Annotated in this window: 48 protein-coding genes (1 of these 48 running past the window's edge); 23 read left to right on the top strand and 25 right to left on the bottom strand. The window is 37.0% G+C overall.

What is annotated here, in order from left to right:
• The 4 genes from cmk to lon form a co-directional block, all read right to left on the bottom strand.
• Positions 1-77 carry the 5' portion of a (d)CMP kinase gene (gene cmk / locus CA834_RS14150; protein ID WP_094969374.1) on the bottom strand. Its footprint begins 610 nt before the window's first position, so only the first 77 of its 687 coding nucleotides appear in the window; its start codon is at positions 75-77; its stop codon lies off the left edge, out of view.
• The gene (porQ, locus tag CA834_RS14145; protein WP_094969373.1) at positions 77-1,096 is read right to left on the bottom strand and encodes a type IX secretion system protein PorQ; all 1,020 of its coding nucleotides are present in this window, start codon (positions 1,094-1,096) and stop codon (positions 77-79) included. The genes cmk and porQ overlap by 1 nt, the downstream gene beginning before the upstream one ends.
• A 72-nt stretch (positions 1,097-1,168) precedes the next feature.
• Positions 1,169-1,900, bottom strand: a complete 732-nt coding sequence (locus CA834_RS14140; RefSeq protein WP_094969372.1) for a LysM peptidoglycan-binding domain-containing protein — start codon at positions 1,898-1,900, stop codon at positions 1,169-1,171.
• Complete coding sequence (gene lon, locus CA834_RS14135) at positions 1,884-4,337, bottom strand: endopeptidase La (RefSeq protein ID WP_094969390.1); 2,454 nt, start codon at positions 4,335-4,337, stop codon at positions 1,884-1,886. Before lon ends, CA834_RS14140 begins: the two co-directional genes overlap by 17 nt.
• A 228-nt stretch (positions 4,338-4,565) precedes the next feature.
• On the opposite strand from lon, the gene CA834_RS14130 reads away from it, so the two are divergent.
• From CA834_RS14130 to CA834_RS14115, 4 genes are read left to right on the top strand one after another with little or no spacing between them, the layout of a single operon-like run.
• Entirely contained in the window at positions 4,566-5,126 is a 561-nt protein-coding gene (locus CA834_RS14130) for an RNA polymerase sigma factor (protein WP_094969371.1), read from the top strand.
• 4 nt (positions 5,127-5,130) lie between these two features.
• A complete protein-coding gene (locus CA834_RS14125; protein WP_094969370.1) occupies positions 5,131-5,694 on the top strand; it encodes a hypothetical protein in 564 nt (187 codons plus the stop codon).
• Positions 5,672-6,754, top strand: a complete 1,083-nt coding sequence (locus CA834_RS14120; RefSeq protein ID WP_094969369.1) for a hypothetical protein — start codon at positions 5,672-5,674, stop codon at positions 6,752-6,754. Before CA834_RS14125 ends, CA834_RS14120 begins: the two co-directional genes overlap by 23 nt.
• Before the next feature lie 25 nt (positions 6,755-6,779).
• Positions 6,780-7,505, top strand: coding sequence for a head GIN domain-containing protein (locus tag CA834_RS14115; protein ID WP_094969368.1), 726 nt, complete (start codon positions 6,780-6,782; stop codon positions 7,503-7,505).
• Between the two features lie 45 nt (positions 7,506-7,550).
• Here the strand turns inward: CA834_RS14115 and CA834_RS14110 are convergent, their stop codons facing one another.
• From CA834_RS14110 to glgA, 8 genes are all read right to left on the bottom strand, one after another.
• Positions 7,551-8,852 (bottom strand): MFS transporter, encoded by a 1,302-nt coding sequence (locus CA834_RS14110; protein WP_094969367.1) that lies wholly within the window; start codon positions 8,850-8,852, stop codon positions 7,551-7,553.
• A 64-nt stretch (positions 8,853-8,916) separates the two neighbouring features.
• On the bottom strand, positions 8,917-9,744 hold the full coding sequence (locus CA834_RS14105) for a M48 family metallopeptidase (protein ID WP_094969366.1): 828 nt from the start codon (positions 9,742-9,744) through the stop codon (positions 8,917-8,919).
• A 79-nt stretch (positions 9,745-9,823) separates the two neighbouring features.
• Entirely contained in the window at positions 9,824-12,232 is a 2,409-nt protein-coding gene (locus CA834_RS14100) for a glycoside hydrolase family 31 protein (RefSeq protein ID WP_094969365.1), read from the bottom strand.
• A 144-nt stretch (positions 12,233-12,376) separates the two neighbouring features.
• Positions 12,377-14,284, bottom strand: a complete 1,908-nt coding sequence (glgB, locus tag CA834_RS14095) for a 1,4-alpha-glucan branching protein GlgB (protein ID WP_094969364.1) — start codon at positions 14,282-14,284, stop codon at positions 12,377-12,379.
• Between the two features lie 5 nt (positions 14,285-14,289).
• Positions 14,290-15,921, bottom strand: coding sequence for a trehalose synthase (locus CA834_RS14090; protein ID WP_094969363.1), 1,632 nt, complete (start codon positions 15,919-15,921; stop codon positions 14,290-14,292).
• A 2-nt stretch (positions 15,922-15,923) separates the two neighbouring features.
• Complete coding sequence (locus CA834_RS14085) at positions 15,924-17,858, bottom strand: alpha-1,4-glucan--maltose-1-phosphate maltosyltransferase (protein WP_094969362.1); 1,935 nt, start codon at positions 17,856-17,858, stop codon at positions 15,924-15,926.
• Between the two features lie 129 nt (positions 17,859-17,987).
• The gene (locus CA834_RS14080) at positions 17,988-19,253 is read right to left on the bottom strand and encodes a glucose-1-phosphate adenylyltransferase (RefSeq protein ID WP_094969361.1); all 1,266 of its coding nucleotides are present in this window, start codon (positions 19,251-19,253) and stop codon (positions 17,988-17,990) included.
• Complete coding sequence (gene glgA / locus CA834_RS14075) at positions 19,246-20,460, bottom strand: glycogen synthase (protein WP_094969360.1); 1,215 nt, start codon at positions 20,458-20,460, stop codon at positions 19,246-19,248. Before glgA ends, CA834_RS14080 begins: the two co-directional genes overlap by 8 nt.
• A gap of 157 nt (positions 20,461-20,617) precedes the next feature.
• Here glgA and msrB point away from each other — a divergent pair, with 157 nt between their 5' ends.
• Complete coding sequence (msrB, locus tag CA834_RS14070) at positions 20,618-21,097, top strand: peptide-methionine (R)-S-oxide reductase MsrB (RefSeq protein ID WP_094969359.1); 480 nt, start codon at positions 20,618-20,620, stop codon at positions 21,095-21,097.
• Positions 21,098-21,506: 409 nt separating this feature from the next.
• On the top strand, positions 21,507-22,883 hold the full coding sequence (lpdA, locus tag CA834_RS14065; RefSeq protein WP_094969358.1) for a dihydrolipoyl dehydrogenase: 1,377 nt from the start codon (positions 21,507-21,509) through the stop codon (positions 22,881-22,883).
• Between the two features lie 129 nt (positions 22,884-23,012).
• Here the strand turns inward: lpdA and CA834_RS14060 are convergent, their stop codons facing one another.
• The gene (locus tag CA834_RS14060; RefSeq protein WP_094969357.1) at positions 23,013-24,287 is read right to left on the bottom strand and encodes a serine hydroxymethyltransferase; all 1,275 of its coding nucleotides are present in this window, start codon (positions 24,285-24,287) and stop codon (positions 23,013-23,015) included.
• A gap of 113 nt (positions 24,288-24,400) precedes the next feature.
• On the opposite strand from CA834_RS14060, the gene fahA reads away from it, so the two are divergent.
• Positions 24,401-25,693, top strand: a complete 1,293-nt coding sequence (gene fahA / locus CA834_RS14055; RefSeq protein ID WP_094969356.1) for a fumarylacetoacetase — start codon at positions 24,401-24,403, stop codon at positions 25,691-25,693.
• Between the two features lie 24 nt (positions 25,694-25,717).
• On the opposite strand, the gene CA834_RS14050 is transcribed toward fahA, so the two are convergent.
• The 3 genes from CA834_RS14050 to ytxJ all read right to left on the bottom strand — a co-directional run bounded on the left by CA834_RS14050 (position 25,718) and on the right by ytxJ (position 28,415).
• Positions 25,718-27,388 (bottom strand): RluA family pseudouridine synthase, encoded by a 1,671-nt coding sequence (locus CA834_RS14050; protein ID WP_094969355.1) that lies wholly within the window; start codon positions 27,386-27,388, stop codon positions 25,718-25,720.
• Positions 27,389-27,428: 40 nt separating this feature from the next.
• Complete coding sequence (locus tag CA834_RS14045) at positions 27,429-27,944, bottom strand: hypothetical protein (RefSeq protein WP_133085509.1); 516 nt, start codon at positions 27,942-27,944, stop codon at positions 27,429-27,431.
• Positions 27,945-28,031: 87 nt separating this feature from the next.
• Entirely contained in the window at positions 28,032-28,415 is a 384-nt protein-coding gene (gene ytxJ, locus CA834_RS14040; RefSeq protein WP_094969389.1) for a bacillithiol system redox-active protein YtxJ, read from the bottom strand.
• Positions 28,416-28,583: 168 nt separating this feature from the next.
• Between ytxJ and clpB the strand changes: the two genes are divergently transcribed.
• The 5 genes from clpB to CA834_RS14015 all read left to right on the top strand — a co-directional run bounded on the left by clpB (position 28,584) and on the right by CA834_RS14015 (position 34,901).
• Positions 28,584-31,193, top strand: a complete 2,610-nt coding sequence (gene clpB, locus CA834_RS14035; RefSeq protein ID WP_094969388.1) for an ATP-dependent chaperone ClpB — start codon at positions 28,584-28,586, stop codon at positions 31,191-31,193.
• A 176-nt stretch (positions 31,194-31,369) separates the two neighbouring features.
• Positions 31,370-32,233: a TraB/GumN family protein gene (locus CA834_RS14030; RefSeq protein ID WP_094969353.1), complete on the top strand. Its 864-nt coding sequence runs from the start codon at positions 31,370-31,372 to the stop codon at positions 32,231-32,233.
• 265 nt (positions 32,234-32,498) lie between these two features.
• Positions 32,499-33,161 carry a deoxyribose-phosphate aldolase gene (deoC, locus tag CA834_RS14025; protein ID WP_094969352.1) on the top strand — a complete coding sequence of 221 codons (663 nt, stop codon included), beginning with the start codon at positions 32,499-32,501 and terminating at the stop codon, positions 33,159-33,161.
• 30 nt (positions 33,162-33,191) lie between these two features.
• Positions 33,192-33,890 (top strand): purine-nucleoside phosphorylase, encoded by a 699-nt coding sequence (gene deoD / locus CA834_RS14020; RefSeq protein ID WP_094969351.1) that lies wholly within the window; start codon positions 33,192-33,194, stop codon positions 33,888-33,890.
• A gap of 126 nt (positions 33,891-34,016) precedes the next feature.
• A complete protein-coding gene (locus CA834_RS14015; RefSeq protein ID WP_094969350.1) occupies positions 34,017-34,901 on the top strand; it encodes a histidine phosphatase family protein in 885 nt (294 codons plus the stop codon).
• Here the strand turns inward: CA834_RS14015 and CA834_RS14010 are convergent.
• Complete coding sequence (locus CA834_RS14010; protein ID WP_094969349.1) at positions 34,884-35,642, bottom strand: DUF6503 family protein; 759 nt, start codon at positions 35,640-35,642, stop codon at positions 34,884-34,886. The genes CA834_RS14015 and CA834_RS14010 overlap by 18 nt on opposite strands.
• A 108-nt stretch (positions 35,643-35,750) precedes the next feature.
• On the opposite strand from CA834_RS14010, the gene smpB reads away from it, so the two are divergent.
• The 4 genes from smpB to CA834_RS13990 all read left to right on the top strand — a co-directional run bounded on the left by smpB (position 35,751) and on the right by CA834_RS13990 (position 41,204).
• On the top strand, positions 35,751-36,209 hold the full coding sequence (gene smpB / locus CA834_RS14005; RefSeq protein ID WP_094969348.1) for an SsrA-binding protein SmpB: 459 nt from the start codon (positions 35,751-35,753) through the stop codon (positions 36,207-36,209).
• Positions 36,210-36,306: 97 nt separating this feature from the next.
• Entirely contained in the window at positions 36,307-38,769 is a 2,463-nt protein-coding gene (locus CA834_RS14000; protein WP_094969347.1) for a DUF5686 and carboxypeptidase regulatory-like domain-containing protein, read from the top strand.
• Positions 38,770-38,777: 8 nt separating this feature from the next.
• The gene (locus tag CA834_RS13995) at positions 38,778-39,311 is read left to right on the top strand and encodes a hypothetical protein (RefSeq protein ID WP_094969346.1); all 534 of its coding nucleotides are present in this window, start codon (positions 38,778-38,780) and stop codon (positions 39,309-39,311) included.
• A 57-nt stretch (positions 39,312-39,368) separates the two neighbouring features.
• Positions 39,369-41,204: a Xaa-Pro dipeptidyl-peptidase gene (locus tag CA834_RS13990; protein WP_094969345.1), complete on the top strand. Its 1,836-nt coding sequence runs from the start codon at positions 39,369-39,371 to the stop codon at positions 41,202-41,204.
• Here CA834_RS13990 and CA834_RS13985 read toward each other — a convergent pair.
• Positions 41,201-41,842, bottom strand: a complete 642-nt coding sequence (locus CA834_RS13985) for a protein-L-isoaspartate(D-aspartate) O-methyltransferase (protein ID WP_094969344.1) — start codon at positions 41,840-41,842, stop codon at positions 41,201-41,203. The genes CA834_RS13990 and CA834_RS13985 overlap by 4 nt on opposite strands.
• Positions 41,843-41,994: 152 nt before the next feature.
• On the opposite strand from CA834_RS13985, the gene CA834_RS13980 reads away from it, so the two are divergent.
• The 7 genes from CA834_RS13980 (at position 41,995) to miaA (ending at position 49,102) form a co-directional block, all read left to right on the top strand.
• Entirely contained in the window at positions 41,995-42,954 is a 960-nt protein-coding gene (locus tag CA834_RS13980; protein ID WP_094969343.1) for a Gfo/Idh/MocA family protein, read from the top strand.
• Between the two features lie 88 nt (positions 42,955-43,042).
• Positions 43,043-43,933 carry a 3-hydroxyacyl-CoA dehydrogenase family protein gene (locus CA834_RS13975; protein WP_094969342.1) on the top strand — a complete coding sequence of 297 codons (891 nt, stop codon included), beginning with the start codon at positions 43,043-43,045 and terminating at the stop codon, positions 43,931-43,933.
• A 37-nt stretch (positions 43,934-43,970) separates the two neighbouring features.
• Positions 43,971-45,209, top strand: coding sequence for a DUF1015 domain-containing protein (locus CA834_RS13970; protein ID WP_094969341.1), 1,239 nt, complete (start codon positions 43,971-43,973; stop codon positions 45,207-45,209).
• Positions 45,199-45,864: a YggS family pyridoxal phosphate-dependent enzyme gene (locus tag CA834_RS13965; protein WP_094969340.1), complete on the top strand. Its 666-nt coding sequence runs from the start codon at positions 45,199-45,201 to the stop codon at positions 45,862-45,864. Before CA834_RS13970 ends, CA834_RS13965 begins: the two co-directional genes overlap by 11 nt.
• Before the next feature lie 73 nt (positions 45,865-45,937).
• On the top strand, positions 45,938-47,305 hold the full coding sequence (locus tag CA834_RS13960) for an exonuclease domain-containing protein (RefSeq protein WP_094969339.1): 1,368 nt from the start codon (positions 45,938-45,940) through the stop codon (positions 47,303-47,305).
• A gap of 23 nt (positions 47,306-47,328) precedes the next feature.
• Positions 47,329-48,204: an ion transporter gene (locus tag CA834_RS13955; protein WP_206186884.1), complete on the top strand. Its 876-nt coding sequence runs from the start codon at positions 47,329-47,331 to the stop codon at positions 48,202-48,204.
• On the top strand, positions 48,197-49,102 hold the full coding sequence (gene miaA, locus CA834_RS13950) for a tRNA (adenosine(37)-N6)-dimethylallyltransferase MiaA (RefSeq protein ID WP_094969337.1): 906 nt from the start codon (positions 48,197-48,199) through the stop codon (positions 49,100-49,102). Before CA834_RS13955 ends, miaA begins: the two co-directional genes overlap by 8 nt.
• Before the next feature lie 36 nt (positions 49,103-49,138).
• On the opposite strand, the gene CA834_RS13945 is transcribed toward miaA, so the two are convergent.
• From CA834_RS13945 to CA834_RS13915, 7 genes are all read right to left on the bottom strand, one after another.
• Positions 49,139-49,855 (bottom strand): response regulator transcription factor, encoded by a 717-nt coding sequence (locus tag CA834_RS13945; RefSeq protein WP_094969336.1) that lies wholly within the window; start codon positions 49,853-49,855, stop codon positions 49,139-49,141.
• Positions 49,856-49,864: 9 nt separating this feature from the next.
• Positions 49,865-51,436, bottom strand: coding sequence for a sensor histidine kinase (locus CA834_RS13940; protein ID WP_165764805.1), 1,572 nt, complete (start codon positions 51,434-51,436; stop codon positions 49,865-49,867).
• Positions 51,437-51,498: 62 nt separating this feature from the next.
• Positions 51,499-52,098, bottom strand: a complete 600-nt coding sequence (gene coaE, locus CA834_RS13935; RefSeq protein WP_094969335.1) for a dephospho-CoA kinase — start codon at positions 52,096-52,098, stop codon at positions 51,499-51,501.
• 31 nt (positions 52,099-52,129) lie between these two features.
• Entirely contained in the window at positions 52,130-53,080 is a 951-nt protein-coding gene (locus CA834_RS13930; RefSeq protein ID WP_094969334.1) for a YbbR-like domain-containing protein, read from the bottom strand.
• Positions 53,077-54,087, bottom strand: a complete 1,011-nt coding sequence (locus CA834_RS13925) for a glycosyltransferase (protein WP_094969333.1) — start codon at positions 54,085-54,087, stop codon at positions 53,077-53,079. Before CA834_RS13925 ends, CA834_RS13930 begins: the two co-directional genes overlap by 4 nt.
• A gap of 75 nt (positions 54,088-54,162) precedes the next feature.
• Entirely contained in the window at positions 54,163-55,899 is a 1,737-nt protein-coding gene (locus tag CA834_RS13920) for an FG-GAP-like repeat-containing protein (protein ID WP_094969332.1), read from the bottom strand.
• Between the two features lie 89 nt (positions 55,900-55,988).
• Positions 55,989-57,671 (bottom strand): T9SS type A sorting domain-containing protein (locus tag CA834_RS13915; RefSeq protein WP_133085508.1); only part of this gene is annotated, 1,683 nt, incomplete at its 5' end.

The following is a 57,671-nucleotide window of genomic DNA, read 5'->3' as shown; positions in this document are numbered from 1 at the left end:
TTCTTGGCCACTTTTCTAGCAATTGTACTTTTCCCCGTTGAAGAAAATCCGTCTATCGCAATAATAATTTTTTTCACTATTGTAAATCTATTTGAAGACCAAAAAAACTGGTGTTTGACGCGCTGGTATATCTCGCGTGCGTGTAACTAAATCGCATTTTATTAAGTTTTATTCCTACGCCTACCGAAAGTCCTGAAAAATTTCGTTGATCTACTATTCTCAATTCCTCGGCACGTCTAAAATTATAGCCCAACCTAAGATTAAATCCGCGATCTGGAAATAATTCAGCCCCAAGAATGAGATGCCTTAAAGCGTTATTAAAAAAACCAACCTTTTCCTGTGTTTGATTACCATCTAAGTCTGTAGTTGCACGAGCTGGATTAGAAACACCTATAGGCCATTTTTGCAAATTCTCTAAGGTTAAATGCCATCTCAAAGGTACATTTTCCAGAGTTTGTGACATTCCAAAATTCACTTCAAATGGGAGCGGTTCTGTTTGACCGGCATAGGTTGTAAATTGTGTTCCTAGATTCCTAATGGTCAAAGCTGCATGAAAATCTAACTTTTCGTTGATGTACATAACGCCAATATCAACAGCGCCTCCCAAAGAATTGTATTGTTCCAATAAAGATGTTATAAGCTTTAGATTGGCGCCTACATAAAAATCCGTAAAAGGTATATTATAATTATACCCCATTGAAAGGGCTGTTTCATTTCCTGTAAATGTACCTGTAGCTATACCGTTAACGTCATAACCATCAAAGGTGCCATAATTTATATAGGTTACCCCAATATGAAAGGTCTGAACATGCCTATCCCAAGTGTAGGCATAAGCTGCTGTCCCGTAACTGATACCGCCAAGATAGCTCGAATAATTTACGGCAAGCTGGTTGCTCATCTGCCAATTAATAGATGCTGGATTGTACAAAGCATCCGTTACATCATGGTCAAAATTGGTAATCACCTTTCCTCCTAAGGCGGCCTGTCTTGGTGAGGATACTAAATTCAAAAATTGGTACGTAGATTCACCACCTAACTGTGCAAAATGAGGTATGGTCAACAGTAAGCAGCAAAAGGTGGCAATCCTTTGAATCATAGGTTTTGCAAAATAACTAAATCTATCTTAAAACGATGATATGATTTTTTTATTTTTTCAACCTTCCCAATTCTATTTTAAACGAAGTTTTTGGCCTATTACTATTTGATTATCAACCAAGTTATTTAGTTGTTTTAAAGCCTTAACAGAAATGCCATATTTCTTGGCAATACTATACAGGGTATCTCCACTTTTTACTATTATTGAATCTAGATTTGAATGATCAGGCTCATTATTTAAGTTTCTAACTTTTAGCCTCTGACCGATTTTGACTAAATCTGATTGTAAGTTATTTAGATTTTTTAATTCAGTAACCGTAAGATTATATTGATTTGATATACTATAGAGAGTTTCTCCCTTTTGAACCACATGAAAATCAGCGGTTACTTCACTATTGGATTCATCCTGTTGGTTCTCCTTATCAAACGTATCTATACTCGAAACTTTAAGCCTTTGCCCTTCATTGACTATGGTGGTCTCCAGGTTATTCAGTTGCTTAAGCGTATTCAAAGGCACTTTATATTTATTGGAAATATCTAACAATGTTTCCCCCTTTTGGACTATGTGAATACCTATCGGTATTGAATCTTTAACCGCAGTAGGTTTAGGTATTTGTTTTAAATTTAAGGAATCATCACGAATAGTGTCTTCAACCAAGGTAATCTCTCCTGTAACGGTATTGAGTATTGCGGGTTTACCATTCAATAAAACATTCTTAAATTTGGTTTTATCCTGGGCAAAGCCCGTGGTAATAAAACCAGTTATAAAAAATATTGCTATTAAAAGACTATAGTTTCTTAGCATTCTTAACTTTTTGATTGGTAATGGCAATATCCAAAACCTCGCTCATATCCTTTACATAATGGAATGTAAGTCCTTTGAGGTACTCTGGCTTAATTTCATCAATATCGCGCTTATTATCCTCACAAAGCAAGATCTCCTTTATTCTCGCACGTTTAGCGGCAAGAATTTTTTCTTTAATACCTCCAACCGGAAGAACCTTACCCCTTAAGGTGATTTCCCCAGTCATAGCTAAACTCTTTTTTACTTTACGTTGTGTGAATAAAGATACTAAAGATGTCAACATTGTAACACCAGCACTTGGACCGTCCTTGGGTGTTGCGCCTTCTGGCACATGAATGTGTACATTGTATTTCTCTAACACCTCTGGGTCTATGTTAAATTTATCTGCATGCGCCTTTATATATTCCATAGCTATGGTTGCAGATTCCTTCATGACTTTACCTAAATTTCCCGTAATGGTAAGGTTCCCTTTTCCTTTTGATAGAATTGATTCTATAAACAAAATATCACCACCAACCTTGGTCCAGGCCAATCCAGTGACTACACCTGCAACATTATTATTTTCATATTTATCGCGTTCTAGTCTTGGACTTCCCAAAACATCGACAATTGTATCATTAGTTACTTTAATTTTATATTCTTCGTCCATGGCAATATTCTTTGCAGCATACCTTACCATCTTAGCGATTTGCTTTTCTAAACCTCTAACGCCAGACTCCCTTGTATAGCCTTCAACAATTTTTTCTAGCTGTGGCTTACCAATTTTTAAAGCCGATGAATCTAAACCGTGTTCCTTTAATTGTTTTGGTAGCAGGTGACGCTTTGCTATTTCTACTTTTTCCTCTATGGTGTAACCGGTTACATGAATAATTTCCATGCGGTCCAATAAAGGAGGCTGAATGGTATTAAGACTATTAGAGGTAGCAATAAACATGACCTTAGATAAATCAAATCCCATTTCGAGGAAATTATCATAAAAGGCATTATTTTGCTCAGGGTCGAGAACTTCTAACATGGCCGATGACGGATCACCTTGATGCCCTGCCGACAACTTATCTATCTCATCAAGAACAAAAACTGGGTTAGATGTTCCTGCCTTTTTTAAACTTTGGATAATTCGACCCGGCATAGCACCAATATAGGTTTTTCTGTGACCACGTATTTCAGCCTCATCTCGTAAACCACCCAGCGAAATCCTAACATATTCCCTACCTAAGGCCTCAGCAATAGACTTTCCCAAAGAGGTTTTACCTACTCCCGGAGGACCGTATAGACATAAAATAGGCGACTTCATATCGTTGCGCAATTTTAAAACCGCTAAATATTCGATAATACGCTTCTTTACATCATCAAGTCCAAAGTGGTCTCTATCTAGAATCTTTTTGGCCCGTTTTAGGTCAAAATTGTCTTTACTAAATTCATTCCAAGGCAAATCCAAGAAAAGATCTAAATAATTACGCTGAATCGAATATTCAGCTACTTGAGGATTCATGCGCTGCATTTTGGCTAATTCCTTTTCAAAATGGATTTTTACCTTGTCGTCCCATTTTTTGCTTTTTGCACGCTTCCGCATCTCCTCAACTTCCTCACCGTAAGCAACGCCTCCACCCAACTCTTCTTGAATAGTTTTTAATTGTTGGTGCAAAAAATACTCGCGCTGCTGTTGGTTCATATCGCTTTGAACCTTACTCTGAATATCATTTTTCAATTCCAGTTTTTGATATTCGAGATTCATGTATTTTAAGGTCTGAAGGGCACGCTCCTTCAAATCATTTATCTTAAGCAGCTCTTGTTTCTCTAACACTTTAAGATTCATGTTAGACGATACAAAGTTGACTAAAAAGGAACTGCTTTCAATGTTCTTAATGGCAAAGGTCGCCTCAGTAGGAATATTTGGACTTTCCTTTATTATTTCCAGCGACAAATCCTTAATAGACTCAATAATAGCCTTGAATTCCTCATTATCCCTATCTGGCTTTTGTTCAGGTAAATCCGAAATTACCGCTCTCAGATACGGCTTTTCGGAAATCATCTCCTTAATCTTAAAACGTTTTTTACCTTGAATAATAACCGTTGTATTGCCATCAGGCATTTTTAAAACCTTCAGTATTCTTGCAACCGTACCTGTTTTGTAAATATCCTTTGCTTCGGGATTTTCTACAGCTTCATCTTTTTGCGCAACAACACCGATGACTTTGCCATCACTATTAGCATCGTTGATTAATTTTATTGAAGTATCACGGCCGGCCGTTATAGGTATCACTACACCAGGAAAAAGAACCGTATTTCTGAGTGGTAATATGGGTAAGGATTCTGGTAAGGATTCATTATTAATTTGCTCTTCATCTTCAGGAGTCATTAAAGGAATTAATTCTGAATTTTCATCAAAATCCTGTAATGACAAACTGTCAAGTCTTAAAAAATTAGATTTCTTCATATTATTTTTAAGCCATTCTGTCATTTTTAATCAAAGAATAGCAATGTTTTAAATGTATTAATTTTTAATTTTATATTGAATATCAATAACTTATAATATATCCAATCTTATTAACACTCACTTAAATTCAATTCCCATGCCACTATTCTTAAAAAAAGAAATTCTTTTTTTTAAGAAAGTGTAACAAAGCATTAAAGATGACATCATTATAACAAAGCAATTGTTTTTTTGACACTAACCAATCAAAATATTGAACAGTTACTATCGCTTTGCCAAGAAGGCAACCAGCACGCGCAGATGGAAGTCTATAATAGGTACAACAAAGCGATGTACAATACCGCTGTAAGAATTTTAAAGGATTCTTTTTGGGCGGAGGATGTGATGCAAGAGTCGTTTTTAATAGCGTTCACAAAAATCAATACACTTGATGATCTAAAATCATTTGGTGCCTGGCTGAAGCGAATAGTTGTTAACAACAGTATTGCGGAATACAACAAAACCCAAAAGTTAAATGAGGTGCCACTTGAGGGAATCATGTATAAAGTTGCTGATAATGACGGACTGTCTCATGAGAGTCAAAACAAAAAGGAGGTAAAATGTATTATCGAAGCAATGAAAACGTTAAAGCCGAATTATAATACTGGTTTAACCCTTCACCTTATAGAAGGTTATGACTATGATGAAATTTGTCAAATTATGAATATCTCTTACGGTAATTGTAGAACAATGATATCACGTGCAAAAGAAAGTTTACGGAAAAAACTAAAGTTAACAGTCAACAAAAATTAACCCTATGCAAAACGATAGATTAACAGAACTGTTTGATAGCCTTAACGGGAAATTTGATATTGAAGTACCGCCAACAGGACATGAGTCAAGGTTTTTAGACAAGCTCAAGTCCCAGCAGGAAGCGACTGATTTAAATGTAGATAAGGGCGTTTCAAGTTGGAAGCAGCTTCTAGCCATTGCTGCTACAATAGTTATTAGCTTTAGTGTGTTTATTATAGTTCAAAATCAATCGGGCACTTTAGATCTTGCAAGCGTATCACCTGAGTTATCCGAGACACAAGATTTCTTTACGGTTACGCTTACAACGGAATTAAAAAAATTAAATAATGAACGCTCACCTTTAACTAACCAAATTATCAATGATGCTTTAGAACAAATTAAAATTTTAGAAGATGAGTATAAACAGTTAAAAATAGACTTAACCGAAAGTGGAAAGGACCAACGCGTTATTCATGCTATGATTTCCAACTTTCAGAATAGAATAGAAATTTTAAATACCGTTCTTGAACAAATAGAAAATGTTAAACACTTAAAAATCAAAAACAATGAATTCAAAAATACAATATAGTATCGTCGCACTGCTCTTATTCATACCGTTTGTTTTATTGGCAAGCCCTGAGTTTACAATTGCTAAAGCAACAAAAGAAAAAACCATAAACAAATCATTCACGGTGTCCTCTGATGCTACGCTCAAAATAGAAAACAGCTATGGAAACCTTGACATAGTGACCTGGAATGAAAATCGTATAGATTTCAATATCGTAATAAAAGTGACTGGTGGTAATCCAGATAAGGTACAAAATCGTCTGGACGACATTACTGTTGACTTTTCCGATAACGGAAATATAATTTCTGCAATCACAAAATTTGGAAAAAGAGAAAAGTCCTGGTGGAATTGGGGCAATAGCAATAAGTTGAAAATAGAAATTCATTATCGTGTGAAATTGCCGATATCCAACAACGTTGACCTGAGTAACGACTATGGTTTCATAAATTTGGGAAAACTAGAAGGACGTGCAAAAATTAGCTGTGATTATGGAAAAATAACAACTCAAGAACTCATGGCAGACAATAATGAATTGAGTTTTGATTACAGTAATAATTGCTATTTTGAATATATCAAAAGCGGTAAAATAAATGCGGATTACAGTGGATTTACCCTAGCAAAAACCAAGAATCTAGAGCTTAATGCAGATTACTCTAAATCCATTGTAGAAGCTTCAGAAAATGTCACTTATAATTGTGATTATGGCTCCTTGAAAGTTGATAACACCAACACTCTAGATGGCAACGGAGACTATTTAACATTACGAATTCAAAATGTTTATAAGAGTGTCCTTATCAAAGCAGACTATGGGTCAATTAAAATTGACCGTTTGGCATCTAATGCGAGAAATCTAGATATTAATTCAGAATTTACCGGCATAACTATTGGTCTGGACCCTAGCTTTAATTTTGATTTTGATATTGATCTTCAATATGCCTCATTAAGTCATACGGATAAGTTTAACTTTACTAATAAACAGATAGAGCGTTCAGATAAAAAATATGAGGGTTATCACGGGTCACAAAATTCAGGAAATCTAGTTAAAATAAAAGCTGAATACGGCAGCTTAACTTTTAAATAAAAAATAATCTTATAACTAATAACAGATGAAACTTTTAAAATCAATCATGGTATTTGCACTTGTTCTAAGCACCTCTATATCATGTGCACAATGGGGAAAAGGCAAAAAAATTAAAGGTAATGGCGACATCACCACAATAACGAGATCTACAGGGTCCTATGACGGTATTAAAGCTTCCGGATTTATGAACATTAACCTCGTTGAAGGAGCAGAAGGTAAAATTACCTTAGAAGGTGAGTCTAACTTGCTAGACTATATTGAAACTCATATTAAAAACAATTACCTCATCATAAAGGTGAAGGATGGCTTTAATCTGAAAACCAGCCGAACGCTTAGCATAACTGTACCCTATGAGGATATTGAACTAGTGGCCTTATCTGGTTCTGGTGATGTAAATAATTCCGGTACCATTAGCTCTAATATGCTGGAAATTTCATTAGCTGGATCTGGCGACATGAATCTAAATATTGAATCCCAAAGCCTTGAAAGTAATATTTCAGGATCAGGGGATATTAGATTAAGTGGCTCAACTACAGTGTTAAATGTTAAGGTTGCTGGCTCTGGAGATTTTGATGGAAGAAAATTAAAAAGTAGCGACGTAGATGTAAGTGTAGCAGGTTCTGGCAACGCAAGTGTAGTATGTAATGGTAACCTCAAAGCGAGGGTGTCTGGGTCGGGTGATATTACATATAAAGGTTCACCCAAAACCAAGGACACTAAGGTCTCGGGATCGGGAAGCATATCACAATAGTCTTATTTTCATCAATCAGAAAAAGCCGCAATTATGCGGCTTTTTTCATCCTTTTATACGTTCCTTCGGGACCCTATACAATAAAATAACTCCTACAAAAAAGAAGATGACTAAAAATAGAATAGAGTTTCTCATACTTCCTGTAATTTGATCAATAAAGCCATAAATAAGCATGCCAATAACAATACCAATTTTTTCTGCAACATCATAAAAACTAAAATAAGACGTAGTATCCTCCGTTTCGGGCAAAAACTTGGAATAGGTTGATCTTGCCAAAGATTGAATACCGCCCATAACCAATCCTACTAAACTGGCCGCTATATAAAATTGAACTGGACTCTTCATGAAGAAGGCATATACGCACAAGGACATCCAGATAACATTGACGAAAATAAGTGTTTTAATATTACCAAATTTTGAAGACGCCCGAGATGTTAAAATAGCTCCAATAATGGCGACAAGCTGAATAACCAAAATACTCGTTATCAATCCTGTTGTTTTAGCCTCACTACTACCCCATTTTATTTCCTCCTCTCCAAAATATACCGCGACCAGCATAATGGTCTGAACAGCCATACTGAAGACAAAAAAAGCATATAGGTAACGTTGTAGCCTTAAGTCTTGCTTCAACTGAATCCAAACACCTTTAAGCTCCTTAAAACCGTTGAATAAAATGTGTCTGGTCAGTTTATTGCCAGACGACCTACCTTTAGGTAAAACTATAAATGTGTATTGGCTGAAGAGTGCCCACCAAAGACCCACAGTAATAAATGAATACCGCATCATCTGAAGTTTATCCCCAGGGTCGTCTTGGCTCATAACCATAGCTAGATTAAGGATCAATAACAAAACACTACCAATGTAACCCATACTAAATCCATTGGCGCTAACACTATCCTGCTGCTCCTTAAACGCAATATCCGGTAAATACGAATTATAAAAAACCAAACTCCCCCAATAGCCTATAAGTCCCATAAAATAGAATAACAGACTCAAATGAATCCTGTCTAAACTAAACCAATACAAGCCTATGCAACCTGCCGAACCGACATAGCAAAAGAATTTCATAAAATTCTTTTTATTCCCTACAAAGTCAGCAATACCAGATAGGATTGGAGACATAACTGCAACGACCATAAAGGTAAACGCCGTAACAAAGGTTATTAATGCGGTACTTTTGAATTCATAGCCAAAAGCAGTAACTATCTTGACTTCTGAAATAAATAGTGCGGAATAAAATATGGGAAATATTGAGGATACTATAGTTAAGGTATAAACGGAGTTTGCCCAATCGTAAAATGCCCAAGCGTTTAAAAGTTTCTTACTTCCTTTCTTTAATTCTCCCATAAAAGTCAACAAAAAAGCTGTTCACAGTTGAACAGCTTCTAAAATAATGAATTAATATTTATCACTAGTTAACAGCTCTAAACGATGTAACCCCAAATTTTTTAGCCTCCTCCTTTGCCTTTGGTGCTAGAGCCTGTAAATTCTGAATTCTTGATTCGTTACTTGGGTGTGTACTAAAAAATTCAGGTGGTGCCTCTCCGCCGCTATTTGCTTTCATGCGCTTCCATAGTTCTGCAGCTTCGTCAGGGTTATAACCTGCAATTGCCATAATATAGGATCCGATTTTATCAGCCTCTGCCTCATGACTTCTACTAAATGGTAAGATTCCTAATACGTTAGAACCAACTCCGTAAGATTGATTAAATATGTTCAATGCTTGCTGATCATTTGCGAACGCCACATTACCAGCAACTGCCAGGCCTTGCTGAATGTAAGCCGCACTCATCCGCTGTTGTCCGTGGTTTGCCAATGCATGCGCTACTTCATGACCCATAATCGCTGCTACACCTGTTTCGTTTTGTGCAATAGGCAGAATTCCTGTATAAAATGCAATCTTTCCTCCTGGCATGCACCAAGCATTAACCTGGTCTGACTCAATAAGTTTATACTCCCACTCATAATCATCTAAATAACCTTGATATCCGTTTGCATTTAACCAGCGTTCTGCAGCTGTTGCAATACGTTGGCCAACACGGGTTATCATTTCGGAATCACTAGTTCCTGTAATAACCTTATTTTCACTTAGTACTTGATTATACTGCGCAAAAGCAGATGGAAACAATTGATCATTAGATACAAATGCCATCGTCTTTTTTCCAGTAAAGGGATTGGTGGCGCAAGACATTACCACGCCAATAGTAAATAAAAAAAGTACTGGTTTCTTTAACTTCATAAGTTCTATTTAATAGTATTTAAAAATACGAAATTGAATTTATAATAAAACCGAAAAGTGATAATTCGTCACTTTAAAACTATAAATTTCCAAGAACATGCAATTCTGAAAAATTCTTGTCGACTTTAATTGTCTGCGTTCCATTTGATTTTAAAAGATCTATAGAAACAATTTCGTTATCAACTTGAATTTCAGTAATTTCAAAAGGTAGACCATGAATCCTGACCTCAAATATATTGTAAGGCGTTATATATTTGCCTTCCTTGTGCTGATTTATAATCAGTTCATTGCTTCTTCCAGTCAAACTAAATGTTCTTAAACTGTAGCGTCCCTTTATATAATCATAGCCATCATTAGCATCACTGAAAAGTTCACTTTTTTCCTTACCATTTTTATAATATACATCTAGTGTGATTTCAGTAATTTCTTTTTCACCTACATATTGCTGAACAGGATATTTTGGAATGACGGCCCCTTCTTTAACAAAAACAGGCATACTATCTATATCAGCGTCTACCCACATTTCCTTACCCCCTTTTACAACTTCATCGGTCCAATAATTATACCAGTTTCCACGAGGTACGTACATGCGCCTACCTTTGGCATTAGCTTCCTGAATTGGACAAACCAAAATCTGTTTTCCAAAAATAAATTCATCTGTTCTGTAATGCGTCTGTACATCCTCCTGATCATAAAGGACCAAGGATTTTAGCAATGGTGTACCATAATCTACATAGTTCCAAAATGCTGTATATAAATAGGGTAACAATTCATAACGAAGCTCAATAAACTTTCTAACTATATCCGTAACATCTTCATCGAAGGACCAAGGTTCTTGATCGCCATGATCACCAGAGGAATGAACTCTAAAGAATGGATGGAAAACACCTAGTTGCACCCACCTTGTAAATAGTTCTCCCGAAGGTTGCTCGGCAAACCCACCAATATCGCTACCTACAAAACCAAAACCAGACATAGACATTCGTTGTGCTTGGATATTAGCTATCCATAAATGTTCCCATGTCGCAACGTTGTCTCCTGTCCACGATGATGTATATCGTTGTGTTCCAGAATAGGCCGCACGTGTAATCACAAAAGGGCGCTTAGGATGAGAATATTTTTTTAACCCTTGATAGGTTGCCCTAGCCATCTGCATACCATAAATATTGTGCGCTTTCCTATGACTGCAAGGATTGCCATCATAATCGTGCCGTACGTCATCTGGAAAGGTTTTGTTTGGCACTTCCATAACAGCTGGCTCGTTCATATCATTCCAGACGCCTTTAATACCAATATCTTCAATAAGTTCTTTAAATAAGCTCGACCACCAATCCCTAACCTCGGGATTGGTAAAATCTGGAAAATAACATTCTCCAGGCCATACTTTCCCTTTCATATAAGCTCCATCTGCTCGCTTACAGAAGTAATCATTTTCAAGACCTTCTTTAAAGACCGCATAGTCTTTATCTATTTTTATACCTGGATCTATAATAGCTACCGTCTTAAAACCATCTTCTGCTAGTTCCTTAACCATTCGTTTGGGATCAGGGAAATACTCCTTATTCCAAGTAAAGCATCTAAACCCATCCATGTAATCTATATCTAAGTAAATCGCATCACAGGGAATTTTTAGTTTCCTAAATGTTGATGTAACTTCCTTAACCTTACTTTCAGGATAATAACTCCATTTACATTGATGAAAACCCAAGGCCCAAAGCGGCGGTAATTGATGTGGTTTACCCGTTAGATCTGTATAACTCTCAACGACATCATTCATTGCCGGACCATAAATAAAATAATAATTCATTTCACCACCTTGGGCCCAAAAACTAACGACATTTCGTCGCTCTTGGGCGAAATCGAAAGAAGAACTAAAAGTATTATCAAAGAAAATACCATAGGCTTTATTGTGATGCAAGCCAGTGTAGAAAGGAATTGTTTTGTAAATAGGATCTGTATCCTTGCCATAAGCATAAGAATCCGTTACCCAATTATTGTATCGTTTGCCTTTAAGGTTTAGATGATTAGGTTTATCTCCGAGGCCATAATAACTCTCTCCGTCATTTGAGATTTTACTCATCTTAACAATGTTACCTCCATACTGATAACTCTCTTCCCAGTGAAAACCAATCTCATCTTGATTTATTAAAAACCCATCTATTGCGTCATAAATTGAAACACGAAGACTTTCCTTGGAGATTTCACAGCGCAATTTTGAGGTGAGCACCTCATAACAGTCCTTTTTGTCATCGATCTCTAACTTGTTATATCCAATACTGGCATATTTAGTAATGGCATATGAAAAATCATTGTCAAAATTACCAACGGTAGTATACCTAAACCTCAATACACTGTCCCTAACGACTGTAAGTTCAAGAATAACATCATTATCTGTATAGAAATAGAGTTTATCAACATCCTTTTGAAAGTTGACTATATTGGACGGAAACTGGTTCCCTTTGCTTTCGAGTTCTGTATTTACAATCATAAAACGATTTTATAAAACCGTGTAAAAAAACGGAAAAATTTGAACTTCTAAAAGGTAGTTGATAGGTATTTTCGATGAGTTACTAACTACAACGTTTTAGTGGATGCCTGAAGATACCTTTCGAAATTAAAACTGCGGCGTAGGTTATGAATATTTAAAAGCAACCATTCCTAGGGGAGGAATGACAACCTCTACAGAATCATCTCGGAACTGCCAGGGCTCATTAGCAGTGCCTTTAGCTTTATTTTTGTAGGTCCCGCTACCAAAATACTTTTTTAAATCGCTGTTGAAAACCTCCTTTAGTTTTCCTTTTCGCGGTACACCCATTCGATAATTTTCGCGAGGAACTGGAGTCATATTGCAGGCAATGATAATATCATCTTTTTTATCATTTCCTTTACGGATATAAACCAAAATCGAATTTTCAGCATCATTGTAGTCAATCCATTCAAATCCTTCGCCTGAGAATTGTTTTTGGTATAACGCAGGTTCGTTTTTATAGAAGGTGTTTAAATCCTTAATAAGCGTTTGTACTCCTTTATGAGGTTGGTATTGTAATAAGTGCCAATCTAAACTTTGCTGAAAATTCCACTCCTCACTCTGACCGAACTCAGCGCCTTGAAATAATAAATTTGTACCTGGATGGGTGAACATATAACTATATAATAACCTGAGGTTTGCAAAGCGTTGCCATTCATCTCCTGGCATTCTGCCTAAAATAGAATGCTTGCCGTAAACTACCTCATCGTGGCTTAAAGGCAACATAAAATTCTCCGTAAAGGCATAGGTCATAGAGAAAGTTAAATCATTTTGGTGATGCTTTCTGTAAATGGGTTCCTTGGAGAAGTACTGTAGGGTGTCATGCATCCATCCCATCATCCATTTCATACCAAAACCCAATCCACCTATAAAGGTTGGCTTGGAAACCATAGGGAATGATGTAGATTCCTCGGCAATAGTCTGAACATCCGGAAATGCACCGTAAACCGCTTCATTCATTTCGCGCATAAATGCAATGGCTTCTAGATTTTCTCTCCCACCAAACATATTGGGTTCCCACGTACCGTCTTCCCTACTGTAATCTAAAAATAACATAGAAGCTACAGCATCTACCCTTAAGCCATCTGCATGATATTGATCAAGCCAAAATAGCGCATTACTTATTAAAAAGGATTTTACCTCATTGCGGCCGTAATTAAAAATTAAGCTTTTCCAATCAGGATGGTATCCCCTTCTTTTGTCTGGATGCTCGTATAAACAAGATCCGTCAAAGAAACCTAAACCATGGGCATCCTCTGGGAAATGGGATGGCACCCAATCTAAAATAATTCCAATATCATTTTGGTGTAGCTTGTCAACCAGTAGTTTAAACTCTTCAGGATAACCAAAACGCGCTGTTGGTGCAAAGTAGCCTGTAATCTGATAACCCCACGATGGATCGTACGGAAATTCCATAATTGGCATTAATTCTACATGTGTAAAATTCATCTCTTTGACATAGCTTACCAAATCATCCGCCAATTCGGTGTACGACAGGAAGCGATTTTCTTCAATCTGTCTTTTCCATGATCCAAGGTGAACTTCATACACCGAAAAAGGAGCATCAAGGGCATTATGCGTTTTGCGGTCCTTCATCCACTTGGTATCCTTCCATTTATAATTATCATCCCAGACTACAGAGGCCGTTTTGGGCGGATGCTCATTTCGGCGTGCATAGGGATCTGCCTTTTCAGTCTTTATATCATTGTTATGGCTTTGTATTTTGTACTTATAAATATTGCCTTTACCAACTTCTGGAATGAAACCTTCCCAAATACCACTTTCGTCCCAACGCACATTGAGCTTGTGATCGCCTTCAATCCAAAAATTAAAATCACCAATCACGGAAACGGCTTTTGCACTAGGGGCCCAAACAGCGAAGTAAGTGCCCTTTACACCATCTACAGTCATAATATGTGACCCAAATTTTTCGTAAAGCCGATAGTGTTTTCCAGATTTAAATAAATCAATGTCAAAATCTGTAAATAAACTGTGTGGAATAACGTCTGCCATAAAATTTAGTGGTTGATAATATTAGAAATTCCCTTTAATGGAATTACGGCCCATCGTGGGCGAGAATTAAGTTCATAGCCTAATTCATAAACTGCTTTTTCTAGCAGGGAGTACTTTAAAAGAAAGATACGTTCCTGCTCATAACCTATATTGATGTTTGCATTTTGAATCTGAACCACATAAGTACCCAGAAACAAGCCTATAAAGTATTGATACAAAACTTCACCAGCTTTAAAAAGGTCGTCCTGACTGTGCTTATATTTTTCGAGATTATTAAAAATCGTGGCGTAAATGGCATAATGAAATGACCTGAATAATCCAGCTACATCCTTTAAAGGTGGTTGTTTTACCTTTCTATCTCGAATGGTACTTTCTGGTTCCCCTTCAAAATCCAAGATGTAGAAATCGTCATCCTTAACCAGAATTTGGCCCAAATGGTAATCCCCATGAACCCTTAGCCTTTCACCTTTCAATTTGGTCCAATCGAAATTGACAAAACGCTTTCGTATATCGTTTTTCTTTTCTAGGAATTCATTAGCCAACTCAAGTGCTAAGCCGTCTAGTTTGTGAAGATTGTTTTCAACAGCGTTTAACCTATTCTGAAATTGATACAAAAGACGATTCTTTAACCAAACTGTGTAATCACCGTTAAAACGCGTTGGGGTAAAGGCCGTATCCTCAAATTCGGAACCTAGGGCTATATGCATTTCTGCTGTTCTCAGGGCTAATTTTTGAATCTTTGTAAAAATACTCAAGCCTACCCAATCAATGATTTGGGGCGGGATATCCCTAATACCCAAACGTTCAAACATCACTGTTTTAGGCAGCTTGTCAATATCTATTTTCTTGTACTCGAGATTGCTAAATACCTTGTGCAATTCCTTGAGCATATAATCCCAAGCATCTCCTTCATTAGGCACCATTTCTTGCATTAAGGCAATGGTTATATTCACATTCTCATGATCTTTTATTTGCATACTTCCTAGGTATGCTGGTGTGTTTTTAAAATCCTTAGTCTCCGATAAAAATCGGCTCATCTCATAATCTGGGTTTCTATCTGCATATATTCTTCTAAAAAACTTCAGTACATACTTTTCATTGTAAACAATAGAGGTATTGCTTTGCTCCAGACCCATAAACCGAGATGATTCGTATTCACAATCCGAGAACAAGATACTTTTATTGTACTGAACCCTTGTTTTGTCTAAGGGCTCGGCGGTAAGAATACGCTCAAAAACCACACGCCTAAAGGCTTCAAGATTAATAGCATCAATAATAAAGCCTTCCTGATTTTGAATACTTATTGGCAAGATACGATCATCGTTTGCAAAATTCTCATCAGAAACAAAAGCTATTGGAATAAAGTAGTGTTGATAAAAGGCCTCTTGAAAATTAACTTCCAAAATAAGGCCATAATACACTTCTTCATTTTTTTGAATCCTAAAGTATTCGGCAAGTTCGATATACTTTAGTTTACTCGACTTTCCGCCATACCAGCGCTGCTTTACGATATACTCTTCGAGAACATCCGATAAAAAAATCTTGACAAAATCCTTATTTTCCATTAACTCTTCCCACCTTACATTGAAATTATATGGTGGTTGAAGTATATTGGATTGGGATTTTTTCTTGGACATCACTATTTATTTATCTTAAAAATATGAAACGGTAATGTAGGGTGCAATTCTATAAAATTCCATTCGTTTTGCCAATTGTAGTTGCTCCCGGTAACAAGGTCACTAACATTTATTTGATGACCCGATTGAACACCTAAGTCTGCCAAAGGTAACTGCACTGTCCCTTGCTGAGCGTAGTGATGTTCTAAACTCACTATGATCAGCAATTCATCTGTTTTAGAATCGTTCCACTTATAATAGGCCATTAAATTATCATTTTCAATATGACAAAACTTTATGTTATTTGTTTGCTGCAAGGCTTCATGTTGGTGACGTATGTGATTGATTCTTGAAATGACCGTTGTCAACTTGTTTTGTTTGAACCAGTCATAATGTTTAACCTCAAATTTTTCAGACATGAAGTATTCTTCTTTTCCAGGTATAGCTTCATCTATCATTTGTTCAAACACAGGCCCATATATCCCAATATTTGAGCTTAAGGTAGCAGCCAAAACATACCTTTGGATATACTTTGATTCATTAGCCCCTTGAAGATCATAAGGATTGATATCCGGTGTATTTGGCCAAAAATTTGGACGCATAAACTCGCGTTGCTCAGTTTGGGTCAATTCGGTCATATACTCCATAAGCTCGTATTTGGAATTTCTCCAGGTAAAATAGGTATAAGACTGCGTGTATCCTTGTTTAGCTAACTGCTGCATTACCTTTGGTTTAGTAAAAGCCTCGGCTAAGAATATGGTGTCAGGATACTTCTTTTTTACCTCTGTGATTATCCAATTCCAGAAGTAAAAAGGTTTGGTATGTGGATTATCTACCCTGAATATCGTAATCCCACAATCTATCCAATACAAAAGGATGTCCAAGCATTCTTTCCAGAGGTTTTTGTAATCTTTCGTCTCCCAATATATGGGTAGTATGTCTTGATATTTTTTAGGTGGGTTTTCAGCATATTGCACCGTCCCATCTGGCCGCCACTTAAACCATTCTGGGTGTTCCTTTACCCATGGGTGATCTGGCGCAGCTTGTAAGGCATAATCCATGGCAATTTCAATACGGTGATCTTTTGCTTTTTTAATAAGCGCCTTGAAGTCTTCAATAGTGCCAAGTTTTGGGTGTATGGCACGATGACCGCCTTCATGAGAGCCTATTGCCCAAGCTGATCCCGAGTCACCTTCTTTGGCTTCTGTCGTATTATTTTTTCCTTTTCGGTTTAAATAGCCAATAGGATGTATTGGCGGAAAGTAAAGTGTATCGAAACCCATTGCAGCGATTCTGGGAAGCAAACGCTCACAATCCTTGAAGTTACCGTGCTGTTCTTCTTCTGCAGTCGACCTTGGAAAGAGCTCATACCATGTGCTAAAAAGTGCCTTCTTTCTATCGACATAAACCCTGTATTCCTTAGATTCGTTGGCTAAATATTTCTCAGGGTATTTTATAAAAATATCATGAAGGGCCTTACTTTTAGCTTCAGAAAGCGCGATTTCATATTTTGATTGGTCCTCGAAACAATCTATACAATAGTGCAAATATTCCTTTTCTTCCTTTGTTCCCTTCTTTAAAAGAGGTTTTAAGTAGAGAATCCCCTCCAGTAATTCTGACTTTACAATTTGACCAGCATCAATTTTACGTTCAATACCGTGTTGCCAATTTAAAGCGTAATCTACCCAACCTTGCACCTTGTAGCTATAAAACCCTTGTTTCTGAACCGAAAAGGATCCCTGCCACTCGTCATTCACAACTAAATGCATTCTAGATTCACTCCATTTTTTCTCTGTTTCGTGCTTAAACAAGACAGAAGCTCCAATAACATCGTGTCCATCTACTAAAACATGAGCATCAATATTAACAATCTCATTGATAGTTCGCTTAATAAAAAAATCGCCACCATTAATTTGAGGCGATACATAGTCTATAACAACACGCTCTTGATTTTGCATATTTGTGAAAAATTAACTTCTACACGTCGAATTTAATAAAAAACGCACATAAAATGAGACCAGAATTTCATTATTACCAAATTATGGCGAACTACAACGTTTGAAACAAATTATATGTTGAAAAGAAGTTTAAATTATAGTTCCTTTTGGTATGGTAGCTCCCTTTTTAACAACAACGATTCCATCCTTTATGCAATAACTGTCCGTTTCAGTATCTTTTAAATGCCTACCACCATTTATTCTCACGTCATCACCGATTCGACAATTTTTATCGATAATGGCATTTTTGATAAAGCACCTTTCCCCAATACCCATAAGTATTTCAATATGTCTTGATTCGATATCCTCTAAGGATTCATAAAGATCAGAACCCATCATATAAGTATTGATTATAGTAGTTTCACGTCCAATTCTAGAGCGGATACCAATGACGGATTTTTCAATCATCGCTGCATGAATGATGCAGCCTTCAGCAATTACCGCTTTATTTAGTGTAGTTCCCGAAATTTTTGATGTAGGAAGAATCCTAGCATTAGTATAAACCCGTTGATTTAAATCGTAAAGGTTAAATTGGGGAATCTCATCCGTTAAGCCCAAATTCGCTTCAAAAAAACTGTCAATATTACCAATGTCGGTCCAATACCCTTCAAAAGGGAAACTTACGGTTTTATATTTGCCAATAGACTGGGGAATTATTTCCTTACCAAAATCATTTGTAGACTTATCATTCATCAAGTCAATAAGCAGTTTTTTGTTAAAGACATAAATACCCATGGACCCTAAATATTCTCTGCCCTGAGCTTTCATGTCGTCACTTACCTCAGATTTCCAGTCTACCAATAAATCTGATGAAGGTTTTTCAATAAATGATGTTATCGCCTTATTTTCATCTGTTTTTAAAATACCGAAAGATGTGGCATCCTTGGCATTGACAGGATAAGTACCTACAGTAATATCAGCTCCTGATTCTATATGTGCATTGAGCATATCATTGTAATCCATTTGATAAAGCTGATCGCCTGAAAGGATTAAGGCATATTCAAAATCGTGTTGCAAAAAGTGATGCATGCTCTGCCTTACAGCATCAGCAGTACCTTGAAACCAATCACCACTTTGAATGGTCTGTTCAGCTGCAAGGACATCTACGAAGGCAGAACTGAAAAAACTAAAATTATAGGTGTTTTTTATGTGCTTGTTCAAGGATGCCGAATTAAATTGTGTCAACACATACATCCGCTTCATCTCTGAATTTATACAATTTGAAATAGGTATATCAACCAACCTGTACTTCCCCGCTATGGGAACTGCTGGTTTAGATCTACTTTCAGTAAGTGGGTAAAGGCGTGAGCCCTGTCCGCCACCTAAAATTATGCTTATAACTTTTTGATTAAACATTGTTATCGATTAAAGATTTGTATAATGATTTCGTTTGTTTGGCAATTGCAGACCAATCAAAATGTGTTTCTACGCGTTTACGTCCATTTTTGGCCATTTTGTCTCTTAAGTCTTTATTATTTACAATGAAATTTATTCCTTCTGCCAAATCTCTAGAGAATTTATCTGGGTCGACGGGCTCGAAAGGGGCCTCAGTTTGCTGTTTAAGAGGAATCAACAAACCTGTTTCATTAGGAACTACCACTTCCTTAATACCGCCAACCGCACTAGCCACAACTGCTGTTTCACAAGCCATGGCCTCAATATTTATAATTCCAAAAGGTTCATAAATTGAGGGACAACAAAACACATCAGCGTGAGAATACAGTTGAATAACATCCTTCTTATCTAGCATTTTGTCTATCCAAAAAATATTATCTCTATACTTTGATGCTTCCTCTACGGCATTTTCCATTTCTTTGGCTATTTCAGGTGTGTCTGGCGCACCTGCACACAAGACAATTTGGGTATCCTTGTCTATATATTTTATGGCATTAACTAAGTGAATAATTCCTTTTTGACGTGTTATGCGCCCAACGAAAAGCACATATGGTTTTGACTTATCAATATGATATGTTTCCAAAACTGAAGTTTCATCTACCATTACATATTCCTTTAGGTCTATACCATTATAAATCACCTCTATTTTATCAGCCTTAACCTCAAAGTATTTCAGCACATCTTGTTTGGTTTCTTCAGAAACAGCTATAATAGCATCAGCCATTTCAATGGCTGTCTTTTCAATCCATGATGAGGTGTCATAGCCTCGGCCCAACTGCTCTCTTTTCCAAGGGCGCAAAGGCTCTAATGAATGTGTAGTGACTACAAGGGGAATACCGTAACACAGTTTGGCAATTACACCAGCAAAATGGGAGTACCAAGTGTGACAATGCACAATATCGGCATTAATCTCATCAATATTCATGTCGAGGTCTACCTGCAATGTTTTAAAAATCATTTTAAGCTTCTCATCTACATCTTCAAATTTCGAATCATACCACGAAAATCCTTTAACTGAAAGATTGCCCTTAGTTTCATTCTGATCACCAAAAGCGCGAACTTCGATATTCATTAATTTAGCGAGTTCTTTTGCCAAATACTCAACGTGCACACCTGCCCCACCATAGACATAAGGTGGAAATTCTCTTGTTAGAAACAATGCTTTCATTTAATAAAAAGTCAGTTTTGAATTAGAAATTGAATTGATTTTCACTACACATTATGAACTATAAATATAAGTCAAAATTGGCTGAAAAACCTATAATATTAGGTTAAAGGATTATTATTTCTGAAAATTGAGATTTACCTTTATCAAAAATGAAAAGATGAGAAAGACTTTTATTATTTTCCTGTTCATATCTATGTACAGCTGTAATGGCTCAGCGCAAAAAAAAGATAAAAAGGAAAATTTTTCCGTAACAAAAACCGAGGCAGAATGGAAGGCAGAGCTAACTCCTGAACAATACTACGTATTGCGAAAGGAAGGAACAGAACGCGCATTTTCGAGTCCCTTAAACAAAAATTATAAAAAAGGGGTTTACCATTGTGCAGCTTGCAACACACCCTTATTTAAAAGCGAGCATAAATTTGATTCGGGAACAGGTTGGCCGAGCTTTGACAGAGCCATTGAGGGTAATGTAGCCTACGCTACCGACTATAAGATTGGTTATGCGCGCTCCGAGGAACATTGCGCCACATGTGGAGGTCATCTAGGCCATGTTTTTAATGATGGACCAAAAGAAACTACTGGCAAAAGACACTGTATTAATGGCGTAGCCTTAAAGTTTGTTCCTGCCAAGGAATGATGATTATTAATTGTCATTTGACTAGAGATAGAGTTCTTTGCCTCATACATTCTAGAAACAAATTTTTATAGGACCTAAATAAGGTTTGTTCCTTTAATTAGAATAAAAGTTAGGCTTACCTTTTAGGAATTCAAAAATCTAAAAGAACAAATTCTGAAGTATGAGATTACCAAGGTAACCAGTAGACCAAAATGCTACAAAACTTTATACTGGTGCAATTTGTATTTCAGAAAATGGATAAGGAAACATAATGCTTGACACAATTGTATACACCTAAAGAAAAGTAATCCAATTCTAATATAGAAGATTTCTTAAAAAAGGTACGACATGACATTTTAAAGAAGACCTTTAATATTACATTTTGGTTTTGTAAATTCGTAGCTTCAAATTTCAACTTAAAATCTCACTCATGAGCAAATATGATATTATCGTTTTAGGAAGTGGTCCAGGAGGCTATGTCACTGCTATTAGAGCTTCTCAATTAGGGTTCAAAACGGCAGTAGTAGAAAAAGAAAGTCTTGGCGGCGTTTGCCTTAATTGGGGCTGTATTCCTACAAAAGCACTCCTAAAATCCGCTCAAGTATTTGAATATTTAAAACATGCCGAAGATTATGGCTTAAAGGTCAAGGATGCTGAACATGATTTTGATGCTGTGGTAAAACGGAGTCGTGGTGTTGCCGACGGAATGAGTAATGGTGTTAAGTTTTTAATGAAGAAAAACAAAATTGATGTCATAGAAGGTTTTGGTAAATTAAAGCCGGGAAAAAAAGTGGAGGTTGATGGAAAGGAATATTCTGCTGACCATCTTATAATTGCAACAGGAGCACGTTCTCGTGAATTACCGAGCCTACCTCAAGATGGTGAAAAAGTCATTGGCTATAGAAAAGCTATGACCTTAGAAAAGCAACCAAAGAAAATGATTGTTGTAGGATCTGGAGCCATAGGTGTTGAGTTTGCTTACTTCTATAATTCAATGGGTACTGAAGTTACTATTGTTGAATATATGCCAAAAATAGTTCCCGTTGAAGATGATGAAGTTTCTAAACAACTAGAGCGCAGTTTCAAGAAATCTGGAATTAAAATCATGACCTCCGCTGAAGTAACTTCTGTTGATACCTCAGGAAAAGGTGTGAAGGCCACTGTAAAGACCAAAAAAGGTGAAGAAGTATTAGAGGCTGATGTTTTATTGTCTGCCGTTGGTATAAAATCTAATATAGAAAATATAGGCCTCGAAGATGTAGGAATTGCGGTTGACAGGGATAAAATCATAGTGAATGATTACTACCAAACTAACATACCAGGATATTACGCCATAGGTGATGTAACGCCAGGACAAGCACTAGCGCACGTAGCCTCAGCCGAAGGTATCTTGTGTGTAGAGAAAATAGCAGGACAACATGTGGAAGCCTTGGATTACGGTAACATTCCAGGTTGTACCTACTGTTCACCAGAAATAGCCAGTGTAGGTTTAACAGAAGCACAAGCTAAAGAGCAGGGCTTAGACGTAAAGATTGGTAAATTCCCGTTTTCTGCATCTGGTAAAGCTAGCGCAGGAGGAAATAAAGATGGCTTTGTAAAAGTAATTTTTGACGCCAAATATGGTGAATGGTTAGGATGTCACATGATTGGCGCAGGTGTAACAGATATGATTGCTGAAGCCGTTTTGGGACGTAAATTAGAGACTACAGGACACGAAGTACTTAAGGCTGTTCACCCTCACCCTACAATGAGTGAAGCTGTAATGGAAGCAGTTGCCGATGCATATGATGAGGTTATTCATTTATAACCAAAAGCCTAGATGAAGGATATACTTTCCTGATGCACTAAATCAATAAACAGTTGATTTAAGATAAATAAGAAGCCCATCACATATAAAGTGATGGGCTTTTTATTTGAAATTCTCCTTTGTTTTAAACTAAGCAACAAAAAGGGGTCTCCCGCTCATTAACGTATTTACTTTTTCAGCAACTCCCTTTAAAACAGTTTCATTCTCATAATTGGTTATGACCTCATCTATCAAATCTACGACATAGGCCATATCATTCTCTCTAAGACCTCTTGTGGTTATAGCAGGCGTACCAACTCTAATACCCGAGGTCACAAAAGGCGATTCCGTATCAAAAGGCACCATGTTTTTGTTCACGGTAATATCTGCTTTAACCAGAGCTTCCTCAGCATCCTTTCCTGTGACGTTCTTGTTCCTTAAATCAATTAACATCATATGGTTATCCGTTCCACCAGAAATTAGATGGTAATCCTTAGCAACAAATGCTTTTGCCATGGCATCCGCATTTTTCTTTACCTGAAGCATGTAATGTAAAAACTCGTCCGTCAAAGCTTCACCAAAAGCAATGGCTTTAGCCGCAATGACATGTTCTAGAGGTCCGCCTTGATTTCCTGGGAATACCCCGGAATCTAATAAACCGGACATTTTACGGAGTTTGCCACTTTTTAAGGTAATACCAAAAGGGTTATCTATATTTTCTCCCATCATAATCATTCCTCCTCTTGGACCACGCAAGGTTTTATGTGTTGTCGTAGTTACGACGTGACAGTGCGGCATCGGATCATTCAGGATGCCCTTGGCAATTAATCCGGATGGATGGGATATATCGGCCAATAAAACAGCACCAACGTTATCAGCTACCTCTCTGAATTTTGCAAAATCCATATCACGCGAGTAAGCTGATGCTCCAGCTATAATTAATTTTGGCTTTTCCTTTTCAGCAACGTCCGATAACATATCATAATCAATATAACCTGTATCCTTTTTAACGCCATAAAATGTTGGACGGTACAAGCGTCCAGAAAAGTTAACTGGAGAACCATGTGTCAAATGGCCTCCATGGGCTAAATCAAATCCTAAAATAGTATCACCTGGCTTTAGACAAGCATGAAACACAGCTGTATTTGCTTGGCTTCCAGAGTGGGGTTGTACATTGGCGTAGGCAGCTCCAAATAAGGATTTTGCTCGTTCAATAGCAACGCGCTCAACCTCATCTACAATTTCACAACCTCCATAATAGCGCTTTCCAGGATACCCCTCCGCATACTTATTGGTCAATACAGAACCTGTTGCTTCCATCACCTGGTCGCTCACAAAATTCTCCGATGCAATAAGCTCTATACCATCTGTCTGGCGTTCTCTTTCAGCTTCAATCAATTCAAAAATCTGTTCATCACGTTGCATAAATAATATCTATTGTTAAATGAAGTCCAAAAATACTAAATACATTAGTTTTACTATCAAAAATTATGTAGGTTTGAATAGAAATTAATGAACATTTAATCAACAAAGGTAACATGTCAATATCAGCTAATAATCCCAATCGTAGTTCTTGGTTATACGTAAACAAGAACTCTGATTTCCCAATTCAAAATATACCTTTTGGGGTATTCCTAACCAAAGACGATATTATAACTATTGGAACACGGATAGGTGATACGGCCATTGACCTTGGTGCATTGCATCAATTGGGCTATTTTGATGGCATCCCTTTGACCGATGATATTTTCCTTCAAGATACGCTTAACGATTTTATTGCTGATGGTCGAAAAACATGGCGTTTAGTTAGAAATAGAATAGCGGAGATTTTTGATGCTGAAAACCCAGTGTTAAAAAACAATACGGCACACAAGGAAACTATCCTATTTCGTTTGGATGAAATAGAAATGAAGTTACCCGTCTTCATAGGAGACTACACAGATTTTTATGCCAGTAAGGAGCATGCCACCAATGTTGGAAGTATGTTCAGAGACCCAGATAATGCCTTAATGCCCAATTGGGTACATATGCCAGTTGGTTATCACGGTAGAAGTTCTTCAATCATAACAACACACAGGCCTATTCATAGACCTCAAGGACAAACGATGCCTGAAGGTGCAAAAAGTCCCATTTTTGGCCCATCAAAACTTGTAGATTTTGAACTTGAAATGGCATTTATCACTACAGATGCGAATGATTTGGGAGAACCTATTCCTATTACAGAAGCGGAAGAATATATTTTCGGATTGGTTTTATTTAATGATTGGTCTGCTAGAGATATTCAGAAGTGGGAATATGTACCGTTAGGTCCTTTTTTAGGAAAGAGTTTTGCCTCTTCCATGTCGCCATGGATAGTCACGTTGGACGCATTGGAACCCTTTAGAGTAGAAAGTCCTAAACAAGACCCAGAGCCACTGCCCTACCTGAGAACAACCGGCAAGCACAGTTTCGATATTAATTTAGAAGTTGGCATACAACCTAAAGGCTCGAAAGAAACTACAGTCAGTAGGTCTAATTTTAAATACATGTACTGGAACATGGCACAACAATTGGCGCACCATACTATCAACGGTTGTCCTGTAAATTCCGGTGACATGATGGGAAGCGGTACTATCTCAGGACCAACTGAGGACTCTTATGGTTCTATGCTAGAATTGACATGGAAAGGGACAAAACCCATTAAAATGAAAGATGGTACTGAGCGTAAATTTATAAACGATTACGACACTGTAATCATGCGTGGGTATTGTGAAAATGATGATGTACGTATAGGATTTGGACAGTTAAAAACACAATTACTGCCTATTTTTAATCCAAAGAAGAAAAAATAGTTTCTCAGTTCCTCGCTCAATATCTCAAAAGGGACATTCAGACGTAAAGAGCACATGCTTTTTGCTTACTGGATGTTCAAAACTTAGGGATTCCGCATGCAGATGTAAACGTTTATGTCGCCTTCCATACAAATCATCACCGAGGATAGGGGTTCTTAACCCTTTATGATGTGCAGCGTGCACTCTCAACTGATGTGTTCGCCCTGTAATGGGATAAAAATGAACTAATGTCTTTCCATTTTCAGTTTTAATGACTTCATATTTTGTAACGGCTTTCTTACCATAATCATAACAAACCAATTGTGTAGGTCTATTATTTAAATCCACACGAAGTGGTAAATCAATGACACCGCTGTTAGCATTAATTATACCATCGAGAATGGCTATATATTTTTTTTTTACTGTTCTATTTAGAAACTGTTTTTGCAGATTCTTATGTGTCTTTTTGTTTTTAGCAACTAGCAGCAACCCAGATGTTGACATATCTAAGCGGTGAACCAATAAAGGACCTTTAGCATCTGGTAAATAATTTTGCATTCTGGTTAAGACAGAATCATTTATGGTTTTTCCGGGAACCGACAAAAACTCACTCGGTTTATTGACCAATAATAAATAATCATCTTCGTAAATAATGTCTAAATCACCTTTTAAAGGCTCGGTATGTGCTATCGGATTGGGCTCAACCTTTAAACCCTCCAACATATGTCCTAATATAGGTTCGCATTTACCACGACAAGATGGATAGAATTGACCGTGTTGCCTCACTTCGGATTTAGGTGAACTTCCCCACCAAAACTCAGCCATGGCCAAAGGCTTTAACTTGTTTTCATAAGCAAACTGAAATAATTTGGGTGCTGCACACTCACCAGCCGCTGCCGGTGGTTGAGTTTCAAAAATATCCAATAAGTCTTTATGTTCTCCTTTTGCATTTAAAAACGCATAGCTCTGATGCAATTGTCGCTGTAATTGAGCTGACAATGTTCTTCTCTTGGATTTGAGAGCATTGATGTCTTCTTCTAAAAGGCGTAAGTTTAGCTCTGCAAAAGCTATGCGCTCTTTCCAATCCGCCTTTAAATGCTTTAATTTAAAATGAAAGGCTATACTTTCTTCATCAAGTTGGGATTCATAAGCTTTAAGGACTTCAGGAGACAGGTTTAACCTTGCTTCTTTTCGCTTTTTATCACGTTCCTGTTTTTGAGTTTTCAAGTAGGCCTTTAACGCTTTTAACTCAGACACCGACTTCAATTTTTCTTCTTCGAGGTTAGCTTTAGCCTTGATAAGTGCTTTGGAAGTTTCTAAGGCTTCAATATCGGCATTCATGATATTGAGCTGCTCCTCACCTTTCTTATAAAAACCAGAGGTATTTAAGGTATCAAAAATGGGAGGGACAAAGCCTTTGATATAATTTTTTTCACCCAATTTTCCAGAAAATCCAGCCAAATAGCCAATACTGCCATCTGGAGCTTCGATTAGCATCACGCCAAACATTTTACCGATAACCAGTCCTTTTTTACCTTGGATTAACCCAAAATTATGTTGAAAGTCGTTTTGGGTTTTTAAATAATTTTGCACTTCCTGAGCCGCTTTAATACATAATGGATGTGGCTCATAATAAAAGGGAAAGGTGAATTGCTGGGGCAAATCATAACCTTCAATATCTAAACTGTGGCAAGAGGAGTGTATTGGATTAAACATAAAGCCTATAAATTCTGAACAAAGAAATAAAAAAATTGTCTTAGGGTTTCTTTAAATAGGCACTCAATTGATTATTGATCTCGTTCAATACAGCAGTAATATCTTTGATATATCGTTTGTACTTCCTTATCACTTTACCATTTTTAAAGTAGATATCCCCATTTGAAAGACTAAATTCTTTCCAGCCCATATCGTACTTGCTATTGAGTTTTAGCTTAATTTCAGAGGGTTCAAACTTAAATTGCTCATTTTCAAAGCTGATTCTTATGTCATATTTCACATTGAAAAATTGCTTATCTAAACTAACGGCATTTCCCTTAAAACTTGTTAAGTAAATAGCTTCGCCTTCAACAGTATCATCCACGGATAGGCTAAACGAATTCTCATGTTCATTAACCCAATCCAGTGTTTTGTTGTACAACTCCGTTTTGGTGGAATTATCGATTTTTGTTATCGAAAATTTTGGTGTTAATCCATTTTCCTCGATAACAAATTGGTCTTGACCGTAAACTACAACAATTAAGAATAGGTTTATATAAAAGATGATATACTTCATTGTTCTATTGGTTTCCAAACTTATAGCCATTCCTTACAGATAACATAGTCTAATTACCCAACATCCTAAACGTATTTTATCTCCTCCTTAAAGATGCTTCTCTAACTCTAACTCATTAATAGCTCCGTGAGAGGCATGTGCCACGGCCACACCATTTTTAATGACCAAAAGTTGTGGCGATTGGTGCCTCACTTGAAACTTATGCCCTATTTCATTAGAGACCTCTCGATAACTCAATAGGTCCAGATAATATAAATCGGCATTCATATCTATATTATACTGTGATGTAAACTGATTCATTACCATTCTACTGATACCACAGCGCGTTGAGTGCTTAAATACCAATTGGGTTTTGCCTTTGGATTGTTCTGCAATAGTTTCAATTTGCTTCAAACTAGTCAATGGCGTCCATGGCAATACTTTTTCTTCCTTGGGTGTTGATGACCCAAATAATTTCTTGAACATATGCAATCGTTTTGTATAGAGTCGCAACTTTTGTCTGGCCTTACAAATTGACAAAACGTCATTCTATTTTACAGTTAACCAGACACTTTGTCTTTTTCTTCTTACGTTAATACATTGGTAAGATTATTGACTAAATATAAGCAAACACAACAACAATTAATTACAAATCAAAAGATGAATTTTAATAACTATACTATTAAGTCTCAAGAAGCCATAGGCAGAGCGCAGCAGCTTGCTCAAGGCTTTGGTCATCAACAAATTGAAAATGAGCATATCATAAAGGCGCTTTTTGAAGTTGATGACAACGTATTGCCATTTTTGCTTAAAAAGCTAAATGTCAACACAACAATGCTACAACAGGTTTTAGATAAGGAATTAGAGAGTTTTGCTAAGGTTTCTGGTGGGGAGATTATGCTTTCGCGTGAAGCTAGCAAAACTTTAAATGAGGCATCTATTATCGCTAAAAAAATGAATGATGATTATGTTTCTGTAGAACATCTCATTTTGGCCATTTTTAAATCTAAAAGTAAGATTTCACAGTTTCTAAAAGATCAAGGTGTCACCGAAAAGGATTTAAGTGCAGTAATTGATGAATTGCGTAAAGGAGATCGCGTAACATCCCAAAGTCAAGAAGAAACATACAACTCATTAAATAAATACGCAAAGAACCTAAACCAATTAGCTAGGGACGGAAAGCTAGACCCAGTTATTGGTAGAGATGAAGAAATAAGGCGGATTCTTCAAATTTTATCGCGTAGAACGAAAAACAATCCCATTTTAGTTGGAGAACCCGGTACAGGTAAAACAGCTATAGCAGAAGGACTGGCACACCGTATCATTGATGGTGACGTTCCCGAAAACCTAAAGGATAAGCAAATTTTTGCACTCGACATGGGTGCACTGATTGCTGGTGCTAAATATAAAGGTGAGTTTGAGGAACGTCTAAAAGCGGTCATTAAGGAAGTGACTGGAAGTGAAGGTGATATCGTTTTATTTATAGACGAAATTCACACCCTTGTCGGTGCTGGTGGTGGGCAGGGTGCTATGGACGCAGCAAATATTTTAAAACCGGCATTAGCACGCGGCGAGTTAAGAGCTATTGGCGCTACGACCCTGGACGAATACCAAAAGTACTTTGAGAAAGACAAAGCCCTAGAGCGTCGATTCCAAAAAGTAGTTGTAAACGAACCAGATACCGAAAGTGCTATTTCTATTCTTCGCGGTATTAAAGAAAAATACGAAGCCCATCACAAGGTTAGGATTAAAGATGAAGCCATTATAGGTGCCGTTGAGTTATCGGAACGCTATATCACCAATCGTTTTCTTCCAGACAAAGCTATTGACTTAATGGATGAAGCTGCTTCTAAATTGCGAATGGAAATCAATTCAAAACCCGAAGAGTTGGACGTTTTGGACCGTAAGATTATGCAACTGGAAATTGAGCACGAGGCCATTAAGCGCGAGAAGGATGAAACAAAACTTAAAAGTTTAAAGGCAGAGTTGGCAAATCTCAAAGAAGAGCGCAACGAACTCAATGCCAAGTGGAAATCTGAAAAAGAAGTAGTTGATAATATTCAAACCATAAAATCTAATATTGAAGAGTATAAACTTGAAGCTGAGCGTGCTGAGCGCGAAGGTGATTATGGCAAAGTAGCTGAAATTCGTTACGGTAAGATTAAAGAAGCTCAAGAAAAACTAGAAAAATTTCAAAAGGAATTACAAGAAAACCAAAGCGAGCACTCCTTGATTAAAGAGGAAGTCACCTATGAGGATATTGCAGACGTGGTGGCCAAGTGGACTGGTATTCCGGTTAGCAAAATGCTGCAAAGCGATCGCGAAAAGCTTTTAAAACTTGAGGACGAATTGCATAAACGCGTAGTTGGCCAAGAAGAAGCGATTGAAGCGGTTAGTGATGCAGTGAGACGCTCAAGGGCAGGATTGCAAAACCCGCAAAAACCAATAGGCACCTTTTTATTCTTAGGAACAACAGGTGTCGGTAAAACCGAGCTGGCTAAAGCTTTAGCAGAATACCTATTTGATGATGAAAATGCCATGACCAGAATTGACATGAGCGAATACCAAGAACGCCATGCCGTAAGCAGGCTCGTTGGTGCACCTCCAGGATATGTAGGCTATGATGAAGGCGGTCAGCTAACCGAAGCCGTAAGACGTAAACCCTATTCCGTTGTCTTGTTAGATGAGATTGAAAAGGCACATCCAGATACCTTTAATATATTATTGCAAGTATTGGATGAAGGACGCCTTACAGATAACAAAGGCCGTGTGGCGGATTTTAAAAACACAATTATCATTATGACCTCAAACATGGGAAGTCATATAATCCATGAACGCTTTGAGGCCACAAAGGATATTCAAACTGCTATTGAAGGTGCCAAGGTGGAAGTGTTAGGTCTACTTAAACAAAGTGTGCGACCAGAGTTTTTAAATCGTATTGACGACATAATTATGTTTACACCATTATCTAAAAAAGACATCGTTAATATCGTTGACCTTCAATTGAAGAATGTCACTAAAATGATTGCTCAACAAGGCATAACCTTTGATGCAACTCCTGAGGCTAAAGCATACTTAGCAGAAAAAGGATATAATCCTGAATACGGTGCAAGACCTGTAAAACGAGTGATTCAAAGAGAAGTTTTAAACGAATTGAGTAAAGAAATTCTTTCAGGAAAGGTAACAAAAGACAGTATAGTTCTCCTAGATGCCTTTGACGAGAAACTGGTATTTAGAAATCAAAGCGATTTAGTTGCTGAGGAATTTTAATAAAAACTATACCCTTAACGTAACAAAAAGACCTTAAATCAGTCTTTAAGGTGATTGGTTGGTTAAAAGCAACGCTGACGAAGTTCCGAGACAAAATCGGTCTTTAAAAGTGTTGCTTTTTTTGTTGTAACAAAATTACAATACACGCTACTAACCTTTGAATCAACACTAAAACCATGAAACGTATTTTTTTACTTTTTACCCTTACGGCTCTATGCATTACCAACTTCAATGCCCAACAACTTGAAAATTCAACACTTTGGAAAATAGAAGGTAATGGCTTAGACAAGCCTTCGTATTTATTCGGCACTATCCATATCACCTGCGATGCTACTTTAGACGATGACGTCAAAAAAGCCCTAGATGAAACATCCTTAGTTGTACTAGAGTTAGATATGGACGACCCTAATATGCAGGCGGAAATGATGAAAAGTATGTATATGAGCGACAATAAAACAATTCAAGATTTAGTTTCGCCAGAAGACTTTGCATCTATCGATTCTCTGTTCATTAAAAATATGGGCATGTCAGTAAAAATGCTGCAAAACGTAAAACCCTTTTTTCTCACGGCTTCCCTTTATCCTAAGCTTCTTGATTGTCCAATGCAATCCTTTGAAAGCGAATTGATCAAAGTAGCTAAGGCACAAAATGAAGAGGTTATGGGATTGGAATCTATAGACGATCAAATGCAGATTTTTGAAGATATCCCTTATGAAGTGCAAATAAAAGATTTAGTACGCTCAGCTAAGGATAATTTGGCTTACGACAAAGCAACCTTTACAAAATTATTAGAGATGTATAAATCAGAAGACATTAACGCCATGATAGATATGATGAATGATGAAAATTATACTTCAATTGCCCAATATCAAGATAAATTACTAGACAACCGGAATAAAAATTGGATCCCTATCATTGCCGACTATGCCAAAAAACAACCTACATTTTTTGGTGTTGGCGCTGCCCATTTAGCTGGAGAAAATGGCGTTGTCAATCTTCTAAGGTCTGCAGGGTACAACGTTACGGCTGTACTAAATTAAAGTATTTTATTTAATGCAATTAAAAGAGTCTACGTCTAGACTCTTTTTTGTTCACTTACAATTAGTTAGTGGCACACAAATAAAGTTTTCGACGAAATGCATCGCAAAAATTAAATTTTAACACACACTTTAACGGATAAATCATTAGTTTTGTCGAGCTATTTAATTCCAATATTACTTAAGATACTACTAATCTTGTCGTGTAATCCCTCTAAATTAGAGAATTGCAATAGCTAGTTTATGTAAAAGACCTACTTACTTTATAATGGAATTGAATAGATATATAGACCACACCCTTTTAAGTGCATCTGCAACAGAAGCAGAAATTTTAACCCTATGCCAAGAAGCGTTAAAGTATAACTTTTACTCTGTTTGTATTAATAGTTGTTACGTTCCGTTGGCCAAGCAAGCCTTAGGAAAATCAGATGTTAAAGTCTGTACTGTTATTGGTTTTCCTCTTGGTGCCATGTCTACCGAAGCCAAGGTTTTTGAAGCTAAAAAAGCTATTGAGCAAGGTGCTTCGGAAATTGATATGGTAATGAATATTGGACGCTTAAAAAGTAAAAACCATGTTGCTGTATTAAAAGATATAAGCGACGTGAAACGTGCGATTGGTCTAATTCCTTTAAAAGTGATTTTAGAAATCAGTGAGCTTTCAAAAAATGAGATTGTAAAAGCATGTGAGATTTGTATTGATGCTCGGGCAGATTTTGTTAAAACCTCAACGGGTTTTTCGAAAAGTGGTGCTACCCTCACTGCCGTTAAAATCATGAGAAAAACCGTGAAAGACCAACTCAAAATCAAAGCCTCTGGGGGTATCAGAGATGCTGAAACAGCGTTGAAATATATTGAAGTTGGCGTTGATAGAATAGGCTCATCGTCTGGTGTTGCCATGATGGCGAATCAAACTTCAACTTCATCTTACTAGGAAAGACCTCTTTTTGTTTATTTTTGTACCATGAGTGTACACATCGGTGCTAGTAAAGGCGATATAGCAGAGACAATCCTTCTTCCCGGAGACCCATTAAGAGCAAAGTGGATCGCGGAAACTTTTTTTGAAAATCCTATATGCTTCAACGAAATACGCGGAATGTTGGGCTACACAGGAACATATCAAGGTAAAAAAGTATCTACAATGGGTACAGGTATGGGTATTCCGAGTATGTCCATTTACGCTAATGAATTAATCAAGGAATTCGGTGTTAAAAATTTAATCAGGGTTGGCAGTGCGGGCTCCTATCAAAAAGATATTAAAATAAGAGATGTGGTCTTGGCCATGGCAGCATCCTCAACCTCAGGCGTTAATGAATTGCGTTTTGGTGGTGCGGACTATGCCCCTACTGCAGATTTTGGGTTGTTTATGAAAGCGGTTGAAGCCGCAAAAGCAATGCAAATCCCAATTAAGGCAGGTAATGTTTTGTCTTCTGATGAATTTTATGAAGATAATATCGAGTCCTACAAAAAATGGTCAAAATTTGGAGTCTTGTGTGTAGAAATGGAAGCCGCTGGGCTTTATACGGTTGCAGCTAAACACAATGTGAACGCCTTGGCTATTTTAACCATTTCTGATTCCTTAGTCACCGGAGAGCGCACTACGAGTAAGGAACGTGAGACTACCTTTAAAAATATGATTAAAATTGGCTTGGAGCTCGCTTAATCTATTCATGTAAAATGTACTTCGTCACTTATTGTCGGACCTAAACTATAATACTTTTAACACCTCCATATTACATTTAATTCCGGTGCTGGTGTATATTTAGCACTATTAAGATTAATCAACCTCATGAAACATTTCCTTTATTTTTTGCTTTTCACTTGGTCCACCCTCAGTCTATCTCAGGATATTAGCGACCAAAAAGCCATTGAAAGAACACTGAACCATTACATTGATGCCTTTTATAAGGGTGATACCACTGCCCTTAAAAAAGCCCTTAGGCCACGACTCTATAAATTTGGGTATTGGAAAAACAAGGACACCAACAAATATGAGTACTATGCAAAAATGAACTATGAAGATGCCATGGCATTTGTTCAAAAAATGAAAGATGATGGCAGAACAAGAGATGAAAATGAAATTAGAGACGTTGAAGTTTTAGATATTGGTAACCATATTGCCAGTGCCAAAGTAACAGCAGTCTGGGGAATAGATTACATGACGCTTTCAAAGGACGATGGGCAATGGCTGATAGAGCAGGTCATTTGGGAAGGTCCTTATCAAAAGGCTTACGTTCAAAAACCTGCAACTTATTATTTAATTAGGCATGCCGAAAAAGACATGAGCGATAAGTCCAACAGAAATCCACGCCTCACAGAAACTGGATTGGCACGTGCTGCAAACTGGGCTAAAATCCTTGAAACTGTTGAATTTGACATGGTATATTCTACAGACTATTATAGAACCAAAGAAACCGCTGCTCCAATTGCTAAAGGCAATAATCTAAATGTCACTATTTATGACCCGAGAAACTTGAACATTGATGATTTTATAAAGGAAACAAACGGAAAAACGGTACTTATTGTCGGCCATAGCAATACAACGCCAGCGCTAGCCAATGATTTTCTCAGGGATAAAAAATACAGTCAAATCCCAGAGGACATTCACGGTAACCTCTACATTATAAACCTTGATAAAGACAATTTAACCTCAACCTTATTGTCTTTGGATTAGGTTTACAGAGATATTTTTAAGCTCTATTTTGGATAGAAGATCTAGTTGGTTGTTTTTAAATGCGCTTCCCAAATCCATAAGATCTACAGGCCCAGCCTTAGGCTTGTAATTGTTATAGTCAACAAACCTCAGTCCATTTACATAACGTTCGTTGTAAGCTTCCCTGAATCGCATACCTACCCCATCTTCTTCATTGTATGAATAAGCTAGATAATCTACTTTAAACGTATTTTTATTAACCCAATAGATAAACACATCCTCATAATCTTCACCACCTCCTTTTTTGTCAAAGGTTACTTCAATCTTATAGTAATTTTCATCTTTTATATTTTCTACGCCAAGCAGCTTATGATTAACAGCCGGAGCATCTAAACCATAAGGTAAAACAGAAAAATAATGTACAGAATTGACTGAAGCCGCATACTTTTTGGCCATGGAGTCTGCAACTTGAACAGGCGCCCTATTAATAATTCGTTTAAAGCCCGTGTTATCTAAGATATCGAAAATGGAATCTTGATTCTCATTTACCGTACTTCGGGTTAAAACAAAGCTACCATTATTTCTTTTAGCTCTGTAGAAGTAATCTCTAAACTGAAATCCAATAACTGAGGAAGAAAACAATTCACCGCCTGAAACTTCAATAGATTTTTGAATGATCTCAATTGCGGATTGTTCGGCTGGTTTCTTGTCATTTTTGCAACTAAGACAAACCAATAAGAAGACAAACGTCCATAATTTCATCAACACGGATTTTATGATTTAGTCGCAAAAGTATAAATTCATTTACACTTGTCTTATAATACTTTAACAAGACTTTATTTAAACCTAACTTTATTATCTTTGGCCTGCATGCAAGGAAAAGTCAACATACTCAATAAAAAGGCAAAATTTCAGTACGAAATACTGGATAAATATGTCGCTGGAATTGTTTTATCCGGTACTGAGATAAAATCCTTAAGGGATAGCAAGGCTTCCATTGCCGAAAGCTTTTGTGAATTCAATGATAAAGGTGAGCTGTTTGTTATTAATATGACTATTGAAGAATACATGTTCGGTAACTATTACAATCACAAACCTAAGGCTGAACGCAAGCTTCTGTTGAATAAACGCGAGCTAAAAAAACTGGAAAAGGAAGTCAATATTAAAGGAAATGCCATTATTCCCATACGGCTTTTTATTAATGATAGAGGTTTGGCCAAACTTCAAATTGCTTTGGCAAAGGGCAAAAAGCTCTACGACAAACGCGAAACCATTAAAGACCGAGAAAATAAGAGAAATCTCGACCGTATTAAAAGAAGTTTCCGATAATTTTAGGAATACTATAACAAGAGCACACCAAATTTCATTTTATATTTAGTGTACGAATTAACTTATAATTCATACAGTTACCCATCATCAATCAAATATGACTAAACGCGTACTCTTTTTTTTATTCTTAGCCTTTAATGCATCTATTACCGCTCAGGTCATCGGCACCATCAGTGATGAAAAAAATGAACCCCTTCCTTTTGTAAATATTTTAATTGAAGACACGTATAAAGGCACTACAAGCAACGACGATGGTTATTACGAGCTTAACATTACTGAACTAGGTAGCTATACGATAATTTACACGTATTTAGGTTTTAAAACTGTAAGAAAGCAAGTCAACATCGATAAATTGCCCTTCAAAATGGATATTATGCTTAAGGAAGAACGCGTGTCTTTAGATGAAGTTCTTGTGAGTGCAGATGATAACCCCGCAAATGCTATTATTAGGCAAACCATAGCAAAACGAAAAGAGAATTTTGAAAAAATCAATAATTATAAGGCCGATTTCTACTCTAGGGGTTTAATTAAGATTAAAGACGCACCCGAGAAAATTTTGGGCCAAGATGTTGGGGACCTTGGTGGCGGATTAGATTCTACAAGAAGCGGAATCATATACCTTTCGGAAACTATTTCAAAAATTAAATACCTCAAACCGGATAGGCTCAAGGAAAAAATTACGGCATCAAAAGTAAGTGGCGACGACAACGGCTTTAGTTTTAATAACGCTATAGATGTTGATTTTAATATTTACAATAAAACCATAGAATTCGGAAATGAAATTGTCTCGCCAATTTCCAATAATGCCTTTAGCTATTACCAATATCAATTAGAAGGTGTATTTTTCGATGAGAGAGGTAACCTCATCAATAAGATTAGCGTAATCCCAAAACGAAAAAACGACCCTGTTTTTTCAGGTTCTATCTTTATTGTTGAAGACCAATGGACCATTTATGCTTTAGAGCTTGAAATAACGGGTATTCAAGCACGTATACCTCCAGCAGACATCATTTCCCTGCAACAGAGCTTTTCCTACTCCGAAAGTGATGACATATGGGCGTTGCGTTCCCAAAGTATAGATTTTCAATATAATATTTTTGGTATTAAAGGTGACGGTAGATTTACGGCGGTCTACAGCAACTATGAATTCAATACCGATCTTACCAGACTGGATTTTGATCGAGAATTAGTGGCCTTTGCTCCGGAGGCCAACAAAAAAGACTCTGCGTTTTGGAAACAAATTAGACCTGTACCATTAACCACTGAGGAACTCACAGACTACATCAAGAAAGATAGTATTCAAATTGTAAAGGAGTCCCAGCCTTATTTAGACTCCATTGATCGTGAAAATAATAGATTCAAACTCGGTGATGTTTTAAACTACACTTATCAAAATTCCAAAAAAAAATACAGTTTTGGTTACGGTATTCCAATATCAGGTATTCAATTCAATACAGTTCAGGGCTGGACTACAGAAGCCAATGTTTTCTTTACGAAGAATTATGACGAGTTTAGACGCTATTTTAGGGCAAGTGCCAATTTACAATATGGATTTTCAGATGAACGGCTTAGGGCAACTGGTAATTTAACCTATAAGTTTAACAATACAACACGTCGGTTTCTAACCCTATCTGGTGGCATTAGGGCAGAACAATTCAACCCTTCAAACCCTATTAGACCTATAGGAAATACGATTGTAACACTTTTTTTTCAGGAAAACTACATGAAGTTATATGATCGAAGTTTCGTAGAGCTCAATTATTCTGAAGAATTGTTTAACGGCTTTCGTTTGTTCTCAAACCTTAGTTACGAACGCCGATCTTCACTTAACAATACCACAGACCAAACCTTTTATCCGCAGGCAGGTAAATCATATTTAAGCAATAATCCATTAGACCCAACAAGTGATAGTTCACCTTTTATTGATCACAATATTGTAAAGCTTAATGTATCGGCACAGATCAATTTTGGACAACGTTACTTGAGTTATCCAAATAGCAAGTTGAATATTCCAAATGATAAATACCCCACATTGGTATTGAGTTATGAAAAAGGCTTAGGGTCAACTATTGAAGATTATAATTTCGACCAGATTAAAGCACGGTTATACCAATCCTTTTCAATCGCGGATAAAGGCCAATTTAGTTACAACTTCAGGGCTGGAACGTTTTTTAATGCTGATGCTATAGCTTTTATGGATTTCCAGCACTTTAACGGCAACCAAATTAATCTAAGCCGAAGAGGTAATTACACTGATGTCTTCAATAATTTAGGCTACTATGATTTAAGCACTAATGACAGCTACTTAGAAATGCATGCTGAACATGACTTCAACGGTTTCATTTTAGGCAAAATTCCAATTTTAAACAAGCTTAACCTCAATCTTATTATTGGAGCCCACAATTTGTCCACAATAGATAATAAACCCTATCAAGAATATACGGTTGGCATAGACAATATTGGATGGGGCAAATGGCGTTTCTTAAGATTTGATTATATTAGGTCTTACCAAAATGGCTTTGTAAATGACGCCGTAGTATTTGGACTAAAATTCTTTTAATTTTACGTATGAAAAATCTAATTTCGGGTATTATCCTTTTGTTTTTTATTAATCTTTCTTCCCAAGAATCCTCTAAACAAAACGACTTAACCCTAAAGGTATCTAGTTTAGATAGTACAATTACAACCTTATATGCTGTCATTTCAGGCGACAAAGGTGAAGAACGCAATTGGGATTTATTTAAGCAATTATTTCGTGAAAAAGCTAAACTCATTCCTACAGGAAAAAATAATGAGGATAAAACAACGGTTCGCTATATGACCCCAGAGGATTATATAAAAACCTCCGGGAAATGGTTGTTGGAAAATGGTTTTCATGAAGTTGAAATTTATCGCGTGACAGAAACCTTTGGAAATATTGCTCACGTCTTTAGTACGTATGAGTCGTATCGAAGCAAAGCAGATACGGAACCATTCATGCGCGGCATAAACAGCATTCAACTAATGAATGATGGCAACCGTTGGTGGATTGTAAATATTTTCTGGATGCAAGAATCAGAAGCGCATCCTATACCAGAAAAATATTTGCCAAATAAATCTTAAACCCCAAAGTCATCCAGACCTATTATTTATTTTTACTCTCCTAAACATCAATTCCTAATGAAATTATCACTTAAGCTCAGACACCTTTTAATAGTAATTACATTAATGTCAGCGGCTTGTGTAGCTCAAGAGCCTGCTCAACCTATTTTCAAGGATGGTGAAGCGCAAATTGTTGACGCTTTCAGCAACGCCAATAAGTGGATACGACACGATTTATGGGTAGAAACGGATTTTGATACCGACGGCGACAGTACACCAGATCGAATGCACGTTTCGGTTACACGACCTGAGCAAACCGAAACAGAAGGCTTAAAACTTCCTGTAGTTTATGTATCAAGTCCTTATTTTGCTGGTGTTGCAGGTGACGTTCCCGGAATTATGTGGAATGTAGAACACGAATTGGGAGAAATTGGTCCAGAACGCGTGCATCCAGAAGTAAAGCGTCGAGGCCAAAGACCCATAATCTCAAATTCACATATTAAAAAATGGGTGCCTAGAGGGTATATTGTGGTGCACTCCTCGTCTCCAGGAACTGGTTTATCTGATGGGGCACCAACCATTGGAGGTAAAAATGAATCCATGGCACCAAAGTTTGTCATCGATTGGCTTTGTGGACGTGCAAAAGGATATACCGAAAGAAATGGCGGTGATGAAGTAAAGGCATATTGGTCAACCGGCAAGGTAGGAATGACAGGGACATCTTACAACGGTACCATTCCGCTTGCAGCCGCCACAACGGGTGTTGAAGGTTTAGAGGCCATCATCCCTATTGCACCCAATACATCGTATTACCATTATTACCGATCAAATGGCCTTGTGCGATCTCCGGGAGGATATTTAGGTGAGGATATTGATGTACTTTATGATTTTGTCCACAGTGGTGATGAGGCTAAGCGTCCATACAATAACAAAACAGTTCGAGATACCGAAATGAAAAATGATATGGATAGGGAAACTGGGGATTATAACGATTTCTGGGCTGGGCGTGATTACCTAAATCAAATGGACAATATGAAAGCAGCACTCTTAATGTCGCATGGATTTAACGATTGGAACGTGATGCCAGAACACAGCTATCGTATTTACAATGCAGCTCGGGAAAAAGGCCTACCGGCTATGATATACTATCACCAATTTGGACATGGAGGCCCTCCTCCTATGTCCATGATGAATAAATGGTTTACAAAATATTTACACGGGGTAGATAATGGTGTTGAAAATGAAGAAAATAAGGCCTATATCGTTAGGGAATATGATGATATGGATAAACCAACAGCCTACAGGGATTACCCTAACCCCAAAGCAGAACCTGTTACATTGTTTTTGAATGATGGTGGGAATACGAGTGGAAGTCTTAGTACAAAGCAAAACAGAAAACTGTCTCGTGAAACCTTGGTTGATGATGTTTCGTTCTCAGGTGAAGACTTAGCTACAGCTGAAAAATCAACTCATAGATTATTATATCTAACAAACGTTTTAAAGGAGGATCTTCACATCTCTGGAATTCCTAAAGTGAGTATAACGATAGCTAGCAGTAAACCTGCCGCAAACCTTTCGGTTTGGTTGGTAGCTTTGCCATGGGAAGAAGGCAAGGCGGTTAGAATTACAGATAATGTTATTACCAGAGGCTGGGCAGATCCCAAAAACTATAAATCCCTTAGAGATGAAGAAGCTCTGATTCCAGGTCAATTCTACACCATAGATTTTGAGCTTCAACCAGACGACCAGATTATAAAGGCTGGACAGCAAATTGGTTTCATGATTTTTTCAAGTGACAAAGAATACACCTTGCATCCTAAACCGGGTACGGTCCTTACATTAGATTTGAACAAAACCAGTTTAACCTTACCTATCGTTGGTGGCAAAGAAACCTACAAAAAGGTAACGGATTAATTCTTGTTTTCAAGTAATGGCACAAAACGAAACTCACCGAACTCGTGTTTTTCAAATTCCTTGTCGTCTTTTCTTATGAACAAAGTCATCGTCTGGACTTCATCCCCGACAGGAATTACTAGTCTTCCTCCAATAGCTAACTGACTTAAAAGCGGTTTTGGAACAAATGGTGCGCCTGCAGTTACGATTATACCATCAAAAGGCGCTTCCTCGGGTAAACCCTTGTAGCCATCACCAAAAACAAGTTTCTTAGGTCTGTAACCTATCTTAGGTAAAAACTTTGAAGTCTTTTTAAAAAGCTCTTTCTGTCGTTCAATGCTGTATACTTTAGAACCTAATTCCAATAAAACAGCAGTCTGGTAACCACTTCCTGTCCCTATTTCCAAAATTTTATCACCTTCTTCAATTTGCAATAACTCGGTTTGGAATGCCACTGTATACGGCTGGGAAATTGTTTGATCAGCTCCAATAGGAAAGGCTTTATCCACATAGGCATGATCTATAAATCCAGAATCCATAAAGAGATGCCTAGGTATCTTACCGATAGCCTTTAAAACATCGCTATTAGTTATACCCTTCTCAGCGACCGTCTTAACCAGTTGCTGCCGCATGCCCTTATGCTTAAATGTATCTTTCAAAGCTTAGTTTAGTTTATGCGAAATTAATTTAAAGAATCCCAAGTTCAAAGCCAGAAATTAAACTTTAGGTAATTATTAAATCCTTAGTATTTTATAGTTTCTTTTTCAAATTTTAAAGGCAAAACAATTATTTTTGTTAAAAATTCAACACTATGCTTAAAGCTGGAGTTCTAGGTGCTGGTCACCTCGGTAAAATTCATCTAAGGTTACTTAAAGAGTCCAATAAATTTGAGCTTATAGGGTTCTACGATGCAGATGCGAAAAATGCAAAAGCTGTTGAAACGGAGTTTGGCTATAAATACTTTAATAATATTGATGCATTAATTGATGCTGTTGATGTGGTGGACATAGTTACACCAACACTCTCGCATTACGAATGTGCCAAACAAGCTATAAAAAAAGGTAAACATATTTTTATTGAAAAGCCTATCACCAACACAGTTGAGGAGGCAGAGACCATCCGAACGTTAGTTGCTGAACACGGCGTTAAAGGCCAAGTAGGTCATGTAGAGCGATTTAATCCAGCCTTTACAGCTGTAAAGGATAAGATTGATAACCCTATGTTTATAGAAACCCATCGCCTGGCTGAGTTTAACCCCAGAGGAACAGATGTACCCGTGGTACTAGATTTAATGATTCATGATATTGACATTATATTGAGCGTCGTTAATTCACCGGTAAAGCATATTTCCGCAAGTGGTGTGTCAGTGGTTAGTGAAACACCCGATATCGCAAATGCTAGAATTGAGTTTAAAAACGGTTGTGTTGCAAATCTTACAGCGAGTAGAATTTCACTAAAAAATATGCGTAAGACAAGGTTCTTTCAAAAAGACGCTTACATTTCAGTAGATTTTCTAGAAAAGAAATGTGAGGTGGTTAAAATGAAAGATGCACCTGAACATCCTGGCGATTTTGATATGATTCTTCAAAATGCTGAAGGTGTTAAAAAACAGATATATTTTGATAATCCAGAGGTTGAGGGCAATAACGCCATTCTTGATGAATTAGAAACATTCGCAGAGGCCATCAATAACGATTCAAAGCCCATAGTAACACTCCACGATGGTACGGAAGCCTTGCGTGTTGCTACCATGATTATCAACCAATTTTGATTCCTTGGGGTTGTAGGAGTTTAATTAGATGAACAATACTATTAATTAAGGAATTTCCGCATAGGTGGGGATTCAAAATAAATTATAAATGAAAAATATAGCAGTAATTGGAGCAGGTACAATGGGTAATGGTATAGCCCATACCTTTGCACAAAACGGATTTAAAGTTCAACTTATAGATATTAGTGAAGCTTCTTTAAAAAGAGGAGTGGAAACCATCTCAAAGAACTTGGACCGTATGGTTGCCAAGGAAAAAATTACAGAAGCCGATAAAGCGGCCACCTTAGAAAACATTACCTTATATACAGACATCACAGAAGGTGTTGAATATGCTAGTTTAGTAGTTGAAGCAGCTACCGAAAATGTAGATCTGAAACTTAATATCTTTAAACAGCTTGACGAAGCTTGCAGTGAGGACACTATCTTGGCCACAAACACCTCCTCTATTTCAATTACCCAAATTGCAGCAGTAACCTCAAGACCAGAACAGGTCATAGGAATGCATTTTATGAATCCGGTTCCTATTATGAAATTGGTAGAAATTATAAGGGGTTACAATACTAGCGACGAAGTAACAAACACCATTATGGACCTGTCTAAGACTCTTGGTAAAGTGCCCACAGAAGTTAACGACTATCCAGGGTTTGTTGCCAACCGCATTTTAATGCCTATGATAAATGAGTCCATTGAAACACTTTACAACGGCGTAGCTGGCGTTTCAGAAATCGACACGGTGATGAAACTAGGTATGGCCCATCCTATGGGCCCTCTGCAATTAGCTGATTTTATAGGATTGGATGTTTGTTTATCTATCCTCAATGTTATGTATGACGGTTTTAAAAATCCAAAATACGCCCCTTGTCCATTACTAGTTAATATGGTAAGAGCTGGCAAATTAGGTGTAAAATCTGGAGAAGGCTTTTATGATTATTCTGAAAGCAAGAAGGCTGAAAACGTTGCTGGCCAGTTTCTGAAATAATTGCAAAAAACCCTAAAAGACTACTTAAAAACATTTCATGGTTAAAGTCATTCCCTTTAAAGCTGTTAGACCTACAAGAGCAATCGTAGGTCTCGTAGCGGCACGTCCCTATGAAAGCTACACGGTTGATGAACGGGAATCTCGTATGGATTACAATCCGTACAGCTTTCTTCATATCGTGAATCCGGGTTATAAGTACGATCAGGTCATCACTGGTGAAGAACGCTACAGACTTGTGAGGAACAGGTACATGGAATTTAAGGAGGATGGCATATTCATCCAAGATAAGACCCCTTCATTTTACGCGTATAAAATTGTAAACAGACACGGACAGATTTTTAACGGTATTATAGCAGCAACTAGTGCAGAAGACTATGAGAATGATATTATAAAAAAGCATGAAGACACCTTAGCTCAACGCGAAGAAATATTTAAATCATACCTCCAAACCGTGGGCTTTAATGCGGAGCCAGTTCTGCTCACCTATCCCGATAACGATGTCATTGCAAAAATCATTCAAGAGGCACAAAAAGGCTATGCCGAATTTGAATTTACAATGACTTACAGAGATACCCATTATCTATGGAAAATCGATGATAAAGAGACTATTACCACCATCCAAAACGAATTTAAAAAAATGGGGACCGTTTATATCGCAGATGGTCACCATAGGTCATCTTCATCGTATTTGCTGTACAAAGATGAAAAGGATAAAAATCCCAATCACACTGGTGAAGAGTCTTACAACTTTTTTATGTCCTACCTTATCCCAGAGTCTGATTTAGTTATACATGAATTTAGCCGTTTAATTAAAGACTTGAATGGTCTGACCAAAGAAGAATTTCTCATTAAATTAGACGGCATATATAGAATAGAGAACAGAGGGATGATGCCCTACCACCCATCTAAGCAGCACCACTTCAGTATGTATTTAGATGGTGAATTCTATTCCTTATATTTAAGAAAATCACTCTATAAATTCAACACAGCACTTGATGAACTAGATGCTCAATTATTGTATAAAACCGTTCTTCAACCCATTTTAGGAATTAATGACTTACGGAATGACAATAGGATTTCCTACGTTAACGGCAGACATGAAATCGTTACCATAAAATCTAGTGTAGATAGCGGCGAATTTAAGGTTGGTTTTGGAATGATACCGGCCACTGTAGAGCAAATAAAACATATAGCAGACGAAGGGTTAAAAATGCCTCCAAAAAGTACCTATATTTTACCAAAACTAAGAAGTGGAATCACCATCTATGAGTATTAAAAAAAACTTACAACAAATTAAATCAGAACTACCAAAACATGTCACTTTAGTTGCGGTATCCAAAACCAAACCTATTAGTGACCTAATGGAGGCCTATAGCTCAGGTCAACGCATTTTTGGTGAAAACAAAATCCAAGAGATGGTTGAGAAATATGAGCAAATGCCTAAAGATATCCAATGGCATATGATTGGTCATGTGCAGCGAAATAAGGTAAAATACATGGCTGAGTTTGTCAATCTTATCCATGGTGTGGATAGTTTGAAACTGCTCAAGGAAATCAATAAACAAGCGTCTAAACACCAAAGGACCATTGAATGCCTACTTCAAATTAAAATAGCAGAAGAAGACAGTAAGTTCGGCATGTCTGCGAAAGACGCAGAAGCCTTATTAAAATCTGAATCCCTAAAGCAGCTGTCCAACATAAAAATTGTTGGGCTCATGGGTATGGCCACCTTTACAGACGACCAGACCCAAATTAAAAGTGAATTTGACTTTTTGAAATCAACTTTTAATAAATTAAAAACCTTTCAAACAGAGAACTGTGATCTTCAAATTATTTCAATGGGAATGAGTGGTGATTATCCATTGGCCATTGATTGTGGCAGCACTATGATAAGAGTTGGAAGCAATATTTTTGGAGCAAGAGATTATTAGTAATTTCATTTCTAAGTCTATTTAGACTTTATTAATTTCGTAAACTTGAATAGCTCAATTTAATCCTCGAATTATTTACGCAATATTAGACATAGAAACCACTGGTGGAAAGTACAATGAAGAAGGTATCACCGAAATTGCCATATATCAATTTGATGGTCATAAGGTGACCGATCAGTTTATCTCCCTCGTCAACCCAGAGCGCGATATCCAGCCTTTTGTAGTTAACCTTACTGGTATTAACTCTAACATGCTTAGAAATGCGCCCAAATTTTATGAAGTAGCCAAGCGCATTGTTGAGATTACTGAAAATTGTATCCTAGTGGCTCATAATGCCGATTTTGATTACCGCATCCTGAAAACAGAATTTAATCGATTAGGGTTTCCCTTCAAACGAAAGACACTGTGCACTGTGGAATTAGCTCAAAAGTTAATCCCAGAAATGGAATCATACAGTTTAGGAAAATTGGCAAGAGCCTTGGGAATAGCTGTAAGTGATAGGCACAGAGCTAATGGTGACGCTTTGGCTACTATAAAATTATTTAAGATGCTCTTAAATAAAGATGTCGGTAAGTCCATTATTAAAGACGCTGTTAAAATTGAAAAAAAATCAAAACTTGCCTCCAATCTTAAAAATATAATTGAAGAACTCCCTAGCGATACTGGTGTTTATTACATTCATAATGATGACGGTGATATTATCTATATTGGAAAAAGCAACAATATAAAAAAGCGGGTCACTCAACATTTTACCAATTCCAACTCTAAATCAAAAAAAATTCAAGCTTTAGTTTCATCCGTCTCCTATGAAAAAACCGGCAGCGAACTGGTAGCGCTGTTAAAAGAGAGTGAAGAGATAAAAAGCAACAAACCCATTCTCAATAGAGCCCTAAAACAAAATAAATTCACGCAAGGTCTATATTGTTATAAAGACAGTAACGGCTATATTAACCTTAGGGTAAATCATCTTAAAAAAACGGAGAAACCCATAACTACATTCGCCAATAGACAAAGTGGTATATCATTCATGAATAGAGTGATTGAAGACTACGAGCTATGCCCTAAGTTATGTGGTCTACAAAAATCAAAATCCAGTTGTTTTAATTACGATATTAAACATTGTTATGGAGCCTGTGTTTCTGAAGAAAGTACAGAGAAATACAATAAACGCGTCAATACTGTCATAAATATTAATTCTTACGACAATAAGGATATGGTACTTATTGATAGAGGCCGAGACATTGAAGAAAAAAGCGTAATATTAATTGAAGATGGTGTGTTTAGAGGTCTTGGTTATTTTGATTTAAACCATCAAATAAATAATAGATCAATATTAACCTCCCTCATTACTCCAATGGAGAATAATAGAGACACTCAACATATTATTCAAAGTTATATGCGCAGAAATAAACGATTGAAAGTCATTGAATTAAACAATTAGTATATCTTTCGTAGATTTGAATGATGGAATCAAATAACAAACATAACTGGAAAACGAAGCTTCACGAAGTTATTTATGAAGCAGACACCCCTGCTGGAAAGTTATTTGACGTTATACTGCTCATTGCAATTCTTGCTAGTATTGTCTTGGTTATGCTAGAGAGCATAAATAGTTTTGACAATAAGCATCACACATTCTTAAATATAGCTGAATGGGTAATAACCATTTTATTTTCTCTGGAGTACGTCGCTAGAGTCATTTCAGTTAAAAAGCCTTTTAAATATATTTTCAGTTTTTACGGTGTCATAGATTTACTTTCCACCATACCAAAATACATATCCCTATTAATGGCTGGCACTCATGCCTTGGTAGCCTTAAGAGCCTTGAGACTTTTAAGGGTCTTTAGAATTCTTAAATTGGCTAGATACCTGGGCGCATCCAATCAATTGGCGGCTGCAATTAAGGCAAGCAGAGCTAAAATTGCCGTTTTTTTATTCGCTGTTATTATCGCTGCTGTTATTTTTGGCACCATCATGTATCTCGTTGAAGGTGAGAAAAATGGCTTTACGAATATCCCTAAAAGTGTGTATTGGTGCATCGTAACTCTTACCACCGTTGGATTTGGAGATATTGCTCCAGTAACACCTCTAGGACAATTTATCGCCACGGTAATTATGATTTTAGGTTATGGTATTATAGCCGTACCAACCGGTATCGTTTCTGCAGAATACACCAAAGCAAGTGGAAGTGATTCAGGTAAACTATCAGACGAAGAAGTAGTGCAACTGGAATCGGTACAACTCAATACCCAATGCTGTGTTAATTGCTTAACGGAGCAACATCAAGACGGTGCTGAGTACTGTTATAAATGTGGGTCTCCCCTTCATCATAATGCCTAAATTAATTACCATTGTTGGTCCTACAGCTATTGGCAAAACAGCTTTGAGCATCAAACTGGCACGTTATTTTAAATGTGAAATTATATCTTCAGATTCGCGTCAGTTTTACCAGGAAATGTGCATAGGCACTGCTGTGCCTTCCGACGAAGAATTAAAGACCGTACCTCACCATTTCATTCAACACAAGTCCATTCATGAAAATTATAATGTTGGTGATTTTGAAAGTGATGCTATTTCAAAACTAGAAGAGTTACATAAGCACAATCCATATGCTGTTATGGTTGGCGGTTCTGGACTTTATGTAAAAGCCATTCTTGAAGGTCTTGACTATTTTCCTAAAGTAGAAAACATCTTTAGATATGAGCTAAATAAAAGATTGAAAAGTGAAGGGCTATCTGTATTACAAGAACAACTCAAGGGTTTAGACCCTGTAGCTTACAATACCATAGCAATTGATAATCCCCAGCGCGTAATCAGAGCTCTTGAAATTTGCCTGGGAACAGGTAAACCTTATTCGACTTTTTTGACAAATTCAAGTAAAAAAAGAAATTTTGAACCCATAATTATCGGTTTAGTGGCAGAGCGCTCCATGCTTTACGAGCGAATTAATAAACGTGTTGACCTCATGGTGTCTGAAGGCTTGGTGGATGAGGCAAGGCGCCTATTACCATTTAAAAATGTCAATGCACTCAATACTGTAGGCTACAAGGAACTATTCGCTTACTTTGATGGGCATACTACATTAGATTTTGCCATCTCTGAAATAAAAAAAAATAGCAGGCGATTTGCTAAACGACAATTGACTTGGTTCAGAAAAAACAAAAATATCACCTGGTTCGATTTCAAAACACAGCCCGACGATATTATTCGTTTTATAGAAAATAAAAAATCCAGCTAATTCCTAGCTGGATTTAATATTACAATATCCTAAAACCTATGAATTATCATTATTGTTTATGACCAATCTAAAGCCCTCACCGTGAATGTTTAATATTTCAACATTTGGATCTGGTTTTAAATATTTTCTAAGTTTGGCAATATAAACATCCATACTTCGGGATGTAAAATAATTATCGTCTCTCCATATTTTGGTTAAGGCAAGTTCCCTAGGCATAAGATCATTTTCATGTAGTGCCAGTAGACGCAATAGCTCATTTTCCTTAGGTGACAGTTTTGTAGGTTCTCCACCATCAAACTTGAGGAATCTCAATTTTGAGTTTAAGTCAAACCGTCCAATTTTAAATTCAAATTGCTTACTGTCAGCAACTGTATCTGTAGCTTTACGCTGCATTATCGCCTTGATTTTCATCAGTAAAACCTCACTATCAAAAGGTTTATTAAGATAATCGTCAGCACCTACCTTATATCCCTTTAATACATCTTCCTTCATGGCCTTTGCCGTAAGGAAAATAATAGGTACATCTGTATTTTTTTCACGAATTTCCTTTGCTAATGTAAAACCATCTTTATATGGCATCATTACATCTAAAATACACAAATCGAAATCGTCCTTTTTGAACTTTTCAAAACCTTCCATTCCGTTTTTGGCATGGACGACATCGTAATCGTTCATCATTAAATAATCCTTTAAAACTGTTCCAAAATTTGGATCGTCTTCAACCAAAAGAATTTTCTTGTTTTGTTCTTCCATGATTCGCTTTTATGATATTAATGGTAGCCTTATTATGAAGGTACTACCCTTTCCTTTTTCACTTTCTACTGTTATATAACCTTGATGGTCATCTACTATACGTTTTACATATGCCAGACCTAAACCATGTCCTTTTACATTATGTACGTTACCAGTGTGCTCCCTATAAAATTTTTCGAACACACGTTTCGCTACTTGCTTGGACATACCATTTCCTTGATCTGCTATCTTTAATATAATGTTATTTCCTATATTTTCAGTATAAATATCAATTTTTGGTGCATCGTCTGAATATTTAACCGCATTGTCCAATATATTTACGATAACATTGGTAAAATGTGACTCATTGGCCAAAACTGATGATTTAGCAGCATTCAAATGTGTCTTCACGTAGCCCTTTCTATCTTCAACAATCAACTCTATATGGGTTACCGCATCCTCTATTAAGTCGTGCAGTTTTAGTCGTTCCTTACTAATATTAAGCTCATTTTTTTCAAGTTTAGAAATACGCAATACATTTTCTACTTGAGCGTGCATACGCTTATTCTCGTCCTTAATCATCTTCAAATAGCGCATAACCTTATCTTTATCATCTATGATTTTAGGATTTCGTATGGAATCTAAGGCCAAATTGATTGTGGCAATTGGTGTTTTAAATTCGTGCGTCATATTATTAATAAAATCCGTTTTAATTTGAGATATTTGCCGTTGTTTTATCAATTGATAAATAGCACTGGAATATGCTAAAATTATGATTCCCGTAAATAAAACCGACAACAATATCATCCAAAGTATCGAAGATAGCAAGTACTTTTTACGTTCAGGAAAATCTACATAAAGCCGGTAGTTACTCTCATCATTATTATCCAAGAACACTTTGATTCCTATAGTGCTCTCTGGATTTTTCTTAAAATCTATAGTTTTTACGGCTGTTGCTAAATCGTCATCGTAAATGGCAAACTCAAAATCTAAATTAACCCCCTCGCTTTCTAGTTCTCTTTCTAAAAGGGCCTTAACCTGTTCTGTGGTTACCCTTTTATAAATTGGGATACGCTTTAGAAGATCTTTAAATGACTCTTCGTAAGATTGCTTATCAATTTTTGAGAGCGACGATATCTCAACTAGTGTCTGCTTAGGTTCTACAGAAGACCCTATTTCACTACCAGAACTACTAAATACTTGGGTGACACGTTCACTCGAACGCTGGCTCACATCAATACTGTCTGCATCAATTTCAAAGAACAGGGATGGCACTCTAAAGCGCTCTTCTAAAACGGTATTACGATGTACAATGGTTTCATCGTTAATATCGTCTTCTGCAGTAATGTAAAGTCTCTTTATTATGGTAGAATCAGGCTCTTTCTTCTGGTTAACCCATGGCCTAATCATACTTATGTACTTGCGTAACTCAAAATCTTCTATATCCCTAGAGACAAAACTTAAGGCACGCTTTACACTTAAGTTAAAATTTTGCTCTTCATTTTTTAAGCTATTATTGATAAAAAATGACTGAACAAAGATAATACCGATGAGAGACAAACTCATTAACACTACCAGTAAGACGAATAGCTTCTTGCCCATCATTCAAATTTAACATTTTAACATTTAGCAGAAATTAGGTTTAACCTTACCTTAACAAAAGATTATCGCAACTCTTGAGCTATTTTTTTTAAGATACAATTGTGAATGTTTAACACTTGCTTCTTAGCATCTCTAAGATTATTGTTCTCGATAACAAAATCTGAACGTTGAATTTTTTCTTCATCGGAAAGCTGATTTTTTATTATTGCCTTCACGCGCTCCTCGGTAGAACCATCGCGTTGCATCACACGCTTAATTCTATTTTTTTCTTCAGCTACAACTGTGATTATTAAATCGTACTGCGATTGGAGTTGGTTTTCAAAAATAACAGCCGCTTCTTTAATCACGTATGGCCCTTCCTGTTTTTTTAGCCACTGTCGAAAATGTGATGCGACTTTGGGATGCACGATAGCATTCATTTTTGATAGTAAGGATTTATTATTGAATATGCACTGGGCAATAAAAGATCTGTTTAACTGTCCATCAATATAGGCTTGCTTCCCAAAAAGTTGAATTAATTTACGTTTAATAACCTTGGACCGATTCATTAAGGCCTTGGCTTCTTTATCAGCGATATAAACAGGTATGCCTAAATCTCTGAAAAAATGGGCTATGGTCGTCTTGCCACTGCCAATACCGCCGGTTAGTCCTATAATTTTCATGTCTTAAAATAATGATTTAAAACCACATCTTCTATAACCTAATAAAGTCAATACGTTTAGGTTTGATATTAGTTCGCTTTACAAAACTAGGTGCCTTGGCTATTTTCGGAATTAAAAAAGTGCTGTTTTCGCTAGGCTCTGGAAATTCACACTCCACAATAAAATCAGCGCTAGATACCGATTTGAAGCGTTCTAAATCCACATAAAAAGATACCGTAACGGTTTTAGGAAAATAGTTGATTTTTAGATTCTCAGGTTTATTGGTAATAATAATGGGAACCTCAAAAGTACCCTCCGTAAATCGACTAACCTTACCTTTTAGTTCAATTGATTTTGGAAATACTTCCACATCGTTGTAACCCGTTAAATCAACTTCAATAACTTTTTCAATATCGCTTTTTATATTAGAAAGTTCAAGTTCTTTAGTATTTAAGTGTGTTATACTGTCTATAGCATCAAAAGGACCTACAATTTTTATGCTATCAGTACTTAAGGAAAAGTTGTCTCTTAAATCATAGCCTATGGCATAGTCAATGTCCGATTTCAAGTAGAGCGGTACGTTTTTAACGGCCATTTTAGAATAGGGTAAAATTAGGGTGTCTGGTTTTAAGGAGAGAATTTTGTAAGATTTTCCTATCTTTTTTTCAAGTAGAAACCGTTGCTTCTGTACATCAAAAACAAATGCGTGGTCTGAAGTATTGACATCTGATTCAGCATCGAACTCTACTTCTAATTTATCTTTAAATAAAAAAGGGACCAATGCAAAACCTTTGGCTTCAACATAAGCCGAAACTTCGTTTACAGCACTATTTTTAATTACGATTTCATCATCAAGGTTAGATAATTTTATCTCGATAGCAATATTTTGTTTATAATCATTTGAGAGTTTCGCAAAAATTAAAACTACAAAGGTCAACATGAAAAATAAAATGAATTGCTTAAACGCCTTTTTCTTGAAATATTTAGTTAATCGACTTTTCATAACTGGTTAAAAAACAATTGTGGAAACTCTTTCTCCGGGTCTTTTTTTAAAACCCCAATTTGTAGTGTTGATTTTAAAAATCCATAGCCATAGCCAAAAAACTGAATGGTAATAGCTACCATAGACTGCAACCCAACACTAATACTTTGGGCTGATACAGTGGCCAAAACAAAAACTAGTACGTAGTAAAAACCATAGCATGCCATAGGCCAAAACACAGAAAAAAACAAAAGAGCTAAAGCCAGACATAGTCCTATGGAAAATAAGGTGGGTAAGTAATATAACACTTTTTTAGAGTCTGGATGCCAGATATTAAGAATAGGTCTAACTAAACCAAATTTATAAACCTGCTTATAAAATTTCATCCAGGATATTCTGCGTTTATGGTACACAAAGGCATCTTTAATGAGTGCAGTCTTATAGCCTAATTTTATTAAACGAAGTGATAAATCAGGATCTTCACCTGGATGGATTCTTCCAAATCCACCAGATTTCTGAAAAGCTTCCTTTGAAATCCCCATATTAAAACTGCGCGGTTGAAAATCCTCTAGCTGTTCATTTGCTCCTCTTATGCCACCAGTAGTTAGGAACGATGTCATTGCAAAATTAATCGCTTTTTGAAAAGTTGAAAAAGAAGGATGTGCAGCGTCAGGTCCACCAAAACAATGATAATAGCGTTCTTCTAAAAATGTTTTTACCGTAATTAAATAGCTTGAAGGCAAAATAACGTCAGAATCTAAAATGACATAGTAATTACCTTTGGCCCTTTGCATTCCAAAATTACGGGAATCCCCAGGTCCAGAATTTGTCTTGTAAAAATATGAGATGTTCAAGACAGTATTGAAATCACTTATAACTTTTTCAGAAGTGTCGGTGGAACCGTCCTCAACAATAACGATTTCAAAAGGCAAATCCCCTTCCAATTTCAAAAAACTTCCTAGAAGTTCCTTAATCTCGTTTGGACGGTTATAGACTGGTATTACAAATGAAAACTTCGGCTCATCCATAATTACAAAAGTAACTAAAGAAAACACAAAAGCCACCTATTAGCTGGCTTTTGAACTCCCAAAATCACATCGTCATTATTGCTTGATCACTCTTGCCATTTTATTTCCATTGGCAATAGTCACTTTTAAAAAATAAGTACCTCTCTGCAACGCGGATAAATCTAATTCAGTATGCGTTGTATTGGGTTCAGTATAAAATGCTATTTGTCCTAGTGTATTGTATAGTATTATATAGTCAATAGTGTTTTGAGCAGTTAACGTCAAGGTGTTTTTTACCGGGTTAGGAAAGAATTGAAAAGAATCATTACTTACTCCATTTACTGAAAGTGCGGAGCCTTCGGTTATAATAAGTTTTTGATTGGCCGTGACATTATTTATCACATCAACAATACCACTTGGCCATGTCACTTTAACATGGTCTATGACAGAGGAACTCCCGAGGCCAAAATGTTCAACCAATGAATTTTGAGATAGATAACCTTCACCACACATAACATGTCTAAATTGTTTATCACCATTAATAGAAATTTCAATTTTAGAAGCTATTCCATCAGCATTACTAACAATGCCTCTTAGTGCAATTGATATATAATTATTAGTGTTAAGGGCCATATTTTCCCATAAGGAAGGTATATTTTCTATATCGTTATTTACCAATAGCTCGAGGTTTCCGTCGTTATTATAATCACCTAAGGCGCAAGAATAGCTTCGGTAAACGTTAGTTGTAAAACCAACATCGTTAGCCGAATGAAAGGTTTCGTCACCTAAGTTCTCATAAAAAGCATAAGATGGATAACCATTGTCACCTGTATACTGTGTATTGATATATAAATCCAAATCGGTATCCTTATCGGCATCGAGAAAACTAGATCCCCATGAAAAACTATCCAAATTGGTTCCTGAGCTTGAAGAAATATTGGTGAAGGTTTCGTCTCCATTATTTTTAAACAAAACACTACCGGGAACCGGAGTGCTAACCCCTACAGGTGTATTGGTAAGGAAAATATCATAATAGCCATCAGCGTTAAAGTCATCTATAGTGACGGACATCGCATCCATGACTATATCAGTTCCTGAAGCGGTGCTAACATCACTGAATGTCCCGTCACCATTGTTCTTATAAAGATAGTTTGGCTTAAACTTGTCATTTGCCACGTATAGGTCTAACCAACCATCATTATTAAAATCAAAAAAACCTGAACAAAAACTAAGGGCTGGCAGATTAGCTAAACCTATAGCTTCGGTAACTTCTGAAAAAGTACCGTCACAATTATTCTTAAATAAATAATTAGTGATATTCGTTCCACCTATTCTATTAGATAAGTAAACATCTAAGCAGCCGTCGTTATCAATATCTCCCCATGAAGCACCATAGGTAAACAAATTCTCTAGAGGAAAACCGGCGATTACAGTTATGTCGGTTAGAACTCCATTTTGATTCTGGAATAACCTATTGCCATTGGTATCACTGGTAAGAAAAAAATCTTTATCTCCATCGTTATCAAAATCTACCCAGGTTACACTTCTAGTTCTATAATCAAAGCTTGAGGAAGTTGGAAGTAAAAATACTTCGGCAAACACAAAACCATCAAAATTCTTATAAAAGCGCACAGGTTCGCCATTACCGCTAGCCATAGTGATATCATCAAGTCCATCATCATCAAAATCTACAAAACTTACACCATAACCCCCAAAACCAGATGTCCCTGTATGGTTTGTGAGTCCCAGTAAATTGGCCCTGTCTTCAAAGTTAAGCTGTGCGTTAATCCCTTGAAGCAGCACTAACATCCAAAACAATAAAAAAAATCTCATAATAATGTATAAACAGTTAAGCTAAAGCTAATTAAAAATAAAAAAAAGCCACCAAATTGGTGGCTTTTTATGTCTGATTTTTAATAAAATTACTCTTTTATAACTCTAATGGTTTTAGTAATGTTAGCAATTGTCACCTTTACAAAATATGCACCCGCATCTAATCTAGACATGTCTAAATTACTAGTTACGTTATTTGGCAGAGTTCTTAGGACTTCTTGACCTAACATATTGAACATCACAACGGTCTCAATATTATTTTGAGCACCTAATGTTAACGTATTTTCAACCGGATTTGGATAGTAATTAAAGTTACCAAAGACACTATCGTCTATATCCAAAGCAGATGGCGACCATGCACAGATATTAAAATTACCTTCTACGATAACTCCACATTCCCATACACGCACTAATAACACATCTCCTGGAGTTAATCCTGTTAACTCAACCAATGAGAATGCACCAGGTCCTTCGTCATCACTACAGGCAACCTCAACTAATGCACCTGATGTCCCTGAGTAAACTTCCATAACCGTATCAGTGATTGAATCGATATCTGCAGCAGATGTTTGAATATTCAATTCACCAGTAGCGGGTACGGTAACACTGAACCAAACATCACTAGTTGGATCAATCGTACTACAAGACGCCTCATTATCATTTTCTATTGAATCTGTAGCTCCTACATTTGTACCTACAACCTCAGTCTCGCATAAGGTATCTCCCACTGGCAACATTATGGCACCAGCTATCTCATCATTATCTGGAGCCTCTACCGTACAGGTAAAACTAAAGGTGCCTACCGTAGAACTACAAGCTGTATCAGCAGCTACCAATTCTATGGTTACAGTATCCCCACTGTCATATGGCCCTACTGCTACCGTACCTGCAACCACAGGGTAGGTCGTCGTACCGTCATCGAAAACACTTCCCGCATCGCCTCCGTCGGATACCACGATGTCTACCGTAAAGGTGCCCGTACCATCTGGATTACAGCTGTCCAGTACCGTAGAACTGTCTATGACCGGTGGCACACAGGCCGGTGGGTCCACACAGCTCACGGCCAAATCAAAATCCCCGTCACTGGAACTGAAACCTTCTACCATGATGTAATAGGTTGAGGTACCATCTGAAACGAAGGTCGTTTCTGATTGCGTCCCACAGAAATCATCATTGGATACTACTTCGGTACCGCCACAGGCATCAAATACCCTAATGACCGTATCAAAAGAAGAGCCGCATAGGCTGGCCGTGATTTCCTGACCTGCCAAAGTGCCGGCCAGTTCGTACCAGACGTCGTTGGAGGCATTCTCTCCACTGTCTGTAGCAAAGGCCGTTGAACCTGACACCGCATCGCCACAGGCTATCGGCTCGGCATCTACGCACTCGTCGTTCGCCGGTGCCGGCTGAGGATCTACACAGGTAACCGCTAAATCAAAATCACCACTGGCTGACCCGAAACCTTCTACCATGATGTAATAGGTCGAGGTACCGTCCGAAACAAAGGTCGTCTGTGATGCTGAAGAACCACAATTTGCAAAATCGTCGTCATTCGACGCTACCTGTGTTCCACCACAAGCATCGAACACCCTGATGAACGTATCGAAGGACGAGCCACAGAGGCTGGCCGTAATCTCCTGGCCTACCGTGGTACCGGCCAGTTCGTACCAGACGTCATTGGATGCGTTATCACCGCTGTCCGTCGCATTTGCCGTCGATCCTGAAACCGTATCGCCACAGGCTATCGGCTCGGCATCTACGCACTCGTCGTT

Source organism: Winogradskyella aurantia, assembly GCF_002266855.1.
In the GTDB taxonomy this organism is placed as follows: domain Bacteria; phylum Bacteroidota; class Bacteroidia; order Flavobacteriales; family Flavobacteriaceae; genus Winogradskyella; species Winogradskyella aurantia.
This window is presented reverse-complemented; position numbering and strand designations above follow the sequence as displayed.

Bases quoted from the DNA above. Each gene is read 5' to 3' on its own strand.
- porQ (WP_094969373.1), bottom strand. From the start codon at position 1,096: ATGATTCAAAGGATTGCCACCTTTTGCTGCTTACTGTTGACCATACCT.
- CA834_RS14140 (WP_094969372.1), bottom strand. From the start codon at position 1,900: ATGCTAAGAAACTATAGTCTTTTAATAGCAATATTTTTTATAACTGGT.
- lon (WP_094969390.1), bottom strand. From the start codon at position 4,337: ATGAAGAAATCTAATTTTTTAAGACTTGACAGTTTGTCATTACAGGAT.
- CA834_RS14125 (WP_094969370.1), top strand. From the start codon at position 5,131: ATGCAAAACGATAGATTAACAGAACTGTTTGATAGCCTTAACGGGAAA.
- CA834_RS14120 (WP_094969369.1), top strand. From the start codon at position 5,672: ATGAATTCAAAAATACAATATAGTATCGTCGCACTGCTCTTATTCATA.
- CA834_RS14115 (WP_094969368.1), top strand. From the start codon at position 6,780: ATGAAACTTTTAAAATCAATCATGGTATTTGCACTTGTTCTAAGCACC.
- CA834_RS14110 (WP_094969367.1), bottom strand. From the start codon at position 8,852: ATGGGAGAATTAAAGAAAGGAAGTAAGAAACTTTTAAACGCTTGGGCA.
- CA834_RS14105 (WP_094969366.1), bottom strand. From the start codon at position 9,744: ATGAAGTTAAAGAAACCAGTACTTTTTTTATTTACTATTGGCGTGGTA.
- CA834_RS14100 (WP_094969365.1), bottom strand. From the start codon at position 12,232: ATGATTGTAAATACAGAACTCGAAAGCAAAGGGAACCAGTTTCCGTCC.
- glgB (WP_094969364.1), bottom strand. From the start codon at position 14,284: ATGGCAGACGTTATTCCACACAGTTTATTTACAGATTTTGACATTGAT.
- CA834_RS14090 (WP_094969363.1), bottom strand. From the start codon at position 15,921: ATGTCCAAGAAAAAATCCCAATCCAATATACTTCAACCACCATATAAT.
- CA834_RS14085 (WP_094969362.1), bottom strand. From the start codon at position 17,858: ATGCAAAATCAAGAGCGTGTTGTTATAGACTATGTATCGCCTCAAATT.
- CA834_RS14080 (WP_094969361.1), bottom strand. From the start codon at position 19,253: ATGTTTAATCAAAAAGTTATAAGCATAATTTTAGGTGGCGGACAGGGC.
- glgA (WP_094969360.1), bottom strand. From the start codon at position 20,460: ATGAAAGCATTGTTTCTAACAAGAGAATTTCCACCTTATGTCTATGGT.
- msrB (WP_094969359.1), top strand. From the start codon at position 20,618: ATGAGAAAGACTTTTATTATTTTCCTGTTCATATCTATGTACAGCTGT.
- lpdA (WP_094969358.1), top strand. From the start codon at position 21,507: ATGAGCAAATATGATATTATCGTTTTAGGAAGTGGTCCAGGAGGCTAT.
- CA834_RS14060 (WP_094969357.1), bottom strand. From the start codon at position 24,287: ATGCAACGTGATGAACAGATTTTTGAATTGATTGAAGCTGAAAGAGAA.
- fahA (WP_094969356.1), top strand. From the start codon at position 24,401: ATGTCAATATCAGCTAATAATCCCAATCGTAGTTCTTGGTTATACGTA.
- CA834_RS14050 (WP_094969355.1), bottom strand. From the start codon at position 27,388: ATGTTTAATCCAATACACTCCTCTTGCCACAGTTTAGATATTGAAGGT.
- CA834_RS14045 (WP_133085509.1), bottom strand. From the start codon at position 27,944: ATGAAGTATATCATCTTTTATATAAACCTATTCTTAATTGTTGTAGTT.
- clpB (WP_094969388.1), top strand. From the start codon at position 28,584: ATGAATTTTAATAACTATACTATTAAGTCTCAAGAAGCCATAGGCAGA.
- CA834_RS14030 (WP_094969353.1), top strand. From the start codon at position 31,370: ATGAAACGTATTTTTTTACTTTTTACCCTTACGGCTCTATGCATTACC.
- deoC (WP_094969352.1), top strand. From the start codon at position 32,499: ATGGAATTGAATAGATATATAGACCACACCCTTTTAAGTGCATCTGCA.
- deoD (WP_094969351.1), top strand. From the start codon at position 33,192: ATGAGTGTACACATCGGTGCTAGTAAAGGCGATATAGCAGAGACAATC.
- CA834_RS14015 (WP_094969350.1), top strand. From the start codon at position 34,017: ATGAAACATTTCCTTTATTTTTTGCTTTTCACTTGGTCCACCCTCAGT.
- CA834_RS14010 (WP_094969349.1), bottom strand. From the start codon at position 35,642: ATGAAATTATGGACGTTTGTCTTCTTATTGGTTTGTCTTAGTTGCAAA.
- smpB (WP_094969348.1), top strand. From the start codon at position 35,751: ATGCAAGGAAAAGTCAACATACTCAATAAAAAGGCAAAATTTCAGTAC.
- CA834_RS14000 (WP_094969347.1), top strand. From the start codon at position 36,307: ATGACTAAACGCGTACTCTTTTTTTTATTCTTAGCCTTTAATGCATCT.
- CA834_RS13995 (WP_094969346.1), top strand. From the start codon at position 38,778: ATGAAAAATCTAATTTCGGGTATTATCCTTTTGTTTTTTATTAATCTT.
- CA834_RS13990 (WP_094969345.1), top strand. From the start codon at position 39,369: ATGAAATTATCACTTAAGCTCAGACACCTTTTAATAGTAATTACATTA.
- CA834_RS13980 (WP_094969343.1), top strand. From the start codon at position 41,995: ATGCTTAAAGCTGGAGTTCTAGGTGCTGGTCACCTCGGTAAAATTCAT.
- CA834_RS13975 (WP_094969342.1), top strand. From the start codon at position 43,043: ATGAAAAATATAGCAGTAATTGGAGCAGGTACAATGGGTAATGGTATA.
- CA834_RS13970 (WP_094969341.1), top strand. From the start codon at position 43,971: ATGGTTAAAGTCATTCCCTTTAAAGCTGTTAGACCTACAAGAGCAATC.
- CA834_RS13965 (WP_094969340.1), top strand. From the start codon at position 45,199: ATGAGTATTAAAAAAAACTTACAACAAATTAAATCAGAACTACCAAAA.
- CA834_RS13955 (WP_206186884.1), top strand. From the start codon at position 47,329: ATGGAATCAAATAACAAACATAACTGGAAAACGAAGCTTCACGAAGTT.
- miaA (WP_094969337.1), top strand. From the start codon at position 48,197: ATGCCTAAATTAATTACCATTGTTGGTCCTACAGCTATTGGCAAAACA.
- CA834_RS13945 (WP_094969336.1), bottom strand. From the start codon at position 49,855: ATGGAAGAACAAAACAAGAAAATTCTTTTGGTTGAAGACGATCCAAAT.
- CA834_RS13940 (WP_165764805.1), bottom strand. From the start codon at position 51,436: ATGGGCAAGAAGCTATTCGTCTTACTGGTAGTGTTAATGAGTTTGTCT.
- coaE (WP_094969335.1), bottom strand. From the start codon at position 52,098: ATGAAAATTATAGGACTAACCGGCGGTATTGGCAGTGGCAAGACGACC.
- CA834_RS13930 (WP_094969334.1), bottom strand. From the start codon at position 53,080: ATGAAAAGTCGATTAACTAAATATTTCAAGAAAAAGGCGTTTAAGCAA.
- CA834_RS13925 (WP_094969333.1), bottom strand. From the start codon at position 54,087: ATGGATGAGCCGAAGTTTTCATTTGTAATACCAGTCTATAACCGTCCA.
- CA834_RS13920 (WP_094969332.1), bottom strand. From the start codon at position 55,899: ATGAGATTTTTTTTATTGTTTTGGATGTTAGTGCTGCTTCAAGGGATT.